General features: G+C 43.5%; 54 protein-coding genes and 2 tRNA genes (1 of these 56 running past the window's edge). 33 read left to right on the top strand and 23 right to left on the bottom strand.

The window, feature by feature from the left end; all coding sequences use genetic code 11:
* The 8 genes from ACT3TH_RS05015 to tpiA form a co-directional block, all read right to left on the bottom strand.
* Positions 1–358, bottom strand: partial view of a ribosome-binding factor A gene (locus tag ACT3TH_RS05015; RefSeq protein WP_346716724.1) — the 5' portion only. It extends 32 nt beyond the left edge of the window; only the first 358 of its 390 coding nucleotides appear in the window; it begins with the start codon at positions 356–358; its stop codon lies beyond the left edge, outside the window.
* Between the two features lie 188 nt (positions 359–546).
* Complete coding sequence (gene infB / locus ACT3TH_RS05010) at positions 547–3273, bottom strand: translation initiation factor IF-2 (protein ID WP_444754760.1); 2727 nt, start codon at positions 3271–3273, stop codon at positions 547–549.
* Positions 3274–3424: 151 nt separating this feature from the next.
* Positions 3425–4909 carry a transcription termination factor NusA gene (gene nusA, locus ACT3TH_RS05005; RefSeq protein WP_444754759.1) on the bottom strand — a complete coding sequence of 495 codons (1485 nt, stop codon included), beginning with the start codon at positions 4907–4909 and terminating at the stop codon, positions 3425–3427.
* Positions 4910–5075: 166 nt separating this feature from the next.
* Positions 5076–5576 (bottom strand): ribosome maturation factor RimP, encoded by a 501-nt coding sequence (rimP, locus tag ACT3TH_RS05000; RefSeq protein ID WP_444754758.1) that lies wholly within the window; start codon positions 5574–5576, stop codon positions 5076–5078.
* Between the two features lie 444 nt (positions 5577–6020).
* A tRNA-Met gene (locus ACT3TH_RS04995) sits at positions 6021–6097 on the bottom strand.
* Positions 6098–6222: 125 nt separating this feature from the next.
* Positions 6223–6307, bottom strand: a tRNA-Leu gene (locus ACT3TH_RS04990).
* Positions 6308–6450: 143 nt separating this feature from the next.
* Positions 6451–6759, bottom strand: a complete 309-nt coding sequence (secG, locus tag ACT3TH_RS04985) for a preprotein translocase subunit SecG (protein WP_025652589.1) — start codon at positions 6757–6759, stop codon at positions 6451–6453.
* A gap of 217 nt (positions 6760–6976) precedes the next feature.
* Positions 6977–7798: a triose-phosphate isomerase gene (gene tpiA, locus ACT3TH_RS04980; RefSeq protein ID WP_444754757.1), complete on the bottom strand. Its 822-nt coding sequence runs from the start codon at positions 7796–7798 to the stop codon at positions 6977–6979.
* A gap of 466 nt (positions 7799–8264) precedes the next feature.
* Between tpiA and pilB the strand changes: the two genes are divergently transcribed.
* The 4 genes from pilB (at position 8265) to coaE (ending at position 13187) form a co-directional block, all read left to right on the top strand.
* On the top strand, positions 8265–9974 hold the full coding sequence (pilB, locus tag ACT3TH_RS04975; RefSeq protein WP_444754756.1) for a type IV-A pilus assembly ATPase PilB: 1710 nt from the start codon (positions 8265–8267) through the stop codon (positions 9972–9974).
* 152 nt (positions 9975–10126) lie between these two features.
* On the top strand, positions 10127–11350 hold the full coding sequence (locus tag ACT3TH_RS04970; RefSeq protein ID WP_444754755.1) for a type II secretion system F family protein: 1224 nt from the start codon (positions 10127–10129) through the stop codon (positions 11348–11350).
* A gap of 7 nt (positions 11351–11357) precedes the next feature.
* Positions 11358–12257, top strand: coding sequence for a prepilin peptidase (locus ACT3TH_RS04965; protein WP_444754754.1), 900 nt, complete (start codon positions 11358–11360; stop codon positions 12255–12257).
* A 240-nt stretch (positions 12258–12497) separates the two neighbouring features.
* Positions 12498–13187, top strand: coding sequence for a dephospho-CoA kinase (coaE, locus tag ACT3TH_RS04960; RefSeq protein ID WP_444754753.1), 690 nt, complete (start codon positions 12498–12500; stop codon positions 13185–13187).
* Here coaE and rlmB read toward each other — a convergent pair.
* Positions 13150–13920 (bottom strand): 23S rRNA (guanosine(2251)-2'-O)-methyltransferase RlmB, encoded by a 771-nt coding sequence (rlmB, locus tag ACT3TH_RS04955; RefSeq protein WP_444754752.1) that lies wholly within the window; start codon positions 13918–13920, stop codon positions 13150–13152. The two genes, coaE and rlmB, sit on opposite strands and share 38 nt — an antisense overlap.
* Before the next feature lie 217 nt (positions 13921–14137).
* Positions 14138–14473, bottom strand: coding sequence for a pyrimidine/purine nucleoside phosphorylase (gene ppnP / locus ACT3TH_RS04950; protein WP_290188947.1), 336 nt, complete (start codon positions 14471–14473; stop codon positions 14138–14140).
* 553 nt (positions 14474–15026) lie between these two features.
* Here ppnP and recN point away from each other — a divergent pair.
* The 6 genes from recN (at position 15027) to xerD (ending at position 20065) form a co-directional block, all read left to right on the top strand.
* The gene (recN, locus tag ACT3TH_RS04945) at positions 15027–16706 is read left to right on the top strand and encodes a DNA repair protein RecN (protein WP_444754751.1); all 1680 of its coding nucleotides are present in this window, start codon (positions 15027–15029) and stop codon (positions 16704–16706) included.
* Between the two features lie 125 nt (positions 16707–16831).
* Complete coding sequence (locus ACT3TH_RS04940) at positions 16832–17395, top strand: YqgE/AlgH family protein (RefSeq protein WP_444754750.1); 564 nt, start codon at positions 16832–16834, stop codon at positions 17393–17395.
* A gap of 81 nt (positions 17396–17476) precedes the next feature.
* Positions 17477–18007 carry a Holliday junction resolvase RuvX gene (gene ruvX, locus ACT3TH_RS04935; RefSeq protein ID WP_444754749.1) on the top strand — a complete coding sequence of 177 codons (531 nt, stop codon included), beginning with the start codon at positions 17477–17479 and terminating at the stop codon, positions 18005–18007.
* A gap of 77 nt (positions 18008–18084) precedes the next feature.
* Positions 18085–18564, top strand: a complete 480-nt coding sequence (locus ACT3TH_RS04930) for a hypothetical protein (protein ID WP_444754748.1) — start codon at positions 18085–18087, stop codon at positions 18562–18564.
* Between the two features lie 187 nt (positions 18565–18751).
* Positions 18752–19078, top strand: coding sequence for a sulfurtransferase TusA (gene tusA, locus ACT3TH_RS04925; protein WP_444754747.1), 327 nt, complete (start codon positions 18752–18754; stop codon positions 19076–19078).
* A 48-nt stretch (positions 19079–19126) separates the two neighbouring features.
* Positions 19127–20065: a site-specific tyrosine recombinase XerD gene (gene xerD, locus ACT3TH_RS04920; protein WP_444754746.1), complete on the top strand. Its 939-nt coding sequence runs from the start codon at positions 19127–19129 to the stop codon at positions 20063–20065.
* 7 nt (positions 20066–20072) lie between these two features.
* On the opposite strand, the gene ACT3TH_RS04915 is transcribed toward xerD, so the two are convergent.
* Positions 20073–20468: a CDI toxin immunity protein gene (locus tag ACT3TH_RS04915; protein WP_444754745.1), complete on the bottom strand. Its 396-nt coding sequence runs from the start codon at positions 20466–20468 to the stop codon at positions 20073–20075.
* Between the two features lie 197 nt (positions 20469–20665).
* Here ACT3TH_RS04915 and ACT3TH_RS04910 point away from each other — a divergent pair, with 197 nt between their 5' ends.
* Positions 20666–21091, top strand: coding sequence for a hypothetical protein (locus tag ACT3TH_RS04910; RefSeq protein WP_444754744.1), 426 nt, complete (start codon positions 20666–20668; stop codon positions 21089–21091).
* Between the two features lie 85 nt (positions 21092–21176).
* Here the strand turns inward: ACT3TH_RS04910 and ACT3TH_RS04905 are convergent, their stop codons facing one another.
* Together ACT3TH_RS04905 and ACT3TH_RS04900 are read right to left on the bottom strand one after the other, a co-directional pair.
* On the bottom strand, positions 21177–21428 hold the full coding sequence (locus tag ACT3TH_RS04905; protein WP_444754743.1) for a hypothetical protein: 252 nt from the start codon (positions 21426–21428) through the stop codon (positions 21177–21179).
* 62 nt (positions 21429–21490) lie between these two features.
* Positions 21491–21787, bottom strand: coding sequence for a hypothetical protein (locus ACT3TH_RS04900; protein WP_444754742.1), 297 nt, complete (start codon positions 21785–21787; stop codon positions 21491–21493).
* Positions 21788–21999: 212 nt separating this feature from the next.
* Between ACT3TH_RS04900 and ACT3TH_RS04895 the strand changes: the two genes are divergently transcribed.
* A complete protein-coding gene (locus ACT3TH_RS04895; protein WP_444754741.1) occupies positions 22000–22608 on the top strand; it encodes a class I SAM-dependent methyltransferase in 609 nt (202 codons plus the stop codon).
* Between the two features lie 181 nt (positions 22609–22789).
* Here the strand turns inward: ACT3TH_RS04895 and ACT3TH_RS04890 are convergent, their stop codons facing one another.
* Positions 22790–23944, bottom strand: coding sequence for an epoxide hydrolase family protein (locus ACT3TH_RS04890; protein ID WP_444754740.1), 1155 nt, complete (start codon positions 23942–23944; stop codon positions 22790–22792).
* Positions 23945–24220: 276 nt separating this feature from the next.
* Between ACT3TH_RS04890 and ACT3TH_RS04885 the strand changes: the two genes are divergently transcribed.
* Entirely contained in the window at positions 24221–24850 is a 630-nt protein-coding gene (locus tag ACT3TH_RS04885; RefSeq protein ID WP_444754739.1) for a TetR/AcrR family transcriptional regulator, read from the top strand.
* Between the two features lie 85 nt (positions 24851–24935).
* Entirely contained in the window at positions 24936–25874 is a 939-nt protein-coding gene (locus ACT3TH_RS04880; protein ID WP_444754738.1) for an NmrA family NAD(P)-binding protein, read from the top strand.
* A gap of 119 nt (positions 25875–25993) precedes the next feature.
* Here the strand turns inward: ACT3TH_RS04880 and lptG are convergent, their stop codons facing one another.
* Both lptG and ACT3TH_RS04870 read right to left on the bottom strand, forming a co-directional pair.
* The gene (gene lptG, locus ACT3TH_RS04875; protein WP_444754737.1) at positions 25994–27202 is read right to left on the bottom strand and encodes an LPS export ABC transporter permease LptG; all 1209 of its coding nucleotides are present in this window, start codon (positions 27200–27202) and stop codon (positions 25994–25996) included.
* The gene (locus ACT3TH_RS04870) at positions 27202–28491 is read right to left on the bottom strand and encodes an LPS export ABC transporter permease LptF (RefSeq protein WP_444754736.1); all 1290 of its coding nucleotides are present in this window, start codon (positions 28489–28491) and stop codon (positions 27202–27204) included. The genes lptG and ACT3TH_RS04870 overlap by 1 nt, the downstream gene beginning before the upstream one ends.
* 501 nt (positions 28492–28992) lie before the next feature.
* On the opposite strand from ACT3TH_RS04870, the gene ACT3TH_RS04865 reads away from it, so the two are divergent.
* The 4 genes from ACT3TH_RS04865 (at position 28993) to sstT (ending at position 33460) form a co-directional block, all read left to right on the top strand.
* Positions 28993–29628 (top strand): cysteine hydrolase family protein, encoded by a 636-nt coding sequence (locus ACT3TH_RS04865; RefSeq protein ID WP_444754735.1) that lies wholly within the window; start codon positions 28993–28995, stop codon positions 29626–29628.
* A 283-nt stretch (positions 29629–29911) separates the two neighbouring features.
* Entirely contained in the window at positions 29912–31576 is a 1665-nt protein-coding gene (locus tag ACT3TH_RS04860) for a leucyl aminopeptidase (protein ID WP_444754734.1), read from the top strand.
* A 7-nt stretch (positions 31577–31583) separates the two neighbouring features.
* The gene (locus ACT3TH_RS04855) at positions 31584–32063 is read left to right on the top strand and encodes a DNA polymerase III subunit chi (RefSeq protein WP_444754733.1); all 480 of its coding nucleotides are present in this window, start codon (positions 31584–31586) and stop codon (positions 32061–32063) included.
* A gap of 194 nt (positions 32064–32257) precedes the next feature.
* Positions 32258–33460 (top strand): serine/threonine transporter SstT, encoded by a 1203-nt coding sequence (gene sstT / locus ACT3TH_RS04850; protein WP_444754732.1) that lies wholly within the window; start codon positions 32258–32260, stop codon positions 33458–33460.
* A 96-nt stretch (positions 33461–33556) separates the two neighbouring features.
* Here the strand turns inward: sstT and ACT3TH_RS04845 are convergent, their stop codons facing one another.
* Both ACT3TH_RS04845 and ACT3TH_RS04840 read right to left on the bottom strand, forming a co-directional pair.
* The gene (locus tag ACT3TH_RS04845; protein WP_444754731.1) at positions 33557–33880 is read right to left on the bottom strand and encodes a chaperone modulator CbpM; all 324 of its coding nucleotides are present in this window, start codon (positions 33878–33880) and stop codon (positions 33557–33559) included.
* 104 nt (positions 33881–33984) lie between these two features.
* A complete protein-coding gene (locus ACT3TH_RS04840) occupies positions 33985–35001 on the bottom strand; it encodes a DnaJ C-terminal domain-containing protein (protein WP_444754730.1) in 1017 nt (338 codons plus the stop codon).
* Between the two features lie 445 nt (positions 35002–35446).
* On the opposite strand from ACT3TH_RS04840, the gene ACT3TH_RS04835 reads away from it, so the two are divergent.
* The gene (locus ACT3TH_RS04835) at positions 35447–35809 is read left to right on the top strand and encodes a septal ring lytic transglycosylase RlpA family protein (RefSeq protein ID WP_444754729.1); all 363 of its coding nucleotides are present in this window, start codon (positions 35447–35449) and stop codon (positions 35807–35809) included.
* A 97-nt stretch (positions 35810–35906) separates the two neighbouring features.
* On the opposite strand, the gene ACT3TH_RS04830 is transcribed toward ACT3TH_RS04835, so the two are convergent.
* On the bottom strand, positions 35907–37967 hold the full coding sequence (locus ACT3TH_RS04830) for an ATP-binding cassette domain-containing protein (protein ID WP_444754728.1): 2061 nt from the start codon (positions 37965–37967) through the stop codon (positions 35907–35909).
* A gap of 588 nt (positions 37968–38555) precedes the next feature.
* Here ACT3TH_RS04830 and erpA point away from each other — a divergent pair.
* The 8 genes from erpA (at position 38556) to ACT3TH_RS04790 (ending at position 47434) form a co-directional block, all read left to right on the top strand.
* On the top strand, positions 38556–38936 hold the full coding sequence (gene erpA / locus ACT3TH_RS04825; RefSeq protein WP_444754727.1) for an iron-sulfur cluster insertion protein ErpA: 381 nt from the start codon (positions 38556–38558) through the stop codon (positions 38934–38936).
* Positions 38937–39280: 344 nt separating this feature from the next.
* Complete coding sequence (gene gshA, locus ACT3TH_RS04820) at positions 39281–40855, top strand: glutamate--cysteine ligase (RefSeq protein ID WP_444754726.1); 1575 nt, start codon at positions 39281–39283, stop codon at positions 40853–40855.
* A 72-nt stretch (positions 40856–40927) separates the two neighbouring features.
* Entirely contained in the window at positions 40928–41455 is a 528-nt protein-coding gene (locus ACT3TH_RS04815) for a disulfide bond formation protein B (protein WP_444754725.1), read from the top strand.
* Between the two features lie 500 nt (positions 41456–41955).
* On the top strand, positions 41956–42600 hold the full coding sequence (locus ACT3TH_RS04810) for a copper resistance protein NlpE N-terminal domain-containing protein (RefSeq protein WP_444754724.1): 645 nt from the start codon (positions 41956–41958) through the stop codon (positions 42598–42600).
* 477 nt (positions 42601–43077) lie between these two features.
* A complete protein-coding gene (gene mpl, locus ACT3TH_RS04805; protein WP_444754723.1) occupies positions 43078–44562 on the top strand; it encodes a UDP-N-acetylmuramate:L-alanyl-gamma-D-glutamyl-meso-diaminopimelate ligase in 1485 nt (494 codons plus the stop codon).
* A gap of 488 nt (positions 44563–45050) precedes the next feature.
* Positions 45051–45305 (top strand): GlsB/YeaQ/YmgE family stress response membrane protein, encoded by a 255-nt coding sequence (locus ACT3TH_RS04800; protein ID WP_444754722.1) that lies wholly within the window; start codon positions 45051–45053, stop codon positions 45303–45305.
* Positions 45306–45552: 247 nt separating this feature from the next.
* The gene (def, locus tag ACT3TH_RS04795) at positions 45553–46107 is read left to right on the top strand and encodes a peptide deformylase (RefSeq protein ID WP_444754721.1); all 555 of its coding nucleotides are present in this window, start codon (positions 45553–45555) and stop codon (positions 46105–46107) included.
* Between the two features lie 151 nt (positions 46108–46258).
* The gene (locus tag ACT3TH_RS04790; RefSeq protein ID WP_444755110.1) at positions 46259–47434 is read left to right on the top strand and encodes a type III PLP-dependent enzyme; all 1176 of its coding nucleotides are present in this window, start codon (positions 46259–46261) and stop codon (positions 47432–47434) included.
* A gap of 91 nt (positions 47435–47525) precedes the next feature.
* Here the strand turns inward: ACT3TH_RS04790 and ACT3TH_RS04785 are convergent, their stop codons facing one another.
* The 3 genes from ACT3TH_RS04785 to dnaJ all read right to left on the bottom strand — a co-directional run bounded on the left by ACT3TH_RS04785 (position 47526) and on the right by dnaJ (position 50957).
* Complete coding sequence (locus ACT3TH_RS04785) at positions 47526–48440, bottom strand: hypothetical protein (RefSeq protein WP_444754720.1); 915 nt, start codon at positions 48438–48440, stop codon at positions 47526–47528.
* A gap of 86 nt (positions 48441–48526) precedes the next feature.
* Complete coding sequence (dapB, locus tag ACT3TH_RS04780) at positions 48527–49357, bottom strand: 4-hydroxy-tetrahydrodipicolinate reductase (protein WP_444754719.1); 831 nt, start codon at positions 49355–49357, stop codon at positions 48527–48529.
* A 466-nt stretch (positions 49358–49823) separates the two neighbouring features.
* Positions 49824–50957 (bottom strand): molecular chaperone DnaJ, encoded by a 1134-nt coding sequence (dnaJ, locus tag ACT3TH_RS04775; RefSeq protein ID WP_444754718.1) that lies wholly within the window; start codon positions 50955–50957, stop codon positions 49824–49826.
* A 433-nt stretch (positions 50958–51390) separates the two neighbouring features.
* Here dnaJ and ACT3TH_RS04770 point away from each other — a divergent pair, with 433 nt between their 5' ends.
* Positions 51391–52041: a DUF2939 domain-containing protein gene (locus ACT3TH_RS04770; protein WP_444754717.1), complete on the top strand. Its 651-nt coding sequence runs from the start codon at positions 51391–51393 to the stop codon at positions 52039–52041.
* A 378-nt stretch (positions 52042–52419) separates the two neighbouring features.
* Here ACT3TH_RS04770 and ACT3TH_RS04765 read toward each other — a convergent pair whose 3' ends face one another.
* Positions 52420–53124: a pseudouridine synthase gene (locus tag ACT3TH_RS04765; protein ID WP_444754716.1), complete on the bottom strand. Its 705-nt coding sequence runs from the start codon at positions 53122–53124 to the stop codon at positions 52420–52422.
* A 196-nt stretch (positions 53125–53320) separates the two neighbouring features.
* Here ACT3TH_RS04765 and ACT3TH_RS04760 point away from each other — a divergent pair, with 196 nt between their 5' ends.
* The 5 genes from ACT3TH_RS04760 to ACT3TH_RS04740 form a co-directional block, all read left to right on the top strand.
* Positions 53321–53914 carry a YigZ family protein gene (locus ACT3TH_RS04760; RefSeq protein ID WP_444754715.1) on the top strand — a complete coding sequence of 198 codons (594 nt, stop codon included), beginning with the start codon at positions 53321–53323 and terminating at the stop codon, positions 53912–53914.
* A 314-nt stretch (positions 53915–54228) separates the two neighbouring features.
* Positions 54229–55311, top strand: a complete 1083-nt coding sequence (locus ACT3TH_RS04755; RefSeq protein WP_444754714.1) for a YheT family hydrolase — start codon at positions 54229–54231, stop codon at positions 55309–55311.
* 123 nt (positions 55312–55434) lie between these two features.
* Positions 55435–56445, top strand: coding sequence for a YheT family hydrolase (locus tag ACT3TH_RS04750; protein WP_444754713.1), 1011 nt, complete (start codon positions 55435–55437; stop codon positions 56443–56445).
* Between the two features lie 51 nt (positions 56446–56496).
* Positions 56497–57039 (top strand): acyl-CoA thioesterase, encoded by a 543-nt coding sequence (locus tag ACT3TH_RS04745; RefSeq protein WP_444754712.1) that lies wholly within the window; start codon positions 56497–56499, stop codon positions 57037–57039.
* A 167-nt stretch (positions 57040–57206) separates the two neighbouring features.
* Positions 57207–57671, top strand: a 465-nt coding sequence (locus ACT3TH_RS04740; RefSeq protein WP_444754711.1) for a hypothetical protein, incomplete at its 3' end; no start/stop codon positions are given.

The raw sequence follows: 57671 nt of genomic DNA, 5'->3' as shown, positions 1-57671 counted from the left end.
TGACAGCTTGATTAATCAGATCCATCATGTAGTTACCACGAGCAGTCACTTCATCATAATGAAAACGTAAGCGCGGCGTGGTACGGGTTTTTAGGCTATGACTTAGTTCAGTACGTAAAAATCCTGCGGCTTTGTTAAGCACTTTAATACTGTCTTCATGATTGGTCTTGGTCATAGCATCATTAAGCTCAGGCTCCATGATGGTGACATACACATCAGCATAACCCAAATCAGGACTGACCTTGACACTGGAGATTGTGACAAAACCAGTCAAACGAGGATCGTTGACTTCATCACGAATAAGAACGGCAAGCTCACGCTGAATCTGATCAGCTAAGCGTTGTAAACGTTGGTTCATGTTATTACCTTGTGTTTAATATGGCTTATTTTATTTTTTCATAAGTTTAGGAGCGAATATTTGCTAAAAAAGGCCTAGCAGGGTGCACCTGTTAGGCCTAAGTACAGCTGGATATCAAAAGAGTTTCTAACACACTTAGTCAATAAAACATATTGTATGATTAGATACTCTACTATCAAGTCGTAACTTTAGATAGTACGTGCGAACTCTTGGATTTCAAAGACTTCGATCTTATCACCAGCTTCAACATCATAGCCACGAACGGCTAGGCCACATTCCATACCAGTACGTACTTCATTAACGTCTTCTTTGTAGCGACGTAATGATTGCAATTGACCAGTAAAGATAACTTGGTCATCACGCAATACGCGGATAGGTTTGTTGCGATAGATCGTACCTTCAACAACCATACAACCAGCAGCCGCACCAAACTTACTAGAGCGGAATACTTCACGAACGTCTGCCACACCAAGAATCTTCTCGCGATGTTCAGGAGCAAGCATACCACTCATTGCCGCTTTAACATCATCAATCAAACCATAGATCACACTATAATAGCGGATATCCATGTTAGCCGAATCTGCTTTACGGCGTGCAGTTGCATCTGCACGGACGTTGAAGCCTAATAGTACTGCTTCGCTAGACTCAGCAAGTGTGACGTCAGACTCAGAAATAGGACCAACGCCTGAGCTGATTACTCTGACTTTAACTTCATCAGTGGATAGCTCATTCAAGGCCGAAAGTAAGGCTTCTAGTGAACCACGTACGTCCGTTTTTAGTACGATGTTTAAGAATGACACATCGCCTTGACCCATCTGATCGAACATGCTCTCTAAACGCATGGCATTCTGACGTTCAAGTTGACGCTCACGCTCACGATTGGTTCTAAAATCAGCCACTTCGCGTGCTTTTTTCTCATCAGTCACAACTAAGAATTCACTACCAGCTGCTGGCGTTTCAGGCAAACCTAAAATTTCGACAGGGATAGAAGGACCAGCAGAGTTAATGCGTTTACCATGTTCATCCGTCATTGCACGGACTTTACCATAGTGCTCACCTGCTAATACTAAATCGCCTTGCTTCAATGTACCTTTCTTGACAAGGACACTCACCACTGGACCACGACCTTTTTCAAGTCTTGATTCGATGACCACACCTTGTGCAGCACCGTCTAATGGGGCTTCTAATTCCATTAGCTCAGCTTGTAGGCTAATGAATTCTAATAGCTCATCAATACCTTCACCTGTTTTGGCTGAGATACGTGCCATTGGTGTGTCGCCGCCCCACTCCTCTGAGATTACCTCTTTTGTGGTCAACTCATTAAGTACGCGATCAGGATCGGCACTTGGCTTGTCCATTTTGTTGATAGCAACAATGATTGGCGTACCAGCAGCACGAGCATGATCAATCGCTTCAGCTGTCTGCGGCATCATACCGTCGTCAGCTGCTACCACCAATACAACGATATCCGTCGCTTGAGCACCACGTGAACGCATAGCACTAAAGGCTGCGTGACCTGGGGTATCAAGGAAGGTAATAACGCCGCGATCGGTTTTGACATGGTAAGCACCAATGTGCTGGGTAATGCCGCCCGCTTCACCCGTGGCAACTTTTGTTTCACGAATTTTATCTAGTAATGACGTCTTACCATGGTCAACGTGACCCATAATCGTTACTACTGGTGGACGCGTCTGAACGTTACTGCTACGCTCATCAACAGCATCTTGCAGATCATCTTCAACTTTTGTATCACTGACTGGCACTGGGTTGTGACCCATCTCTTCAACAAGCAAACTTGCGGTTGCTTGATCAATAGTATCCGACTCACGTGCCATCTCGCCCATTTTCATGAGAAGTTTGGTCACTTCACGAGCTTTAACTGCCATACGCTGAGCAAGATCTGCAACAGTAATGTGCTCACTGATCTCAACATCATAAACAATTTTTTCGACGGGTTTTTCAAACTTATGCTGTGATGCTTGCGTTGAACGCAAACCGTTTTTACGGTTTTTGATCTCACGCTCATCTTGGTTTTTACGACGGCGACCACGAGTACCAGTAGTGCTGGCACCGCGCTTGATTTCACGACGCTCTTTTTCAAAAGACTCTTCTAACGCATCACCGACCAAACCTTCTGCCAATGGTTCATCTTTACGAACTTCTGCCACTGGCTCACGGTCAGTATACTGACCAGCCATTTTACGCATTTGTTCAAGCGTACGTTTCTGTGCTTCTTCAGCTTGAGCGCGACGGGTTTCTGTCTCGATTTCGCGTAGACGGGTTTCTTCTTTCTCACGCGCTTCACGAGCTTTACGTTCCGCTGCTGTTTCAACCTTTGGTTTTGTCGCAGCGACTTTCTTCTTAGGTTGCTCTTTAGGCTTAACTTCAACAGTCGCCTTGCCACCTTTTTTCACAACCACTGAAGTCGAGATATCATCGTTCTTATCATCTGATTTTCTGCTAGAACCGAGGCTTGCACGCATCGCTGCTAGGGTTGCAGCTTGACGCTCTTCAGATTTTTTCTTAGTAGCCGCGCGTTCTTCTGCGTCTTTAGCAGCACGTTCTTGCGACTCAATCATCGCTTGCTCACGCGCAGCCAATTCTTCAGCCATTTTTTCTGGATCAGGCTTTTCGAATACTTTCTTTTTACGCACTTCCACATTGACGCTCTTAGACTTTCCTGAAGAGCCGGTCACGCGCGCGGTGCTAGTCGTCTTAGATTTAAGACTAATACGACGCTTTTCTTGCTGACCATGACTTTGCTTTAAATACGTCACCAACTTCTCTTGCTCAAGCTCAGTGACTAAGTCACCCTCTGCACGAGCAGGCAGTCCAGCATCTACCAATTGCTGTTTTACAGCACTTGGGGTTTTGCCTACCATATCTGCCAGTTCTTTGACGGTCTTATCTGCCATTTATTATCACCTACTGTCTATTATTTGCTATATGTTCAATTCAGTTGTTGGCTACAAATGATTGGGGTAAGGCCAGTATTCATACTACATGCATACCAGCACTTTAGTTTCGATAGCATATCACTAAAAGACAGCGATATGCAGTTACCGCTTATTCATTGAACCAAGATTCCCGAGCTTTCATGATGAGTTTTCCTGCGGTTTCAGAGTCTAAACCTTCGATATCTTCTAGATCAAAGACGGCTTGTTCTGCCAAATCATCAACGGTAAGAATGTCTTTTTGTGCCATTTTATAGGCCAAACTAACTGTCATACCTTCAAGCTCTTGTAGCTCTTGACTTGGCTCTTTCATGTTCTGTTGTTTGACCAGCTCATCAGCGATGACCACTTCTTTCGCACGCTCTTGAATCATCTCAATCGCTTCATCGTCTAGACCTTCGATATCATAAAAGGTTTCAACGGGTACGTAAGCCACTTCTTCAATACTGGTAAAACCGATATCAACAAGCGCTTGTGCTAGGTCTTTATCGACTTCTAAACGCTCATAGAATAACTCAATGAACGCCTTAGATTCGTTTTCTTGACGTCGCTGATACTCTTCTTCAAGCATCATATTTAGCTTATAGCCTGTCAACTCAGAAGCCAAACGCACGTTCTGACCTTGTGAACCAATCGCGCGCGCCAACTGATCATTGGTACTAAAGATAATATCAGCTGTTTTTGTATCTTCATCTAAAATAATACTGCTAACATCAGCAGGTTCTAAAGCGCTGATAATAAATTGTGCAGGATCATCCGACCATACCACCACGTCAATACGCTCACCATCAAGTTCTTGCTGTACTGCTTGAATACGTGTACCACGCATACCAATACAAGCGCCAACTGGATCAATACGATGATCGTTCGTCTTCACAGCTATTTTAGCACGTGTGCCCGGCAAGCGAGCGACATTGCGAATTTCGATAATTTGTTCTGCAATCTCAGGTACTTCTTTTTGCATCAATGCTGATAGCATTTCAGGATGCGTACGAGACAGCAATAATTGTGCACCGCGGTTTTCACGGTTCACATGATATAAAATAGCGTTGATACGAGACTTGGCACGTAGCTGCTCACGTGGCAGCATTTGATCACGTGATAAATACCCTTCTGCATTGTCACCCAAATCGATGATATAACCGTCGCGAGTCTGTTTTTTGACTTCGCCATACATCATTTCACCAACACGTGGCTCAAAAGCATCAGCAACTAACGCACGCTCAGCTTCACGGATTTTTTGGATAATGACTTGTTTGGCTTGGGTGGCGGCAATACGACCAAATTCGATAGATTCGATCTGTTCTTCTTTGACATCGCCAATTGACCATTCTTCTTCGTCAAGATCGCTAATCGCTAACTGACAGGCAGGCATTTCGTGATCTTCATCTGCAACTACTGTCCAATAACGATAAGTATCATAATCGCCTGTTGTACGATCAATAACAACTCGTACAGCCACTTCTGGCTGCTCGGTATAGACTTTTTTCTTAGTCGATACCACCAAAGCGTCTTCTATGGCTTCAAAGATATCTTCAGGATTTAAGCCCTTCTCATTACTGACAGTTTCTACTACCGTTAAGATTTCACGACTCATGCTATACCTGTCCTATCATTTTTTAATTGACTTAAATTTTATAATTTGTGTATCAGTACTGTGATCTCACCGCAAGCTATTTGGATATTATCACGCTGATTTATTATGTACTGCTCAATCTATTACACTCAATTAAGTAGGTTCTTATATCAAACCCATCAATAGACTACGCATCTTCATAAATCAAATTGGCTTTATCAATATTACTTAATGCAATCTCGAATTGCTCGCCATCACTTGACGTAAGTCTTAAAGAATTTGCATCAATACTGTCTAACGTACCCGTTGCTTTACGGCGTTTTTGATCACCCTCGCCAATGGCTTGAATCAGACGTAAGCTCACTTTTTGACCAACATAAGCATGCATTTGCTCATCTGAAAAAAAGGCGCGATCAAACCCTGGTGATGACACTTCTAAAATGTACTCACCGGCGATGGGATCATGAACCTCAAGAATACCGCTCACTTGATGGTTCACCGCTGCGCAATCTTCAATAGTCACTTGCTTATCTTGAGCTTGCTCTTCTGGCAATGCTTCAATATAAATACGTAACAAAGAGCGGCGGCCTTGTGGCGCGAATTCTATGCCCCATAGCGCCACATCACAGGCGGCTACTGCAGGGGCAATAATATTGGTCAGTTCTGCAACTTTGGTCGAAAGCTTCATAATCTATTTATATTTTCCTATTCACGTATTTAACGTACTTGGTAAACCGTCTCAAAATATCGGAGTATTTTTGCTCGTAGTAGTCACGATGACTATTATATTTTAAACCACAATCTACACTTTAAACCATAACTATTGCGTGTTGTGCATTTATATAAGGATGAGCATAGCAAACATCAAGCTCAGTCAGACAATGCTTTTATTATTCATAAAGCAGTACTATCGATAAAAGAGTTAGGAATAATAGATAGTGTTGCTTAAGAAAAATCGCGCTAATAGCGATAAGTGACGAAGAGTATGATTGTACTCTATAGACCTAGAGCTTAGCACAAGTAGGATAGATACCGCGATAACACAGACCATCAGATACAAAAAAACCCACAAACATAATGGTGGGCTAATCGTTACTGACAAATTTAGTGTACAAAACATCAGTATAAAAAGTGGTAGCGGGGGCTGGATTTGAACCAACGACCTTCGGGTTATGAGCCCGACGAGCTACCAGACTGCTCCACCCCGCATCAATCTAGAACGCACATTATAGGGAGGTTTAATTGAACTGTCAACGTTTAATTTAAAATAAATCTAAATGAACCAGATGACAACTAAAAAACTGACCTTTACGCTGTGCTGCGTCATAAAAACTTGGTGCGATTGGGGGGACTTGAACCCCCACAGCTTGCGCCACCACCCCCTCAAGATGGCGTGTCTACCAATTCCACCACAATCGCATTTTCTTACTATTCTATTTTTCGCCTCAACTTTATCATAAATAACGCGTAAGGTAGGCGTCGATAAAAGGTAGCGGTAAAAACAGAAAAGCATTGTAAATCTAACGTACCAAAATAGCAAGGGCTGCTTGTTTAAAAGACCATTACTGAGGGTTTTGCGTCAATGGGCGCGGCGTTTGCGGCGCTGAAACTGGTGCATCTAAACGAAACTGATCTTCAGCCTGCTTACGAGCATGCACAGCAAGGGTCATACTGGTAATAAAAAATATGACGGTCAATACGGCTGTTGCACGCGTCAAAAAGTTGGCAGTGCCTGCTGCACCAAATACGGTACCTGACGAGCCAGCCCCAAAAGAAGCTCCGGCGTCTGCCCCTTTACCATGCTGTATCAAGATCAAGCCGATCATGGCAATTGCCACGATAATGTGCAGGGCTAATATAAACGTAAACATGGTGGCCTCTTTTGCCGCATAATGACGACTGATAACGGAAAATAAATCTTAACTATAATAAGGGGAGCGATCAGCGTGTAACGACGCCAAATCGATTATATAAATAAGGCGCATTGTACACGATTGCAAGGGCACTGTTAAACCTACTTTTTCCAACTGATAAATACATTTTATACGCAAATTAGAAATGCATTCTCCAAATCTTGCTCAGATCTGCTTAGACAAGTTCAGTGTTGGCCTGATTGAAAGCATTGGCGATGGCCAAAAAACTCTCTGCCTTTAATGAAGCGCCACCAACCAGTGCGCCATCAATCATAGGATCAGCTGCAAAGGCGTCTGCATTCGCCATATTGACACTACCACCGTATAAAACTGTTGTGCCTTCTGTCGTCTTAGTAAATTCGGCTACTGTTTGCTTAATATGCTCATGAGTTTTGCTGACTTCTTCGACGGTTGGTACTTTACCCGTACCAATAGCCCATACAGGTTCATACGCGATGATCAATTGCTCAGATAACGATGAAACCAGTTCTGGTTGCTGAGCAAGTAAGTCTTTGATCACCGATAACTGAGTATCAATGACTTCAAGGGTTTGCTTATCATCGTACTGTGTCTGAGTTTCGCCAATACAAAGCACCACGCCTAGGTTTTGTGCAAGGGCATGACTTAGTTTTTTGACCAGACTGTGATGAGACTCCTTATGGTACTGACGACGCTCAGAGTGACCGAGTAGTGTCCAAGTAGCGCCAGAATCTGCTACTTGCTGCGCTGAGCAATCCCCAGTATATGCGCCAGTGCTCGCACTATGCTCGCTGATGTTTTGGGCGGCGCACAGTACTGAGCTGTCTTTTAGACGCGTACTGACAGCTGCCAGATGGATGCAGCTTGGTGCTATCATCAACTTGCAACGATTTTTTGAAAGCGCTGTATCGGCTGGCACCTGTGTCTCAAGTGCAGTTACTAAATCATTTAACAGCGCATCGACGTCGCGGCTTGTTGCTGGATTCTGCTTCCAATTGCCAATTACCCAAGCTTGCATATTCATCTACCTTGTCTCATGTATTCATGCCAATTCGGCTAATATGCGCGCCAGTATAACAAATAATTGACAAGTGCTATAGTATGCTACTACCAGAAACGAGCAGACGCTTAACGTGCCTATTTCATTAGCGCAATATGACGCAGCGGTTTTCTGCGCATAATTGGTTTAATAGTTCATATAAAGTCTTTAAACTAAAGCAAAGTCCCATCGCACGACACCCATAAACAACATAATATTATCAAAATCTGATTCATTAAGCTGCTAACGGCATACCTCATTAAGAGACACAAACTATTAAAAATACCGACATATAAGATCTTTGTAAAAGTAACGTTTCATTGACTTCTACTATTAACAGTCAACTGGCTGCCGATTACTTAAGCAAAGCGTTTATTGGTCGTTATAAATAGTATGCAAATTTTGGGTAAGTATGCACAGTACTTGGTATCAAGGAGAGGTCCTAATGTCCATCACAACGAGTAAGTATGGCGGGTTAGCGCAGCAGCTGATCAGCGAAGGTATCGTGAGCGAAGCGAACATGAAAACGGCGCAAGTCGAGTCGCAGCAACAACAAATAGGACTCGTGTCATATCTAGTAGATAACAAACTGGCCGATGCTTATCATCTTGCTCAAATGCTGTCGCAAGCCTTTGGCGACCCTTTATTCGATCTTGATGCACTAAACGTTGATGTGGTTCCAAAAGACTTAGTGGACGAAAAAATCGTTCGTAAGTTCAATGCTCTGCCCCTCTTTAAGCGAGGCCAACGCTTATTTGTCGCGTTAAGTGACCCAACGCGTGTAGATGCCATTGATGCCATTGCTTTTAATTCTCGCCTTTCAATTGAAACCATCGTCGTCGAAGAAGATAAGCTTAAAAGGCATATCGAAAATCTTTACGCAGACACGATGCAAAGTTTTGGTAGCTTCTCTGACAGTGATTTGAACGTTGGGTTTGAAGAGGGAGAAGATGAGGAAGGTGAAACCAAACTTGCAGATGGCGTTGATGAAGCGCCTGTTGTAAAGTTTGTCAATAAAATGCTGGTTGATGCCATTCGTATGGGTGCATCCGACTTGCATTTTGAACCTTACGAAAAGACGTATCGCGTTCGTTTTCGCGTTGATGGTGTGATGCAAAAAATGGCCAGTCCGCCTGTACAGCTCTCAGGAAAAATTGCCGCGCGCTTAAAAGTGATGTCACAGATGGACATCTCAGAGCGCCGTGTACCACAAGATGGGCGTATTAAGCTGAAGATTTCTAAAAGTAAAGCCATTGATTTTCGTGTTAACTCTTTACCGACGTTGTTTGGCGAAAAAGTCGTTCTACGTATTTTGGATCCTTCTTCAGCCATGCTTGGTATTGAAGCCTTGGGATATGAGCCTGATCAAAAGGAGATGTTTTTAGAAGCGCTTCATAAGCCGCAAGGCATGCTCCTTATTACTGGTCCTACTGGTTCTGGTAAAACGGTCTCACTGTACACAGGTATTAATATTTTGAATACTGGGGCCACCAACATCTCAACCGCTGAAGACCCAGTCGAGATTAACTTAGAAGGCATTAATCAGGTCAACGTAAACCCCAAGGTGGGTTTGACGTTTGCCAACGCGCTCAAGTCTTTTTTGCGTCAAGATCCTGATATTGTGATGGTGGGTGAGATTCGTGACCTTGAGACGGCCGAGATTGCAATTAAAGCGGCTCAAACAGGGCACATGGTACTTTCAACCTTACATACCAACTCAGCACCTGAGACGTTAACCCGTCTGCGCAACATGGGTGTGGCCTCCTTTAATATTGCCACGTCTGTGAACTTGGTTATTGCCCAGCGCTTGGCACGGCGCTTATGTAAAAGCTGTAAAAAACCCCTCAATATTCCGCGACAAAGTCTGATTGAACTTGGTTTCATAGATGCCGACTTGGACAACCCAGACAATGTGATTTATGAACCTGTAGGCTGTAATGAATGCCGCGAAGGTTATAAAGGGCGTGTGGGTATTTATGAAGTGATGAAAGTCAGCCCTGATATCTCAAGAATTATTATGGAAGACGGCAATGCGATAGACATTAAAGACGCTGCCCTAAAAAATGGCTTTCGAGATCTACGTCGCTCCGGTATTTTAAAAGTCTTACAAGGCGTCACCAGTATTCAGGAAATGATGCGTGTGACCTCTGAATAGGTATAAATTCAATGGTGACCTCCAGTACTTAAAAATAAAACAGATAGACACTGGTTTTTTGCGCTAAAATGAAGTACGTAAAGTTGATGATATAAACTAAGCGTCGTTCCTGTTTTTTGGTATCCAATCAGACATTTTTTAAGGGTAGTAACATGGCAAAAGCTAAGACCGATATGCTGTTAGACTTTGTCTATGATGGAGTGAACCGGCGCGGCCAAAAGGTAAAGGGCGAGACTACCAGCCGCAGTTTAGAGCTGGCGAAAGCGACTTTGCGTAAACAAGGCATTACAGTTAAAGGTATTAAGAAAAAGCCAAAACCTCTTTATACCTTCAAAAAATCTATTAAGCCTATTGATATTGCTATTTTTGCTCGTCAGTTGGCCACGATGATGAAAGCTGGCGTGCCGCTGACTCAGTCCTTTGAGATTGTCGCTGACTCGCTTGATAACCCTAGTATGAAAGAGTTGGTATTACAGATAAAAGCGGACATTGAAGCAGGCGGTACTTTTGCATCGGCATTACGTAGACACCCTCGCTATTTTGATGATCTTTTTTGTTCACTGGTTGATTCTGGCGAACAATCGGGTGCGCTCGAAACCATGCTTGAGCGAGTGGCAACCTATAAAGAAAAAAGCGAGTTGCTCAAAGCAAAAATCAAAAAAGCCATGAAATATCCCATTGCGGTTATTATCGTGGCAATTATTGTTACCATGATTTTGCTGATTAAAGTTGTGCCTGTATTCTCCGGCTTGTTTGAGTCGTTTGGTGCCGAGCTGCCAGCGTTTACGCAAATGGTAGTTGGTATGTCGGAGTGGATGCAATCATGGTGGTTCATTTTGATTGCTATCATTGGTGGCGCCATCATTGGTTTTTCAGAAGGAAAGAAACGCTCTAAAAAATTCCGTGACTTTTTAGACAGAGCAGCGTTAAAAGCACCTATATTTGGCAATATCGCTTATCAGGCTGTGATTGCCCGTTTCGCTCGTACGCTATCGACGACCTTTGCAGCTGGTGTACCACTGATTGATGCCCTAGATTCTACAGCGGGCGCGGCCAATAACATCGTATTTTATAATGCCATTCAGCAAATCAAAAACGATGTATCAACTGGGCAACAGTTACAATTTTCGATACGCTCAACCAACCTGTTCCCAAGTTTGGCCATTCAAATGGTCGGCATTGGTGAAGAATCTGGTAGTTTAGAAGAGATGCTCGATAAAGTGGCGGTTTATTACGAAAACGAAGTCGACAATGCGGTGGACGGCTTAACCAGTTTGATGGAACCACTCATTATGGCGGTGCTAGGGGTATTGGTAGGTGGTCTAGTGATTGCGATGTACTTGCCGATATTCCAAATGGGTTCAGTGGTAGGATAACGATTTGATGCAATTTATACAATTATTACAAGACAATATGACGGTGGCTTTAGTCGTATTTGGTTTATTGGGCCTTTGTGTTGGCAGTTTTTTGAACGTTGTGATTCATCGTATACCATTGAGGATGATCTATGATTGGCGACAAGAATGTAGTCAGTTTATGTCTGATCAATCTGATATACCGCGCGAACATACGCAGCCTATAAACAGCATCGTAGCAAAAGATCAACCCATTACTTTGAGCCGACCTGCCTCCCGCTGTCCGCACTGTGCTCATAAAATTAAATGGTATGAAAACATCCCTCTAATCAGCTGGTTGGTACTACGCGGCCGTTGTTCAGACTGTAAGGCCTCAATTGGTCTGCGCTATCCCTTGGTCGAGCTGGTCACTGCATTGCTATCCGTGTTGGTAATTTATCAATTTGGAGTCAGTGCGACAGGGTTATCGGCATTAGTTTTGGTATGGACGCTCGTCGCTTTGACAGGCATTGATTTTGATACGCAGTTATTGCCCGATCGTCTAACGTTTCCATTGGCGGGTTTGGGATTGGCAGTCAATTCACAAAGCTGGTTTGTCTCCCCCACTCAGTCGATTTGGGGCTTATTGCTTGGGTTTTTGTCATTATGGATTGTGGTTAAGATATTTTATCTCATCACTAAGAAGCATGGTATGGGTCAAGGGGACTTTAAGTTATTGGCCGTGCTAGGTGCTTGGCTTGGGCCAATGATGTTGCCGTTGATTATTTTGTTATCATCCCTGCTAGGCTCTATCGTTGGGCTGATTTTGATGAAAAAACAAGGCGAGAGTCGACCCTTCGCATTTGGGCCTTATATCGCTGTGGCAGGTATTGTTGCATTATTATACGGTTCAGATATCGTCAGTTGGTATCTTGGTATGTATACTTAATAAGTTGCTTTAGCAATTTTTCGGTAGTTATAGTCGCGAAAATCGATACATCAATAGTTTTATGCTACTGGAATAAGTTTTTTTCGGGCTGTTCGCAAAGCGTGACAGAGACTGCGAAAAATTTATACCAGTCGCTACTTATTTGTTTTGAATTGAACCAGTTATATATTTTATCTTCAAAAACCATTTTTCCAATTTGTAACTGCCATCATTATTATATTAATTAGATAAGTCATTATTATGTCAAAACATACTGCCCAATCTCCTTATTCACATCAACCGCAAAACCTATCAACCAAGAGCAAGACGTTAGTCGTCGGTCTAACAGGTGGCATCGGTAGCGGTAAATCGGCTGCCAGCGCTTGGTTTGCTAAGCAAGGTATAGACATCATTGATGCGGATGTGATTGCCCATGAAATCGTTGCTAAAGGCAGCTCAACCTTGCGCAAAATCCAGAAAAAATTCGGTGATTGGGTATTAAATGGTGATGGAACCATGGATCGAGCAGCAGTAAGAACACATGTATTCACTCATCCTGAAGCCCTTATTGAGTTGGAAGCAATCACGCATCCAGCGATACGGGAGGCAGCAAAAGCACAATTAGTAAACAGCACCTCACCTTATGCGGTGTTGTCAGCGCCTCTGCTCATTGAAGCCGCCGAAGCTGGGCTTGCCAATCTATGCCAACGCATTCTAGTCATGGACGCCACTGAAGATACACAGCTTGCACGGGCCAGCGAGCGTGATGAACAAAGTGTACAAAAGATCAAAGCAATTATGACCAACCAGTTAAGCCGTGAAGAGCGCAATCGTCATGCAGACAATGTCATACTTAATGAAAGTGACCTTGCCTCCCTATATGCCAAGCTTGCGCCCCTACATGAAGAATATCTTACGCTTGCCCAGCAGCTAAAGTACGCTGCCGATTGACCTCATATAGCGCCATACCGGTGGCAACACTCACATTTAGGCTTTGTAGGTTGCCATGCTCATTGCCTGACATCGGGATATAAACCAGCTCATCGCAGCTCTCTGTCGTCAGGCGACGCATTCCCTCTCCTTCTGAACCCATGATAATCGCTGTCTTTCCGGTCAAATCAGCCGCATGAATCGGTTTTGCATCTGCATTCAATGCCGTACCAAACACAAAAACGCCTGCCTCTTTAATCTGCGATAGCGCACGTGCCAAGTTGGTGACGCTGATAATCGGCATCATTTCTGCTGCACCAACTGAGACTTTAGCAACGGTTGGTGTCAGGCTTGCCGCATGATGTTTTGGACAAACGACTGCATCGACACCCATCGCCACGGCCGTACGCAAGCAAGCGCCAAAGTTGTGCGCGTCAGTGATTTGATCAAGCACTAGTAACAGACACTGCTCACGTCCAGCAATCGTGTCCAGCAAACCTTCATCAGCAAAACCCAATGAACGAGCGTGAAGCACAACACCTTGATGCTGCGGGCTACCACACAATTGCGCCAGCTTGTCTTTTTGTGCCATCTGAATGCTGATACCATTGTCACGAGCTTGTGACATGATAGCTTGTACATGACTGTCGCTCTCGCGTCCTTGCTGTACAAATAGGCTAAGTCCATCAAGTGGACGGTGTTCAAGTAAGGCATCAATCGCGTGAATGCCATAAAAATAAATGGGTTTTGCCATAGTAGGCCTATTGAATATAAGTGGGTATCGCGCAATGCGATAGAATAAAAAGGGAGTATGACTTGATGGTACCAATCGATCTACGGCTGGTTATCAATAACGTCTGACAAAAACGGCTGTCAAAAAAAGAAATAAACAATACCGATCCGATATTGTTTATTTTTTGAGTGTGTTCGATGTGGCGTCATAATATTGGCACATCACGCTGCCAAACACATTAGCCTTCTAAATGGCAGACATACTGAACAATCTCTTCGGTACGTAGGTTAAAGCCACTATTGCCTTCGACTACAAATGATTGACCTGCACGGTAGTAGCTGAACTCTTCATCACCATTTATCTTGACCTCACACTCACCACTAGTGATTTCGATACGCTCAGAGGTGTTGGTACTAAAATGATAATGCTCAACCAGATTATCACAAGGTAAAATAATACCCAATGTTTTGTGGCGACCGTCTTCAAACATAATAGTATGGCTTGAACAACGACCATCATAAGATACTGTCGCTTGGGCATTGACGGTTACATTAGTAAATTGCGCCGCTGTCATAGTGGCTTCCTTATCAAATAATTATTGCAAAACTAAAAAATAAGTAACTGATTTGAATCAGCTGGTGTGGGCGTTTTTAAAGAAGCGCTCAATTTTAAATGCTATGTACTTTTGTTCTAGAAACCTGCACGCTATATAGCGACAAGTTCTATAAAAATATTCTGACGTAACAATTAGCATAATATTTGATACGCATACGTTTCTTACTATATGCGTCTAATTTTACGAGATTATGACTCGGTGTTATGCCGTACTATGCATAAAACTCTAAGTGTGAGTTTATCATTATGTGAGATTATGCTACCACATTATCTCTATAAAGTTTGTTACAGCGACCAGTAAATTCTGTTTGATAAGACACCTCTTAAACCAATTTATTGTATTTACAGGCTTTAATATTTGTATTTAAAAGCATTTAACACCATAATATTTGCCAATCACATTTATCTATTAGCACGATTCACTGAACCAACTCATTCCTTTATTCATTCTATTTTAGATATGACTTCTAAGCCTTATATGTGAGGTTCATGGTCTGTCATGAGAGGCGTTGATGCTAGTATCATTAACTTTACACCAGTTTGCGTTAATCGCTCAGCATGAGCTGAACGTGGCTGGAGGTTTTAATGTCATCACTGGTGAGACAGGGGCTGGCAAGTCGCTGTTACTGGATGCATTGTCCTTGTGTGTGGGCGAGCGCGCAGACAGTGCAATGGTCAGACATGGCGCAGCGCACGCGGATATCTACGCGCAGTTCGATGTAGAAAACAATCCTGTTGTCGCTGATTGGTTTGTCAAAAATGACCGCTTGCTAGAAGAACCCGAAGTATTGATTCGTCGTCAATTGAGCAATACTGGCCGCTCAAAAGCATGGTTGAATGGCACACCAGTTAGCTTAGCTGAGTTAAAAAGCTTAGGCGCGTTACTGGTCAATATTCACAGTCAACACGCTCAGCAAGCCCTGTTAAAACCGCAATTTGTGGTGCAATGGCTCGATGAGATGGCGCAGATAACGCCTCTTGCTGCTCAGACGGCAAACAGCTATCAGCAGTATCAACAGCTCAGACGCCGCGCCGATGACATCGCTAGCCGCGAATCCCAACGTCAAGATCGTATCCAACTATTACAAAGCCAGCTGGCAGATATTGCCCCATTGCTGGCTGTCGACTATGCCGAAGTCGAAGCGGAGCACGAAGAGCTATCTAACATCGAAGCGCTGATGACCGAGGCCAGTCATGGTTTGCACCTACTGGATAATGATACTGACGAGCCAGATGTCATGACCTTGCTAGGACAGGCGATTAAGCTTTGTGATCACCAAATTGGTGTCAGTCAAACCTTTGAACAAGCTTCTGAACAGCTACATTTGGCGCAGCAGCAAATCACGGAAGTGACAGCATTACTCTCAGACTACGCTGAGCAGCAATTACCAGACCCTGAACGTTTGCAAGCATTGGACAATTTAATCAGCCTAGGTCATCGTTTATCACGCAAGCATAATTTGCCAGCTGGCGATTTGATTAATGAAGCAAAGGGCTGGCAGGAGCAATTAGAGCAGTTAGAAAATGAGCCAAGCAGCGATGCGATGGCGTCACAAATTGAAGAAGCTTGGCAAAACTATCTGGCATTGGCTACGCAATTAAATAAAGCGCGCTCGAAAGCTGCGCCCGTAGTCAGTAAACAGCTTATTAAACAATTGCAACCTCTTGCCCTACCCAACGCACGCTGTGAATTTGTCTTTACCAAAAAATCAGATCCTAGCCAATATAACGTGCAAGGCTGCTTTGATATTGACTTGTTGTTTAGTGCCAATGTGGGTATGCCAATGCAACCGCTACATAAAATCGCCTCAGGCGGTGAGCTGTCACGTATGGCGCTAGTGATGCAAGTACTACAAGCAACCAATGACGACGATAATGCTGCCAAGCCTATGTTGGTATTCGACGAGGTCGATGTCGGTATTAGTGGCGGAACGGCGCAAGTGGTCGGTGAGCTATTACGCGCGCTTGGACAAACGCAGCAATTGCTTGCCATTACTCACCAAGCACAGGTTGCGGCGCAAGCGCATCAGCATATCTTGGTACAAAAACACCATCAAGAGCAGACGGAAAGCGAGCTTGTGATACTGACCGATCAGGCGCAAGTCGATGAGCTGGCACGTATGTCAGGCGGCGTGGTCATCACTGATATCACGCGTGACCATGCTCGTAGTTTATTAACCGATGTTAAATAATTCAGTGGTTTTTAATCATTAACTGATTATTGACGAATCATTGATAAACAACGGCTTTGGTTGATTTTCTACTCATTATCGCCATATAGTGGTCTCTCACCTTTATTTAGGTTGTGTTTGTTTCTATGTCTAAAGCCAATTTGACCCATCATTTTTTAATCGCGGCACCAGAGCTGTCAGACCCAAGGTTTGCACAGGCCTTAATTTATATTTGTCGTCATGATAAGCATGGTGCGCTCGGTCTTATGGTTAATCGTCCGCTGGGACAAGCTCGAGTCGGCAAGCTGTTAGAAGATTTGGATATTGAGGTGACGGATCCGCAAGTGATGGAAGATTTGGCATTAGAAGGTGGCCCTATGTACCCTGAGGTTGGCTTTGTGCTGCATACTGGCCAGCCAGAATGGGCCTCCTCTTTTGCGATTTCAGAAAATGTCTGTATTACGACGAGCCAAGATATTCTTAAGCGTATTGCGGCAGGTCAAGGCGTTGGTCATTATCAGCTGTGCTTGGGGCATGCCAGTTGGGGCAAAAGGCAGCTAGAACAAGAGCTTGGTAGTGGCGACTGGTTGGTGTGCCCAGCCGATCTAAACTTATTGTTTGATACGCCGTTTGAAGAGCGTTGGCAAATTGCCGCTGACAAGATTGGCGTGAATTTTGATTATTTAAGTAGTGATATTGGTCATGCTTAGTATTATCGTTTTTTATGATTAATATCGCTTGTCTGACAAGTCCCATGAATACATACCTAACTATAGGAAATCCCCTTTATTATGGTAGATAGCATGCTTATAACAGAGGCCATAGAAGCGATCGATGAGAGCGTTTCTGAACCAGTCGTCAAACCGCATCTTATTTTGGCTCTAGATTATGGGGTCAAAAAGATGGGTATGGCATTAGGCAATACAGTGACCGAAACTGCGCGTGCCTTTGATATTTTGGCGATGGATAACGGGCAACCAGATTGGGATAACCTACTGGGAATCATTAAGGTTTGGGGCGTCACAAAAGTAGTAGTAGGTTTACCACTGAATATGGATGGTAGCAGCTCCATGCTGTCTAAGCGCGCGCATAAATTTGCCCGCCGCCTTGCGCATAGAATCATGGAGCAACATCTGCCTGTGACTGTCTCTTTGTGTGATGAGCGCCTAACGTCCATTGCAGCACGAGAAATCGCATGGGAGAATGGCTGGATTAAACATGAGCGTGATCCGATTGATGACATTTCTGCCTGTATCCTAATGTCGACTTATTTTGCTGATCCTAATAGCAGTATCGCTATTGACGCTATCAAAGCGGATTAATGAAGTGACACATTTGCTTGTAAACCCTGCTACTTCTTGATTTATCGTACCTCTAAACGAATACATGATTGATTACTATGACCATTGCCCCAGACCAAGCCTTGCACAATAAGTCGCAACATGGTTTTGCGCCCCTTGCCATCGCTCGCATCAAAGGTGCTCAGCGTGCCAACCAAATAGCGATTTATCTTATTTATGCGGCTATTCTCGCTTTTGTGGTCTTTGGCACCATCGCTAGCATTAAAGCGTTCCATGACAATCAGCTGCTGTATCAGTTGTTTTATAATTTGCCGTATGCGTTGGTTGCGCTGACGATTCCTATTACTATTTATGATGCGTTAGTGATTTATCGTTATCGCCTAAATCAACCCTCTATGATTGCGCTTAGTATTGGCGTATCGACCATTATTTTGGTCGGTGAGTTGCTTTTTTCCAATACTGCATGGTTGGGGCTATCCTGTTGGCTGGGCGTGGCATTTTTATTCAAAGTGACTTTTAAACGCTTTTTTAACTTTTTAGAAATACAAGAAGACGCTGACATTGTTGAAGAGACGTAAGCAGCACGAATGAAAGCACCTCAATAAATGTATCGTTGATTTAAAAAGCATACAGTGCTGCTGGGATAGATTTTTTGAAGCCTCTGTCTGCAACGGCACAGCAAGCGAGGAAAATTTATCCCAGCAGAGCGCTTTTTATGCACCACCCTTATACTACAAACCTCCGTTATTGAATCAAAAATATATTATGACCACTTCTACTATGCAACCGACTATCAATCATCATTTAGACACGCAAGGACTGATATGTCCTGAACCTGTGATGATGCTGCATCGAATCATGCGTCAAGCGGATGGTGGCGATGTGGTTGAAATACTTGCCACTGATCCTGCCACTACCCGCGACATCCCTAATTTCTGTCGTCATTTGGGTCATGAATTATTAAATCAAGAAACACTGGCTGAAAACGTGAGTTTGGATATCGATCCTGATGAAATCACGGTCGCGGGCGACAATGAAATACTGACGAATAATACGCTTTATCGTTATTTGGTCAAAAAGAAAGGCGCGTGATTCATCTAATCTACTCTTTGTCTTCAGTCATTTACTGAGAATTGTCTTATGAGCCGTGATCGTGCCGTACAACAAAGGCAGCCCAAGTCGCTTGCCGTAGATGATGAACCAGCTTATATGACTGAGTTTCGTCAAGCCATGCTGGCTCGCGGTTTGGCGACGCGTACCCGTAACGCTTATGTGCGCGACCTGCGCTCTTGTGAGTTGACCAATCCTATCGCGCTCACACGCTGGCAGCCCGATGACGTGCTGCAGTGCTTATCTCTTCTCACTCAAGAAGGTAAAACGCCGCGTACTCAAGCACGCATGCTCTCAAGCTTGCGTCAGTTTTATTTGTGGATGATTGCGAGTAATCTGCGTGAGGACAATCCGTGTGAGCGCATCAAAAGCCCAAAGCTTGGACGTCCATTGCCGAAAGATTTGAGCGAAGCGGATGTCGATAACCTACTCGCTGCGCCCGATACCAGTACGGCTTTGGGCCTGCGCGATAAGGCTATGCTAGAAGTGCTTTATGCGTGTGGTCTACGTGTCAGTGAGCTGATTAACCTATCACTTGAGCAAGTCAATCTCAATTCAGGCTGGCTACAAATCACAGGTAAAGGTAATAAGACGCGGCTGGTACCACTGGGCGAATATGCAGCGGATGCGCTAGAAGATTATCTGTCCCATGGACGCGGTGAGTTGATTGCCCATCTAAAATCTGGCAATTGCCAAGCGGTGTTTTTGACAGTGCAAGGCGGTTATATGACGCGGCAGAACTTTTGGTATCTATTAAAAAAGTATGCACAAGTTGCTAGTATCGATAAAGAGCTGTCACCGCACACCTTACGTCATGCCTTTGCCACGCATTTGCTTAATCATGGCGCGGACTTACGTAGCGTGCAGTTATTACTGGGACACAGTGACTTGTCCACCACGCAGATTTATACCCATGTGGCGACGGCAAGATTGCAACAGTTGCATGCGGCACATCATCCGAGAGGATAGCGCTGTACTAAATAGTTAATCTATCTGTCCCACTATTTTTTTGACCTACTCTCAAAGTATAACTAGGGAATAATGGCTCTATTACAACATTTTCATCAAAAATATAAACTTTAGGAGATAACGCCATAATATCGCAAATATTATCTATTATTAGTTTTAGATTAGACTTGAAGATAGGTATATCTGCATTATCAGCTAGAACGTAGAAATGGATCTTCGCTAGATCTGAGAAATCACTTAACAACTCTTCCATACAGTCATAATCTTTATACTCAATCTTACCCCAAACCATATAGTTTCCCTTCAAAGGAAAGGTTTGGAGAAGCTTTGTTACTTCCTTCTCATTATTTACGAGATTAAAATCTTGTTTCAAGGCTTCTTTACACTCTTCGAATAATGTCATAAGTTATTTTTTATTTAATAGGACAAATATAAACAAGCTTAATCTTTTTATATCTCGATGTCACGGTATTCATAGTCTCCCATTCGTAGTTACAGCACTGTAATTAAATATGCGGTTTAAGCAGACAATCTTATATAAGCTGAAATTTTGGTTAATAAGAACAACAATATTACTTTGCAGTTAATTAAGAGAGAAGAATGATTAGAGTATCGTTTCAAGACGTTGAAGAATTCATAGTAATAAAAAAATTTAAGGGTTTAGAATTAGGAGCAAGTAAGCTTCATGTCATAAGTGTGTTTGGCGAGCCTTTAGAACATGAGCCGCAGAAAGGTAAAAATTACGAAATATGTTCTTATGGTGTTTTACAGATCTATATTCTAAACAGGATGGTGGTGGGTTTTACATTTGATTATCAAAAAATTCACTATTATAGAGAGCCTATTGAGTATATGCCTATAGACCAAGAAATTATCTTAAGGTACCTTAACAATTATCAAATTGAATATTCAAAAAATCTACTCCTAAAAACTTATGATGTAAACACTGTTAGTACTAACGGTGGTATCAGTCTGGGGTTTGTTGGCGATAAACTAGTAGCCTTTGGTATCCTAAGTAAGAAATAACCGAATATCTACTATACTGATTCACAGTTTGTCTAATTCAAAAGTGGATCGGTCAAATAGGTATGTTACCTTCAAACATAGTCTCTTAACTTTCACCAGACGACTTAAGAGTAAGCAATCTATCAATTATTTGGACACACTCGCTTTGCGGTAAGATAAACTCATCACCCATATCCATTGCAATTAAACTGTGTAAATCGCTATGAAACTCATAAGGTATTTCATGAGAATATTTGAGTAAAAAACTCATAGCTTTTGTAGATACCTCGATAGGTTGATAATCACTAACTACTTGTCTCTTCAAATCTAATAACACATTTTGTATGAGCTTATCCATATTTTACCTTAGTAGATGACCTACCATTTTTTTACTAATTCGATATATCATGTTAACCCGATCTATTTAACTACGAAAGAGACATACAAGTCTTTTCTTCCAAACTGTTCTAAATAACTTTTAGCTTTATTTATACTATCTTCGACACCGTCTCCTTCGTAGAACCAATCTGCATAAAACAACTCGAAACCTTTATCCATTTTTTTAACGTAGAGATCACCACCTAACACAAGAACGTTATTAGAAAGATATAGAGCTAACATTGTGTTTGCTTCACTAATTGGTAAAGCTTTTTCGTCAATACCATTGTTTTTTAAACTTTCGCCTAAAAGTGAGTAAAACTCTAATATCTGATTCAAAGATGTTTATCCTAAACAAAATTAAAAAGTTGAGATTCTATTTCTATTAACGTGAAATTATAATCCTATCAACGCCATTTAAAACCTCACTATACAATTCTATCAATCCATAGCTGCAAACCGCCCCTTTTCTCGTTACAATACTCGTTATACCGTGCACGCTACTGATTGGCAGCGCACCACCTTTTATTTATCTATTATTTGAGAATCTCATGAAACATAGACCGCCTGCTGACCTGCTAAAAAATGCCCAACACTGGCGCGAAGATATTAACTTTCGCCAAGACGTGCTAGGTAAGCCATTTGATTTTGCGACCACGTGGGGTATTTTTTCACCGCAAAAGCTCGATGATGGCAGCTTGATGCTACTTGATTATGTCGATTTTCAAGCGGACGATGATTCGATAGATTTGGGCTGTGGTTATGGCGTGCTTGGTATGGCAGCAGCGCGCGAATGCCCGAATGGTCAGCATACCTTGATCGATAAAGACTTTATGGCAGTGGAATATGCACGCCTAAATTGTGAGAAAAACGGTTTAGAGAATGTCGATGTGCATTTATCAAACGGCTTTAATCATGTGGCAAAAGACAAAGACTTTAGCCTTGTTATGTCAAACTTGCCAGCCAAAGTTGGCAAAGAGCAGCATTATCTATATTTCCTCGATGCTCATGCACGCATGCGTCAGGGTGGACGTTTTTATGTGGTGACGATCAATGGTTTGCGGCAGTTTATGAAACGCTCATTTACCGAAGTGTTTGGTAATAGCGAAAAGGTCAAACAAGGTAAAACGTATACGATTACTATGGCGACCAAAGATTAATAAATCCTCCATTCCTGCGCCACTGCAAATCATTACGCATGTCTTTAAGCATCGTGCTTAAAACACACAGCATTTAAAACATCGTACTTCAGCACAATATTTGTGAAAGTCGAGCCTGCTATGAAAAAGACGGCTTTACTGTCACAGATATTGGCGTTCTAATCCTGCTATCTCTTTTGAATTAGCGTAGTGAACGAAACGTCTCACGTAAGTCATTGACGAACGCCTCAGGCGCCTCCATTGCGGCAAAGTGCCCGCCCTTTTCATGCTCAGCAAAATGCACGATATTGTCAAATCGGGCGTCAGCCCAGCGACGTGACAGTCGCACTTGCTCGCCTTTAAACATAGAAATACCGATCGGAGTTTGCATGATAGGCTGCGACATATCATCGGTACCCATTGCTTGCGCCGCTTCCCAGTAAAGACGCACCGAACTCGGTCCGGCATTGGGTAACCAATAAAGCATGATGTCATCTATCATCTCATCAAAAGAGAACACCGTCTCTGGACTGCCGTCGCTATCCGAAACATCCTGAAAAAGCGCATAAATCCAAGTGGCAAGCCCCACGGGAGAGTCGGCAAGCGAGAAAGCAACTGATTGCGGTCTTGAGCATTGCAGCTTCATATAGGCTGAGAATTGTTCATCATAGCGTTTCGCGTCTGCCAGCATAGCTTTTTCATTGGCATCAGCATTTGCAATTTCTGTATCCGTAGGCTTAAAAGGTACAAAGTTAAGATGAATACCCGCAATCTCACTTGGTGCCATATGACCCAATATCATAGTAACCATCGCACCCCAATCACCGCCTTGAGCCGACCATCGCTCATAACTCAAACGTTGCATCAAGACCGTCCATGCGCTCGCAATTCTCATTGGATTCCAACCAGACTCATCAGGTTTGCCCGAAAAGCCAAACCCTGGCATAGAAGGGATTATCAAATGAAAGGCATCTTCTACAGACCCACCATATTGGGTAGGATTTACCAAACGATCAATAACATGGCGAAACTCTAGCACTGAACCCGGCCAGCCATGTGTCATAAGTAGCGGCATCGCCTCCTTGTGTGACGAACGAATATGTAGAAAATGGATAGAGACCCCATCTATTTCGGTGACATATTGACCCCAATCGTTCAGTAACTGCTCACAGCGCCGCCAATCGTACTGCTCACGCCAATATTCTACAAGCTCACGCATTTTGGCAAGTGGTGGCCCTTGTCTGCCGTCTTCGACAGGACTTTCGGTTGGCCAACGCGTACGAGACAAGCGCTCTTTTAGGTCATCAATGGCGGACTGAGGTATGTCTAAAATGAAAGGCTGGATTGTATTTGGCATGTTTTTTCCTTGATTAAATATCAGAGGATAGTAGGGAGACACACGTTTGTTATAAAAGCCACTTAACTATACGTCATCGTATACTTAAATTACAATTAAAAAATCATCGATCTGCTATCTATTTTCTATTAAAGTTGCCCATTATCCATTCTAATTCATGATAAATACTTAAAATTTGAAAATCACTATCGTTTTCACATAAGAAGCCCTATAATTAATCTAAACTTATTCGTTTAGTTAAATTATAGTATTTATAAATGTACATGAGAGATTTGAATGACCAACGCTACTCAGCCACCAAAGCGCAAAGGTGGACGACCTTCACTTTCAGAAGTTGCCAAGATAGACGCTCGTATTTTGGTGGCAGCAACTGCTTTATTTCTTGAACATGGGGTGGATGGGACAACGTTTGAAGCCATAGCAAATAAAGCAAACGTGAGCAAACCAACCTTGTACGCTCGCTATAGTACCAAGTCCGATCTTTTTGAGGCCATGATTCGAGCAAATGTCACCTCTGCCATGGCCTCAACAGCAGATTTGTCCGAGGGGTTATCTACTGAAGACACCTTGCGTCTAGTCGGTCAAAAAATGATTAGAGAAGCAACTAAACCCGTACCTTTGGGACTAATGCGTCTTTATATTACAGAAGCGCCACGTCATGGCGTTCTGATTCGTGAAGTAGATTATATTGGTCGCGAAGCCGCTGTCGCGATGATTTCAGAGGCGCTTGTCCCAACGCTAAACAGCGATGCCATCCATCATGCTAGGCTCATTGCAGACAAATTCATCGATATGGTTTTTATACCTTATTTAATGAGAATGCTACTTGGCGACACCAAAAGCTCACTTGACCAGAGAGTTGACGATACGATGTCGTGTTTAAAAGCATTACAGTTAATCAACTAGGGTAAGTTTGATTTTTCAACCACGTCACTGAAAAAGACTATTTCTTAAGCGACTCACCACTCAACTCTTACTAGGTATTTCTCTCATGGCAAAACAAACAGCACTATCGACAAACAACGATCATAGAATTTTTGCAATTGCTGGTGGCAGCGGCGATCTGGGTCTGCGGGTCATCGAAGCATTATGTCAACAAGGCGTGAGCGTGCGCGCCCTTATTCGCAAAGAGACCTCCTTTGACGTTTGCCAAATAATCAAACAAAAGGGTGCAGATATTAATCTTGTTGATTTCAATGATCCCTCAGCATTGACTGCTGCGTTGGAAAACGTGCACTGCGTCATATCAACGCTGAATGGCCTTGAACCTGTGCTTATTAATGTCCAAGGAGATTTGTTAAATGCCGCCATTAAAGCAGGCGTTCCCCGCTTTATTCCTTCTGATTTTTCGCTAGACTTTACCAAGACGATAGCAGGAGAAAATAGGAATATGGATATTAGGCGTGACTTTAAAAAACGGCTAGACGCTGCACCCATTCAAGCAACTTCAATATTGTGCGGGGCCTTTACTGATTTGCTCACAGGAGAAGCGCCCATCATTTTGAAAAAATTTAACCGCATTTTATATTGGGGCAATCCCAATCAAGATCTAAACTTTACCACCAAGGATGATGCCGCCCATTTCACAGCACTGGCTGCTATGGATGCTGACGCCCCACGTATTCTGAGAATTTCAGGGGATATTGTAAGCGCCAACGAACTGGCCAAAATCATGTCAAACTTGACTGACTCTCGCTACAAGACGTTGCGCGCGGGTGGGATGAAACGGCTTGGCTTACTCATTGCCCTAGCACATAAACTGGACACTCAGAAAAAAGACGTGTTTCCTGCTTGGCAAGGCATGCAATATCTTCGAGATATGTTTAGTGGGCGCGGTCAACTTGAGCGTCTTGATAATAAGCGCTACGGCAAATACACTTGGACAAGTACGCAAACGGTGCTTGCTTCTGATGAGAACAACGAGCGTTGATGGCAAGCAGCTATATATCGCTACGACATATCGTTGCGACGTTACAATACGTCAAAAATAAAAAACCCCACCAAAACAATACTGTCTTGGTGGGGTTTTTTATGGCGGACGGCTCTGTTTTACATCTGCCGTTTGAGTAAATATCCACCCAATATCGCACTCGCGATAATCGGTAATATCACCATTAACAATGGTGAAAATCCAGTCGCAAGCGAGACGAAACCAACCAAGTCTTGCACGTAACTGAACAGCAAGCCGAATAAGAGGGCGACGACTATACGCAAGCCCAAACTGTGCGTCCGTAACGAGCCAAAAACGAATGAACAAGCCACAATTACCAGCGATAAGATGGATAAAGGAGACAGCAACTTTTGCCAAAACGCCAGCTCATGACTCAAAGAGCGCGTGCCTTGTTGACGCATAAATTGACGATGCTCGTACAACTGGGTCAACGACAAATCCTCTGCTTCGCGAGTGAGCAAATACACAGATTCAGGCGCAAATGGCAGACTTAACGTATCAGATGGTGCAACGGCCTGGCTGCTCTCAAACCCTTGATTGATCGTGAGCTTAGTCATATTGTTCAGTTGCCACTCGTAGCGATACTGCTCACTTGGTTCGCTGTCAGTACTATCTATTGGTTCGCGACCGATATATTGTCCGTTCTCAGCGTGAACGGCTGTCTGCAAATTACCGCTATTATCCAAATGCCAGCGCTTTACTTCACCGATATTGCCTTTGACATCGGCATAATCGATATACAAAATATCGCTGCCATCAGGCTTGGTATCACCATCTTTTGAAGTCTCAAAGCGTGGCTGCACCGTCCAATACCCACGCACCGATGTGACCAACGAGCGGCTATCCTGATCGTTAATCTCTTTTGCCAATTGGTTAGAGGCGGGCAAGACAAATTGGTTGATTGCCAATGCCAAAAGGACAAAAATCAAGGCGGGCTGTAACACCCAACTGACAATGCGATAAACACTTACCCCAGCTGCGCGCATCACGACCAGCTCGCTTTTATTTGCGAGCAACCCTAAGCCGACGACCGCGCCAAGTAATGCCCCTGTTGGAATAAACTGCTCTAAAAAGTAGGGCGAGCGATAAAAGATGTACTTGATGGCTTCACCCATCGTATATCTGTCATCCAATGAATCCAGCTCAGACAAATAAGAAAACACCAACTGTAATGCCCACAAACCCACGACTGCGCCAATAATAGCAAGCAAGGCATTGAGTTTGACATAACGGCTAAGCACTTTTAGATTACTAGGCATTTTGGCCAATTGCTCAGTAGCTGCAGATTTTGAGAATAAGGAACGCATTAAGACTGCCCTCCTTGCGAGCCATTACCTTGATGATCAACAGTCGTTAAACGCGCGTTTTCTTGTTTGCGAAAGCGCAATCGATGCTGCACGCGGCTACCCCAATTCATATAAAGTGCCAATGCCATAAATCCTAAAATAAACCACGCATATGCCCACACGCTAACGCTGCCTTTGCTCACGGCATTTTTGAGCGAAATGATACCAAGTGCGCAGCTGACAAATAATAAGATAGAAGGAAACAGACGCAGCCAACGACCTTGACGCGGACGTACTTGTGCAAGTGGCACCGCGAGCATGGGCGCAATGATCATAAGCCATGGCAACGCCAAGCGATAACCAAGCTCACCTTGTGCCGCACGCAGCGCATTGTCACTGCCCACTTGCGTACCACCCGTTGCGGCTTGCCACAATGGGCCAATCGCTTGGGTTTCGATATTGTTTTCGGTAACGACTTCTTTTGAAGATTCTGTCAACGTGATCCGGTAGCGATCAAAGCCCACTTGATTGTATTTCAGACTGCCTGCGCCAACTTCATAACGGCGACCTTGGAATAAGTCCAATTGGGTCACGCCATTACTGCCAGTTTCTACTTGTTCAGCGCGTTTGGCCAGCGTAATGGTGTCTTTACTAATCGCGTTATTGCCTATCAGCGCGTTTGGTAACTCTGGAATATTTAATTGCTCGGCAGTCTCTGGATCAATACGGTTATTAACATCCACAGCCGCACTTTTATCCAGCTCATCATCAGCTGTATCGCCCTTTGCTTGAGGTTCAGACTGGATAAGTATCACATCTTGCAGTTGTTTTTTATCATCACTCAAACTGCCTACATACAAATGATAATTGCCACTACTTATGAACTGATTGGGGCGAATTAAATCGAAAGCGCTGGTCAAGGCCTGCTGCTGCCACACACTCTCAGATGAACGCACGCCCCACGGTTTGCCGACAATGGATAGGGCCGCCTCACCCACAAACAACGCCAATATCAATGGAGTCATCAATCGCGCAAGCCTGCCGCGTGACACACCGCTGGCATTGATGACGGCCATTTCTTGATCGACGTACAAGCGCCCGAATACCAGCATCAATGCGATAAAAAACGCCAATGGCAAAATTAACTCTAAAAAGTATGGCAAGTTATAACCGATGATGGTAAATAACAAGCTGATGTCTAGATTGCCTTCCGCTGCAATGCCAAAGTAACGAATCAAACGACCGCCGAGCATCATCACCACTAAAAACCCCAATACCAAAGCGGTCGTTGAGGCAACTTGTTGCGTCATATAGCGGCGTAATATCACAATAGGCACTCTTAATGGGTTGGTATTCGCGCATTCATCGCATAATGCTTGACAGATCATGGACAAAACGAAGCGCGATAGTTGAGTATTATAAACGCAGTACTGCCCAGTCAAATACTTAAACAGGTACAAAAATAACAGGCGCAGTTATCAGCGATATCTACAAATACTCGCGATAAAGATAACCGCTAATCGTAGCATATTTTGCTCAAAAATGGCTGTGAAATGTGTTTGAAAAAAATTGCTTTGACCTTACTGATCGCAACAGATGATGGGTTGTAGTAAAGACAATAAACAGTAAATAAGAAGACGCTAAAATATATCGCTGTCTAAAACTCAGTGCATTTCTTGCCGTAAGCTTTTGCTTTATTGACTTTGGAAAGCTTTGTTTATCATTCGTATCATTGAGCCCGTATCTTTGGTGTTAATTGCTAAACTGATGAATCTTCAATCATTATTTGTTTATCACTCAAGGAGACTACCATGTCTACGCCCTCTACCTTACTTGAACTCGCTGGCGGCGAATTTGAACCGCTTGATTGGTCAAATTGTGCTCTTGTCTTAATTGACTATCAAAATGAATACGTCAATGGCGCTATGCCCTTAGGACAAGCAGGTGCAGATGCGATTGGAAATGCGCGTCTGTTGCTTGATAAAGCGCGTGATCAAAACATTCCTATCTTTCATATCACTCATCACGGTGAAGACAATGGCAATGTGTTTGACCCTTTATCAGCCAACGTTGAGATTGTCGATGCGTTACAGCCGCATGACAGTGACAGTGACAGTGACAGTGACAAAACCAATGAAACAACCATCGTCAAAAAACATCCCAATGCCTTTTATAACACGCAGCTACAAACATTGATTAGTGATGCGAATAAGTCGCAAATTATTTTTGCAGGGTTTATGAGCCATATGTGCGTCAGCTCAAGCGTTAGAGCCGCGTTTGACTTGGGCTTTCAAAATTTTGTTTGTCATGATGCCTGTGCCACTCGCGCCTTGCCTAACGCCAAAGAAGAAACGATCAACGCCGAGGTTGTGCATGATGCCGCGATGGCAGCACTACAAGACAGATTTGCCACATTAGTAACGACCGATGACTTGGTAAATGGCTAACTCAATACTTTCAAAACCTTTGTTTTGGTATTTTAATAAAGTATAGAACTCTTTATATGTTAACTATAGTGCAATGTAATGCTGGTACAAATTTGCCTCGGCAATACCGTCAAACGTAAACCAGCATAGCAAAGTTGTTCGAACATATTACCTAAGCCTTACTCACTGCGCACTTGTCTCGCAATATGCTACACTACGGTGGTGGCTCGACAGCCAGACAATTTAACAGGTATAACCAATCAAATAAAACCTGCATTTTTATAACTCTAATAAGGATAATTATATGAATATTCAATTAACACAAAGCTTGCCAAAAACGCATACGCAAAAAATACTTAAAAAAGAAGCCAAAAGTAAAGACGCGGATTGCCTCGTTGTTTTAATCGACGACAAGAAAAATATCTTGGCTGAGTCAGTCTTAAGTGACTACCAGACACGTATTGAGCAACTGATTGAAGTGTCGCACTTCAATGGCAAAGCTTGTGAAACCGTAGCCGATTATGCATTGGCAGGCGATAAAAAAACCACCAAGCAAAACCCAGTACAATTACTATTGGTCGGCGTCGGTAGCGTTGATAAGCTTAGCCACAGCGTATTGCAAAAAATCGCCAACACCATTTATCAAAGCACACAAAAACGTGTCGACTCTATCACCGTAGCTTTGGGTGATACTTTGGAAGAAAACCAATTTGGTCAGTTTGCCCTTAACTTGTTGGCTGCGACGTATCGTTTTGATAAATACAAATCTGAGCAAAACACACCTGTATTGACGGATGTCTATTTACTTGCTGACAAATCATTGCAAGCGTCGTTAGAGTTTGCCCAAGCGGTATTCACAGGTCAGAGTCTCACTCGTGATGTTGCTAATGAGCCGGGTAACATTTGCTTCCCAGCTTACATGGCAGAACAAGCACAAGAACTGGCAAAAACTTATCCTGACCTTCTCAAAGTCACGGTATTGGGCGAAAAAGAAATGTCAGCACTGGGCATGCATTGCTTCCTAGCCGTTGCACAGGGCTCAACCAAAGAAGGTAAACTGGTATTGATGGAATATCAGGGCAAATCAGCTTTTAGTGCCCATGCTGATACTCATACTGATAAAACAGCTACGAATAGCGCCAAAGTAACGGGCGGTCTAAAAGCACTGGCTGATAAACTGCCTACTAAGAAAGCTACCAAAAAGACTGACAAAAATAGCGATGCTAATGCCCAAACAGCAAATAATGATGCGCCTATCGTCTTAGTTGGTAAAGGTGTGACCTTTGACTCAGGCGGTATCTCAATCAAGCCCGGTGCAGCAATGGATGAGATGAAGTTTGACATGGGTGGTTCAGCCTCAGTATTAGGTACGATTAAAGCCTTATGTGAAGCACGTCTACCAATTAATGTCGTGGGTGCCTTAGCTTGCGCTGAAAACATGCCATCAGGTGATGCCACTCGCCCTGGCGATATCGTCAAAGCCATGAACGGCAAATCTGTTGAAATTCTAAACACCGATGCTGAAGGCCGATTGGTATTGGCAGATACCTTATGCTACGTGCAGCGCTATCAGCCAAAAGCCATTATTGATGTAGCAACATTGACGGGCGCTTGTGTGGTGGCTTTGGGTCATGTACGCTCAGCGGTCTTTAGTAATGACGAAGACGTGTTGTTTGATCTAGAAAACGCCAGCAATCTATCAGGTGACCTTATCTGGCACATGCCGATGGATGATGAATATCAAGCACAGCTCGACTCACCTATCGCTGATATGCAAAACATCGGTGGCAAAGGCGCAGGCGCTGTGACCGCAGCTTGCTTCTTGTCACGCTTTGTAGAAGAAGGTCAGGCATGGGCGCATTTAGACATCGCTGGCACGGCATGGAACTCAGGCCAAAACAAAGCGGCAACTGGTCGCCCTGTCCCTCTATTTATGCAATACTTAAAAAACAGCGCAAACATGGCATAAGTGTTTTATGAACATCAGTTTTTATGTATTAAGTGAGAGTAAAGCCCAAGATTTCTTGGGCTTTATTTGTCAGCTTAGCCAAACAGCTCTCAATAAAAGCACTCAGTCGGTGCTTATTCTTATTGAAGATGAGACGTTGCTGTCGACACTTGACGAAGCCCTATGGGCTCAAGAGGCGACTAGCTTTATACCGCATCAACGCCTTCCAAATCATAATACTGAAAGCGCTGGTATTGGCATTGCTGATACTGATAACAAATCGCTGACGCCTGTCCTGCTCGGTAATCATATGCCAGCCGATTTTAAAGGCATCGTGATCAATACGACGATCCATCCGGTCAATCGCTTTATGACCACGACCAATAATGCGCACCCCACTCGAATACTTGAATTGATAAAACCGGATCCTAGCAGCGTGCAAGAAGGTCGGCACAAGTATAAAAGCTACCAACAATTGGGCTATGAACTAACGCATTTCAAGGTCTAACCTCTAAGTTTTCTGTGTTCTCAACGTTAATCACCCTTCTAGTTCGACCTCTACGTTACCATCCCAATTTCCCTCGCTCTTATACGAGGTAGGTGAAAGGTAGGCGCTTATCTTAAAAAATGCTACTATCCTCCGATTGTTTTTTTGTTTTCACTATCAATTGTTTATTTACTGACTAAGTTAGGGGTGTATAGATGCGTTCATTGATTGCGATGTACCAGCGCATAGGGCTGGTACCGCTAATTATTATTGGTTTAATATTAGGAGTGCTCATTGGTTGGCTAGCGCCAAGTGCCGGTATTGCATTGGGATTACTAGGCACGCTATTCGTTGGGGCTTTGAAGGCAGTTGCGCCAATACTGGTCTTTATTTTAGTCATGGCAGCCATTAGCCAACATCGCAGTGGCAATGAAGTCTATGTCAAACCTGTGCTGATTATGTACATGTTTGGCACTTTTTTGGCGGCTCTTACCGCAGTCATGGCAAGCTTTTTATTTCCAACTGAGCTGGTGTTGGTCAATGCCGCAATTGAGCAAGTACCGCCAGCAAACCTACAAGAAGTATTAACCAACCTTCTAATGAATCTGGTCGCCAATCCTGTTAATGCCATCGCAGAAGCCAATTATATCGGTATTTTAGCGTGGGCAATCATCATCGGTTTTGCTCTACGCCAGGCCAGCGACACTGCGCGTGCGGTGGTCAGTGATTTCTCCGACGCTATCTCGCAAGTGGTGAAATGGGTCATCGCCTTAGCGCCTTTTGGTATCTTAGGTTTGGTTGCAAATACTGTCGCTGAGACAGGCTTTGCCTCCTTGGCAGGGTATGCACGCATCTTACTGGTATTGATCGGCTGTATGCTATTTATCGCTTTGGTCGCCAATCCTCTCATCGTACTTATCAAGACAGGCAAAAACCCTTATCCACTGGTCTTCAGATGCTTACGTGAGTCAGGAATTACCGCATTCTTTACTCGTAGCTCAGCGGCAAACATCCCAGTCAATATGAACCTTGCTCGCAAACTGGGTTTGCATGAAGACACGTATTCGGTGACAATTCCATTAGGTGCAACGATCAATATGGCAGGTGCGGCAATTACCATTAACGTATTGACGTTGGCGGCGGCGCATACGCTCGGTATCGAAGTGACATTTGCGTCAGCGCTGTTATTGAGTTTGGTAGCAACGATTAGTGCTTGCGGTGCGTCTGGTGTCGCTGGTGGTTCATTGCTGTTGATTCCTCTTGCTGCAAGTCTGTTTAGTATTCCAAACGACATCGCCATGCAAGTGGTTGCAATCGGCTTTATCATTGGTGTGATACAAGACTCAGCGGAGACTGCCCTGAACTCATCGACGGACGTGTTATTTACAGCAGCAGCTGATCCTACCTATTCACGTTAATCTGTAGCAACGCATTCTTACAAACCAAAAAAGGGCTGAACGGCCCTTTTTTATTGTCTGCTATTTTTTATTGGCGACCATTCATTGGTCGATTAACTACTTTAAATGATCAATATCTACTTCAATCACAGGAGCTTGCTGGTCTAGTTGACGTTTGAGTTGGCGTAACTGTTCGAGCTCATCTAGTAGCTCAAGTATCAAACCGATAGCAGGGACGCTCGCATCAAAGTCGCGACTAAGACGCGAGGCACGGCGCACAGTCGTTAGTTGATAGCCGGTGAACTGCTCACGCTCTGGTACATCATACTCAATGATATTTTCTTCAATCAATTCAATGACCCATTGGCGCTCTTGACCACAAGTAGATACCAGTTCATCTAAGCTCATGATAATATCGGTAAATTCAGGTGAGTGTTTCATAGCGATTATCCTCGTTGGCACTTTATTTCATCGTTATCGTATGTTCTTCATCTCTCTTACAATGGTTTTTGGCTATTATTCATAGCTATTACCAAGTTTTACTTTTACCGTTCAATATGAGTATCAGCGAAAGCTTGTTTTAGCTGCTCATACGCTTGGATGGCATCCGCAGTGTCGACATCAGGATTGACGATGTTTAACGTTAAATACAAATCTCCTGCTTGCTTGGCAGGGATACCTTTACCTTTTAGGCGTAAGTTGCTACCTGACTTGCTGTTTTTGGGAACAGTTACTGTAAGAGTACCAGCTGGCGTGCTGACGTTGATTTTCTCACCCAGTGCCGCTTCCCATGGAGCTATGTTCACCGTTTGATAAACATCAGCGCCTTCGATACGGATGTTATCGGCGTGACGAATTTTTACCTTTAGGAACAAATCACCGTTTTTACTATTGCCACTACCAGCAGCACCTTGCCCCGCTAGACGAATTTGTTTACCGTCAGTGATACCTTTAGGGATTTTAATTTTAAGCGTTTTGTTATCATATTCCACGCTACCATTAGGCTGACGAACAGGAACGTTTAATTTAATACTGTAGTCGTCACCATTATAAACGGAGGCCAAATCGACGGTAATCTCTGCATGCTGATCTTGACCTTTGCTGTCCTGCGCACCAAAACCACCACCGAATTGATCAAAGCCCCCACGCTGCGACTGTCCGCCAGTCTGTCCATTCGTCGATCCACGTGCCCCTCGACCAAACGCTGAAAAAATATCATCGAAGCGAAAACCGCCTTCGCCATAGGCTTCACCATCACCAAACTGATCCTTGATATCTTCCCAGCGAAAACCACCCTGTTCACCGCCTGCGGATTGACCAGAAAAACCACCACCTTGACCTGCAAAAGGGTTATCTAACATGGCGTCATACTCAGCACGCTTGTCTTTATCTCTGATGGTTTCGTAAGCGTTATTAATCTCGGCAATCTTGTTATCCGCGTCCGGATCATCGCTGACATCAGGGTGATATTGACGAACAAGCTTGCGATATCTTTTTTTAATGTCGGCGTTTGAGGCGTCTTTTTTGACCCCTAAAATGTCATAGTAATTTTTCTCTGCCATGTTGTTTTCCTCAAAATAAAAGCCTGCTTAGGATATTGTTATGTCCTTCTAAACGGCATGGTATAAAAATATGTTTGTCTTTTTGCCTGCTTAACTGGGACATAACCCGTAATGGCTATACTCTACTCTCAATAATAACAATAAAAAAAACAAATACAGTTATATAAATATTAACAGTAGTAGTGCTTGACGGTGACTACTGTAAAAGTCGCTTGAGCCTATCTTAAGTGATATTCGCCAAGTCAAAAAATCTGTAGAGAGTGTTTTTATATTTGTTAGAACGCTTATATCGAAAATAATTTTGAACTTGGAAGTTCTTTTACAGGTCTGTAAGAATATGACAAGCTCTGATCTGTAAAATACCCATATAATTCATAATCTTATTGAGTATGGATAACATAGGCAAGAGTATCTGTCTATTTCTTCAATAACGAAAAGGTATTAGATGTCTTATTTAATAAAGTCTTTGGTTGTCACATTATCACTATTATTGAGTACCACGGTTTTTGCTGGTAACACCAGCTATTATGGCAGTAAGTTCCATGGTAAGCGTACCGCTAGTGGTAGCATCTTCAACATGAACTCATTAACAGCTGCGCATAGAACCTTGCCGTTTGGTACAAAGGTACAGGTAACCAATCAAAAGACAAAGCAGAGCGTTGTCGTAAAAATCACAGACAGAGGGCCCTTTATTCGAGGCCGTATTCTCGATTTATCAAAGGCTGCTGCTGGTCAAATCAACTGTCAACTGTGTACAACGACGATGGAAATACTTTCTTACGGTGATGGTAAATACCGTCGGCAATAAAACAAAAAAAGGGAAGGCAGATGCCTTCCCTTTTTTTTAGTCTTTTTATTAATCAATAAGCTGATAAGAATTCGCAGCGGTTTTAATTGAAAACCTTTTATTCAAAACCTGTTTCCATCTCCTCTAGAGTCGTCATCGCTTGCAATAGTATCTCTTCATTGTCGCTATGCTGTTGTTGTAGTGACGTCTGTTCATTTAATAATACCAGTAGGTCAGATTTACGACTGTCTTCATAAAGGGTAGTATCAGCAAGCTTATCTTCAAGAGCACTGAGCTTTTCGTTGATCTTTGCCAACGCCTTTTCGGTATTCTCAATATCACGGCGAATAGGTGCGGTTAACTTGCGTTGTTCCGCCGCCAATTTGCGCTGATCTTCTTTACTCAGCGTGGATTGCGCCGATGCTTTATTCGTTGATGCCGCTGTATTTGAAGCAGCGCTTGAGGCTTTATTGGTTCCAGTAGACGCTGAAGTATTGGATTGCGTATCGTTTGTTTCACGTGAAACAAACTTCTTATTGGCTTTTTTGTTCTTTTTCTTACTGGTGCTTTTGTCTGATGAGTTGTCTTGCTTGCGCTTTTCCGCTAGCCATTTACCATAGTCACCGATGTCACCATCGAACTCCTCGATTTGACCATCATGTACCAAAAACAACTCGTCACAGACATTGGCAATCAGTTCTCGATCATGCGAAACCAGTACCACAGCGCCTTGGAAGCCTTGCAGCGCGATGGTCAACGCCTGACGCATTTGCAAATCCAAATGGTTGGTTGGCTCATCAAGTACGAGTACGTTCGGACGTTGCCAAACGATCAGTGCCAACGTTAAGCGCGCACGCTCTCCGCCCGAAAACAGCTCACTGACCGTATCGATACGATCACCGCGGAAGTCAAAACTGCCTAAAAAAGAGCGCAGTTCGGCATCTGATGTCTTACCAGCCAGACGACGCATCATTTGTAGCGGTGTGGCTGCAGCATCGAGCACATCCATTTGATGCTGATTAAAGTAGCCCAGTTTTATGGTGTCAGATACTCGATACGTGCCTGACAACACTCCAAGCTCACCTACTAATGCCTTAATCAACGTTGATTTACCAGCGCCATTCATACCAAGCAAACCGAGACGCGTATCAGGGGTCACTTGCACATTGGCATTGTATAAAAGCGGCGTGTCGCTATAGCCGATGTCGGCTTGAGTCAGCTCAATCAACGGTGAGCTCATATTTGCTGGCTCATAAAAGCGGAAAGAGAACGGATTGTCCGCCATCATCGGCGACAGCTCCGCCATACGCTCAAGCTGTTTGATACGGCTCTGGGCTTGTTTGGCTTTACTGGCCTTGGCGCGGAAACGACGAATAAAGTCATCCAAATGCGCTTTGGTTGCTTGCTGCTTCTCAAATGCCTGCTGTTGCTGTGCCATACGCTCATGACGCGTACGAATGAACTGCTGGTAGTTGCCCGTATAAAGGGTGATCTTTTGCTGTTCAACGTGCAAGATATGACCGACCGTCGCGTCTAAAAAGGCCTGATCATGCGAGATGACAATCACCAAACCGGTATACGCGTTGATCCATGTCTCAAGCCATAAGATGGCGTCCAAATCCAAATGGTTGGTTGGCTCATCAAGCAACATTAGGTCAGCACGGCTCATCAAGGTTTTGGCAAGATTCAAACGCATGCGCCAGCCACCCGAAAACCCTTCTACTGGTAGCTCATGTTGATTGGTATTAAACCCCAGACCCGCCATGATTTGCGCAGCTTTGGTAGGCGTACGATAGCCATCAATTTCATCAAACTGCTGATGCAACACTCCAATCTGCTCATCGCTCACGCTACTCAAATCATTTAACGCGGCATTGATCTCGTACCATTGTTCATCACCACTTAATACATAATCAATCGCTGTTTGGGTACTGGCACCCACTTCCTGCGCCATGTGTGCCACATGCCAGCTATCAGGGATGCTGACTTCACCCCTATCTAGCGTGACCTCAGTTTCGCCTTTGCCCATCTGCGTCAATAATAAGGCAAACAAAGTAGATTTGCCCGTGCCGTTATTGCCCGTTAAGCCAACTTTGTGGCCCGGATGTAGCTGGAAGCTTGCCCCTGCAAACAATTCACGACCATCACGGCGAACACCAACGTCTTTAAATTCGATCATATAATTTCTTCATCTCAACAGTAATATAAAATATCAGGCAATAAGAAAAACACACATCTGGCATGTTAATGGCGGCTATTATTTCAAACGCTTGACCCATAGGCAAACGATTAAATAACTATTTCAAAACTAAGTATTTATTAAGGTAAAAACTGATGGGTTTCAATCTGAAATTCAATGCAAGCCATTAGCGCAGAGCCGCTTATAAACAATCCACTTTAAAGCATGTCTTCATTTTAAGAATAGTAATAAAAATTTAGCCAATTTTATCTCATTTAAATGACTATCAATTGAATTGGGATACGCGCTAGACTGGCCTACCTATTCAATGAGTTAAATTTGGTCAGCAGTAACACGCTTGACAAACGAATCCCTACCCCCATTATGATATACTGCAACAACATAAGTGTCCGTCATCGATGAGACCATTATGATGATGTACATGCACTATTTTTGAGGCATTAGCAGCATTGCCATAACGACAGCACCCTATCAAATCAAACGCCGTACGTATCTTTATTTGCAACCCATAGATGGCAAACCCAAACAGGACGACGAAAGCATTTGATCCTAGCAACTGAGGTAGATATGAACGAATCAGCCAACCAATTTAATCCAAGTTTAAGCCAACCTGTCGATCCAACCGTCTTGTGCCTCACTGATAGCGCGGCACAAAAAGTCCGTCGCTTACGTGAAGAAGAAGGCGACAGTGACCTCATGTTACGCGTATACGTGACAGGCGGCGGCTGCTCAGGTTTTTCTTATGGCTTTAACTTTGCCAACGACCTAAATGAAGACGATGCCAACTTTGATAATGGCGATGTGACACTGGTCGTCGACTCGCTCAGTTACCAGTATCTGCAAGGTTCTACCGTTGATTATACTGAAGGATTAGAGGGTGCGCGCTTTATTGTGACCAACCCAAATGCCACCACCACTTGTGGCTGCGGCTCGTCCTTTTCTATCTAAAACCATTAGCATAAATTTCCGTCCGGATGCCTTAATGGTTGGTTAACGCTATGATACATAGATTCATATAGCGTATTCAAAGCATCTATCCATTCGGTAGATGCTTTTTTTATAGATTTTATACCGTCTGAGTAAGGCGTGACTCTTGGATCATTCCAGCCAAACAGTCGCTGAAGCCTACACAGGGGTGCCCTTGTAAAGCTTATTGTATTTGTAATTGCTCGTGGTTTTCAAAGCAGCTTTGAGCTAAACTGACGGAATTCTGAATCTAATATTTACCTCTTTTATGGTCAAACGCCAGTCGTGTTTTGATTCGCCATAACAAATAACAATAGATGACTATTATGAGTAATTTTGCGAATAGCTTTGTCAGCTTTGACATTCCCAACTGGTTTGATAGTGAACTTTTGAGCGGCATGCTGCGTGGCATCGAAAAAGAAGGCCTACGCGTTAAGCCTGATGGTTATTTAGCACAAACGCCACATCCGGCCAAACTTGGGTCAAAACTAACCCATCCTTTTATTACCACTGATTATTCAGAAAGCCTACTTGAGCTTATTACTGATCCCAAAACCTCACCAAAAGACACACTGAACATGCTGCGTCAATTGCATGTATTGGTCTATCAAGGCATTCCTGAGGGTGAGCTGATGTGGCCGCTATCGATGCCCTGTATGTTATCGTCAAGCGATGAAGACATTCCGTTAGCTGATTATGGTAGCTCTAATACAGGTAAGCTCAAAACCCTATATCGTAGCGGTCTTGGCATTCGTTATGGTCGCCGCATGCAGACCATTGCAGGTTTGCATTATAACTTGTCTTTCGGCGACGAGTTGTTTGAAACTTGGCAAGCACAAACGCCAAATACACAAAGCCAAACGCTGACAGAGTTTAAAAACGAGAAGTACCTTGGGCTTATTCGTAACTTTAAGCGTTTAACCAGCCTTATTCTATACTTACTGGGTGCCAGTCCCAGCGTTTGTCCCTGTTTCCTAGCAGGACGAGAGCATGATTTAGAGCGACTCAACGATTCAACCTTTTATAGACCTACCGCTACCAGCCTGCGCATGGGTAAGCTTGGTTATACCAATAGCGTGCAAGAGCATCTTGATATTCGATATAATTACTTACCCGAATATGTCGCTGGACTGCGCCGTGCCATTCAAACGCCGCATGAAAGCTTTGAGAAACTGGGCTTAGAAGACGCCGATGGCAATCCGACTCAGATTAACACTCATATTTTGCAAATAGAAAATGAGTATTATAGCCCTATCCGCCCAAAACAAATCACAATGAGTGGTGAGACGCCAACAGAAGCGCTTGAGCGTCGCGGCATCGCCTATGTTGAGTTCCGTGCCATTGACCTTGATCCTTATAGCGACGTTGGTATCCGTCTCTCTAGTGCATGTTTCTTAGAAGTCATGGCGCTGTATTGTTTGCTTAGTGACTCACCAGATTTGTTTCCTGAAGAAGAAGAAACGCTGGCCATCAATCTTGAACGCGTGGTCAATGAAGGACGCCGTGAAGGTCTGCACATTATCAATAATGGCGAAGAGCAATTACTAGAAAGCTGGATGCTCGAACACTTAGAGCGCATGCAGCCACTTGCCGCGTTGTTTGACGCTCATTATGGTGGTAATGACTATCGTACGGCAGTCGCGTTAATGCAGGGCAAGGCTGGACATTCTGAGTCAACTATCTCAGCACAAATCAACTCTGATAGTAAGCGTTTGGGTAGCTTGTGGCAGCTTGGTTTTACTTTGGCGCAGCAGCATCGTGAGTCTTTATTACAGCAAACGCTCAGTCCAAACCTTCAAGCCAAGTATGAAGTGCTGGTAGAAAAGTCCATATTGCAGCAAGAAGAGATTGAAAAAGCGGAAACACAAGATTTTATGGAATTTTTGCAACAGTATCGCTAAACTCTGATGTTTTTAAGACTTGACGCCTATTTAACGTTTATAAATGACTAACTGTATAAGAGTAACCATTCGATGCAAAAGCTAACTACTTACCGCAATCTGCAAGTATTTTTAGTGATAATGTCCGTAATAGGTATGAGCTTTGCGCTGCTTTTTTTACAGCGTCATTTAGGCCTTACGCCTTGCCCGCTCTGCATTTTTCAGCGTATTGGTCTTATGATCATGGGTGGTTTTGCTTTGATATCGGCACTATTCAATCCCAAACCTATGGCGGTTAGATTGTTATTGTGGTTGGGTAGTTTGGCAGGTATCGGCTGGGCAACGGTGGTGGCAGCTCGTCATGTTTGGCTACAGCACTTGCCAGCTGACCAAGTGCCGTCATGTGGTCCGGGTTTGGACTATTGGATAGATACCCTACCTATTTTACAAGTATTTAGAGAAGTGTTTGCAGGCTCTGGTGAATGTGCCACGGTTGATTGGACATTTATGGGACTGAGCATCCCTGAGCAATCGTTAATTTTGTTTAGTGTGTTATTAATAGTTCATGTATTGATACTATGGCGCATCTTGCGACCCACTGGACATACCCGCCTTGCTTAAAAGTAGGTTCAAGCTTACGTTTTTACCCTTGTCACTCTTCGTCTAAGCAGACCTAGGTATTTTATTATTTACCATTGTTTAGGCGAAGCCAACTGTTAAGTACCCCTGATAACCTTTATTAGTCACGGCTGTGACTGATTAAACGGCACTCTTTATCTCTTATATTGTTTTAGCATAACAAAAAGTCCACAGAAATATATGTAACCTTTGATATCTTGACACGATTAATTCAATCTTTTAATTGTAGATATGATTAAGATGTTTATTATATTTTAATGAGCTGTCAGTTATTGACGATATATTTGCCCCTAATTAATCCGGTCAAATTTAATATCTTTCATTGTTTAAAATACTCAGATTATCTATCACTCTTTTTTTGATAACAAAATCAGTTGCCTTTAGGGCTGATAACTTTTAGAACATTGTTTGACTAGAAACACTTTAACAAAAGACATTGTTTGATAAGAAATACTGTTTGATAAATTGCTTTTGAGGTGACCATGATACATTTTGCGCCTACTTACTCTACCATGCTGACGGTTGCCAAAAGCTTTGGCTGCTCTTTACTCGTGCTGCCGTTTTGTGCAGTACTTATCGGTTGTGATAGTGCTTCCTCCAACGACAATAAAGATATGACCACTAAAGTTGCTCTCACCGATACTCTAGAAAACTCTGACTCACAAAACCTTGCGCAGAACTTGCAAAGCGATAGCAGTCTTCAGTCAAATGATAGTGAGCTTGGCTCTGTAGAGGGACTATCACTCATAGCAGCCACTCGAGCCAGTAGTGATACATACAGTAGTCAATCATCGATGGGTGCAGAGGCACGCAGTAGCAGTAGCACCTTGCAAGCCACATTGATGGGGGATTATGGCGGCATAGTGCCCTGTGTTTCTTGTGGCAGTATCGATGTTACCCTGAATTTGTTTGCGGATGGTTCGGTATCAAAAACCAGTATTTATAACAATCCTGAAAGCCCGCGTGCACCGTTACTTGAATCTGGCATTTATCGTCAAGACAACGATACCATCACGATTGTCTATGAAGAAAAGAAGATTGAGACGTATCACATTCAAGACAATCATCTTATTTTAATGGACGAAGAAAAAAATCCTAATAATGACTATATCTTGTCACGTAAATAGCAAACTATGATAGTAAGATGTATGAATAGCAAAACTGACAAACAGCAAAGCGGATTAATAAGCAAAATAATTATTATCGAATACACAGTCAAACTGAACCGTTACACCGATCTTATCTATAGCTAAATTTCATTTTATAAAAATTATGAATCAACCAGCTTTTGAATATGCTGTTTTTTGAATATGATGGATAATAAAGTTTGATACATAGTGCTTTTAATCAACCAAATTAATACGCTGTCCAACGCCTACTTGTTAGGCGTTTTTTATTGGTTATCTCACAGTGTTTACTTTACAATAAGTGCGTATTTACTGCGCTGGTATCTTGGCAACGGTTTGCTCTAGTTGCGATAAGATATGGTCGGTATTAATGATATTTGGGCAGAGTGCACTCATAATAGATAGCCTTTAAAACGTGGCTCATGTTGTGGTTACTCTACAATTTTTTCTCTTCATCTAAGCTTGTATGGAACGTCTATGCATATTCATATTCTTGGTATTTGTGGTACTTTTATGGGTTCGCTGGCGCTGCTTGCGCGTGCACTTGGACATACAGTCACTGGTTCAGACGCCAACGTGTACCCTCCTATGTCCACCCAACTTGAGAATGCGGGCGTCACCATCGAAGCAGGTTATCTGGTCGAACACTTGCAACCAGCGCCAGATTTGGTCGTCGTCGGTAATGCCATGAAGCGCGGCATGGATGTCATTGAATACATGCTGGACACTGGTCTACGTTATACTTCAGGCCCGCAGTTTTTATCTGAGCAAGTGCTACAATCGCGCCATGTGATAGCCGTTGCTGGTACGCACGGTAAAACGACAACGACAACGATGCTGGCTTGGATACTGCACTATGCGGGTATTGATGCAGGATTTTTGATTGGCGGTGTGCCACTCGTTGATACTACAGATGAGCGCCTCCAACAAGTCTTCGCGCATAGCAGTTATTTGGGCGCAGAGAAAAGCGGCGAGGATCAATCACAAACAGGTTATTTTGTCATTGAAGCGGATGAATACGACTCTGCGTTTTTTGATAAGCGTTCAAAGTTCGTTCATTACCGTCCGCGTACGGCTATTTTAAATAACCTTGAGTTCGATCATGCAGATATCTTTGTTGATCTCAATGCCATTCAGATCCAGTTTCATCACATGGTGCGCATGATACCAAGCACGGGCAAAATCATCATGCCAGCGTCTACCATCAGTTTAGAGGATACATTAGCAAAAGGCGTTTGGACGCCAATTTGGCGTACGGCGGTTCTAGATGCTACAACCACTAGTATCACGACAGAAGACAGCGCTTTGAAGGACAGCAGTGATTGGCAAGCTGAACTTATCAGTAAAGACGGTGGTCAGTTCAAAATTGTGTTCGCTGACAAAAATGAGGCGGGGCTAGTCGATTGGTCGATGAGCGGTATCCATAATGTCAATAATGCCTTGGTTGCGGTGGCTGCAGCTTATGATGTTGGGGTCAGTGTTTCAACTGCTTGTGCGGCGCTATCGGCTTTTGCTGGTATCAAGCGTCGAATGGAGCTTATTGGTGATGCTCAGGACATTTTGATATTTGATGATTTTGCCCATCATCCGACGGCTATTTCTACGACATTAGATGGTGCCAAAAAGAAGCTGGCCAATCGCCGTATTTGGGCGATCATTGAACCTCGCAGCAACACTATGAAGATGGGTATTCATCAAGACAGCTTGGCTGAGTCTGCTGCCCTCGCCGACTATACGCTATGGTATGAGCCTACTGGTTTAGAATGGGGACTAAAAGAAGTCATCGAACAAGCCAATGCCAAAAACTCTGACATCGGCAACCAACAAGTACTCACGAGTATCGATGCGATTATTGATCATATCACTGTACATGCTCAGGCAGGCGATGCGATTGTGATTATGTCTAACGGCAGCTTTGAAGGCATTCATCAGCGTCTATTGACGACATTACGTCATCGTTAGTAGAAAGCAGGTAAAAACAAGGGATTTAAAATCCTTTACGTGTAAAGCATGATAAATCGATTCATTTAAAAAAAGCGCGACTCTACTGGACTAAGTTTTACAAAGCATCTATCACGCTTGCAAGCAGCCAGTGAGGAAAAGTTATACCAGTAGAACATCCTGATCGTATGTACCACTTTTACCGTGGATTGACCATAACAAATCTAGAGCGTCGCTTCGTCATAAACGAGCGACGCTTTTTTATAACCAAGATTTTATGTCTGATTTTGAGCAATTACGATCTCTTATTTTGAACGCTGTTAGCGAGTTTGCTACCTTTGTAACCTTTCATTTACTTATCCTCCCTGCATCTTAGCAAATCCCTGTTTTTTCTCACATACCTCATACACAGGTAACATTTCCCGCTTACCTTTATTTTTGTTCAGTCCCTACAATGTAGCTATCAAAATTGATAAACATTATAAATGACTATAAATTAGGAGAATAACATGAGCTTTATTTGGATGATTATCGTAGGTTTGGTCGCAGGTCTATTGGCACGTGCTATTAAGCCAGGTAGCGACCCTATGGGTTGGATAATGACGATTATTTTGGGTATCGTAGGTGCTATGCTTGGTGGCTTCCTCGCTGGTCTCATCGGTATCGACGCTGACGGCGGATTTACTGGCCTTATCTTCTCAGTGATTGGTGCTATTATCCTATTATTCTTGTATGAGATGATTGTGAGCAAACGTCGCGTATAATTTATATCACATAAGATATAAAACAACGTGCAAACTGATAAAGCATCAGTAAATCAGAACCATGAAGTTTAGCGTAAAGAAGCCTTGCAGATAGCAGGGCTTTTTTTGTGCCATCAAAAATACTAATCACTGTTTTTTAAAACTCTAAAAAGGGATATAAGCGGGAAAGTATTGATAAGCATTACTTTTGCCCCCATTTATCTTATAATACCAACCCTAATTTATCCTTATCATTGAGGTGAGCGTTATGGCATTACTCCCTATTTTGAATTATCCAGACCCGCGCTTGCGCACCATTGCAAAGCCTGTCAAGGAAGTGACTGCTGAAATCAAAACCTTAATCGCTGATATGATTGAGACCATGTATGATGCACAAGGTATTGGTCTGGCTGCCAGTCAAGTGGATCATCATATTCAACTCATCGTCATGGACTTGTCTGAAGACAAAAATAGCCCCAGAGTCTTTATCAATCCAAAAGTGACCCCGTTGGTTGAAGAAAAGCAACCGTACGAAGAAGGATGCTTGTCAGTACCTGACGTCTATGACAAAGTTGAGCGTCCTAATAAGGTACGTATCGAAGCATTAGACGAGAATGGCGAAAAAATCGACGAAGAAGTAGAAGGCCTATTGGCAGTATGTATCCAACATGAAATGGATCATTTGAATGGGGTAATATTCGTCGATTACTTGTCCCGCTTAAAACAAACGCGTGCGCGTGACAAAGTGCGTAAAGTCATCAAAATACGCGAAAAGCAAGGCGAAGTATCAGCAGATAAGCAGCCACAACCGACCAATTCTTAATATATTTACCTGATAGATAAATTATTACGTAAGCACAATGTTTATTGCTTTATGACGCACTATGGTAATGATGTGACGATAAAATAGTGATGTGATGCAAGCTCTTATTCTTTAACATACATTTTCTTCATTAAAGGTTCCTACCATGACTATGATCAAAATTGACCAATATTTTGACTCTGCCAGCTGGCAAAAATTCACTAAAGCCGCTGAAGGCCGCGAAACACCACTGTTGGTAGTGGACCTTAGTCGTATCAAAACGAAATATCATGAAATGGTAGGATTTTTCCCAAATGCTAAAATCCATTATGCGATGAAAGCCAGTCCTGCTGTTGAAGTGATTGATCTACTTGCAAATCTTGGCTCAAACTTTGATTGTGCGTCAATTTATGAATTAGATAGAGTGCTTGATTGCGGTGTGGATGCATCACGCATCTCTTATGGCAATACCATCAAGAAAGCCGAGCATGTCAAATATGCGTTTGAGAAAGGCGTTGACTTATATGCGACCGATTCAGAAGCAGATTTAAAAAACATTGCCGAGCACGCGCCCGGTTCAAAAATATTTGTGCGTATCTTGGTACAAGGGTCAGAGACTGCTGAATGGCCATTGTCTCGCAAATTTGGTTGCCATCCTGATATGGCAATTGAGCTGTTGATTCAAGCCCGCGCGTTGGGCCTAGTGCCCTATGGTATCTCGTTCCACGTCGGCAGTCAGCAAAAAGACGTCGCTGCTTGGGATGATGCATTGGCAAAGGTCAAATACATGTTTGACTGGATGAAAAATGAAGAAAACATCAAGCTACAAATGATCAATCTGGGTGGCGGTTTTCCAGCCAACTATATCAGTGAAGTGAACCCAATCAAGGTATACGCTGAAGAGATCAATCGTTATTTGACGGATGATTATAATGCCGAAGACATGCCTGAAATTATCCTTGAGCCAGGCCGTTCATTGGTTGGCGGTTCAGGCGTATTGGTCAGTGACGTGGTCTTGATTTCTCGCAAATCAAACACGGATTTGACACGCTGGGTATACACTGATGTCGGTTTGTTCCAAGGTTTAATCGAGACACTGGGTGAATCCATTAAATATCCTGTTTATACACCAAAGATGGAGACGTCAACCAGCGAAGGCACAGTAGTATTGGCAGGCCCGACCTGTGATTCAACCGATATCATGTATGAAGAAGCAGGTTATCAGTTGCCAGCAGAGCTAGAAATTGGCGATAAAATCTTTTGGCTAACCACTGGCGCTTATACCAACTCTTATTCGTCAGTTGAATTCAACGGCTTCCCACCCCTAGAAGTGACCTATATTGACTAATAGTTAAGAAACAAGCATTCGTTAAAAAGCGCGGCACTGTGATTCACAGGGCCGCGCTTTTTTGTGTGCGTTTGACTATATTAATTACTGGCTACTGCACCAATAGAGAAATAGGCACGCTATTATAATTGTTAGTTACCCCATAACTGCTACCACTTGTACGTTGGTTTTGGCTGCCTTGAGAGATTTGACCGATATTCACCCATTGTCCCCGTGGCACAATAAGCGTGCTATTCAAACTTTGACCTTGAATGCGGTTGTTACTGACGCTTTGTCGATTGTAGGATGAGTTGGAACGTATCAGTGTTTCTTCAACTTGCGATAATTTTACTTCAACTTGACCATTCGGCAGTAGCTTTGGTGTCACGCTAATACCTTTTGTCGTGGGTAGCAACACCTGCTGTTGAATGATGATTTGTCCTGGTGAGCGAGGATACGTTGACACCGTGGGATAATAGTTTTGGGTCAATGACCATAATGTACCCGTCCCAATGCTTGCTGCACTGCCAGACAAGGTTTGTACTTGATACAGACTATTGCTTTGCTGATGGCTGTTCTGCTGATTAATACTCGCGGCTCCACGAATGCCGCGATTGGTAATCACGACTTGACCTTGCTGATTATTATTTTGAGTGCTGCTGTCATTACCAACACGCACACTGACCGTTAGCGCTTGCGGCTGACGATCAATTTGTGTCAATAACTGCTGCACCGCTTGATAGTTGGCAGGCGTCGTTCGTAGTATCAGCTTATCTTGGTAGGTTGCAACCGTACCGCTATGACGGCTTGCGTTTAACTGCTGACGTACCGCTGGTAGTAAGGCATCGCCGCCATACGTATGAATGACATAGGTTTGAAAACGGTTCTGATTGGTCGCGGTATGTGCGGTTAAAGGGATAAGCGCTATACTAAGCACAATCGCAGTTTTATGTATGCAATCCGCACTTTTGATAGTCGCAAGTAGGTTGCTAAGCCTCATTGTCAGCTTGACTCTTAACTTATCCACATCTGCCTCCCAACCACCATAGAACCCTCATCAGGCTATATATAGTCCGTTCAAAATAAAAGCGCTACGCTAATAGTGATGGACGATTAGTCGTTTAAACCCAACACATCTTGCATATTGTATTGCCCTACTTTTTGCTCAATTACCCAAGTCGACGCACGTACTGCCCCTGCCGCAAACGTCATCCGCGCTCGTGCTCGGTGGGTAATCTCCACCACTTCGCCATCCGCGATGAACATCACCGTATGATCGCCAATGATTTCGCCACCGCGAATGGCATGGATGCCAATAGTCCCCGCTTCGCGCTCGCCTGTTTGGCCTTCGCGACCATAGACGGCAACGTCTTTTAGATTCTGTCCGCGTGCTTCTGCGATGGCTTCCGCCATCATATACGCCGTACCGGAGGGTGCATCGATTTTGTGCTTATGATGCGCTTCGATGACTTCTACATCGGCGTCTGTCCCAAAGGCTTTGGCAGCCATTTCCAATAATTTTAATGACAGATTGACCCCAGTGGAATAATTACCTGCGTATACGATAGCAATTTGCTCACTTGCTTTTGCCAGTACTTGCTCTTGTTGCTCGTTAAACCCTGTGGTGCCAATGACCATAGCCACGTTGTGCTCAGCACAGAGTTGTAGATTTTGTTCTGTAGCGTCTGGCAAACTAAAATCAATCAGTACATCAATGTCATCGACCACTGACTTTAGATCATCGACGATCTGTACGTTTAAGTGTCCGATAGCGGCCACTTCGCCTGCATCTGCGCCGACGAGGCTAGACCCTTGACGCTCAATTGCCGCTTTCAAAGTGGTTTGCGGATTGTCATTGACGGCTTCAATGAGCATACGTCCCATGCGACCACCAGCACCAATAACCCCAACATTGATAACTTTTTTACTTACCTGTTGACTCATATTTTTGTCCTAAGTACTTTGTACAGTCGATACCAAATAAAATGGATACACGATATGATAACGCAAGACTGGCACAAATTTTTCCTGCTTGCTGTGCCTTCGCAGACAGAAGCTACAAAAAATTCATCCCAGTCTCGCTGACTCTTTTTTATGTTGATCTGACTATAGTTGATATAGTTATTTTTGAATATCATTTAGCGTAATTTTAGCAAATATAGTCGGTGAAAAGTAATATCGATACAACACATACTGCTGGTGCAAATTTTTCTTGCTTGCTGTGCCTTCGCAGACAGAGGCTGCAAAAAATTTACACCAGCAATACTGTAGCGACTTTAAGGTATTTCAACTATATCTGCCTATGAATGGTTTTTATTCAGCCAATAAAAAGCCCAAAAGTTTCATGTGAAACCTTTGGGCTAGAATGATAAATAGGCTTTTATTACCGCTTACTCTTAATCAGCTATGCTTAATCAAATAAATCGCCAATCTTTTTAAAGAAAGATTTTTTGTGCGGCGACTGCTGATGTTTGCTGTCGCCATCTAAAGTATCTTGGAACTGACGTAACAAGTCTTTTTGCTCGCGAGTCAGGTTCACTGGCGTCTCGATGACGACACGGCAGATCAAATCGCCCTTCATGGTCGTACGCACTGGCGTCACGCCTTTACCGCGTACACGCAGTAATTTGCCACTTTGCGTGCCTTCTGCCACCTTGATTTTTACTTTGCCATCTAAGGTTGGGATTTCGACTTCTTTACCAAGCGCCGCATCAGTGATACTAACTGGCACATCCATATAAAGGTCAGCACCTTGGCGAGTAAAGACGTTATGTGCTTGAACGCGTACTTCAACATACAAATCGCCGTTTTGGACACCAGCACCGCCCGCTTCACCTTCGCCTGCTAGGCGGACGCGATCACCATCGTCTACACCGGCTGGGATAGATACTTCAAGCGTACGTGACTTGTCTTTGACGCCATTACCATGGCAGTCAGGACAAGGGTTTTTGATTTGTTTGCCCGTGCCGCCGCACTGTGGACAAGCTTGCTGTACGGCAAAGAACCCTTGCTGCATACGCACTTGGCCTTGACCGTGACACATCTGACAAGTCACAACATCGGAGGCGTCTTTTGCGCCCTTACCGTCACAAGTGTCACAAGGTGCAGGTGCAGTAAAGCTGATTTCTTTTTTGCAGCCGCGCACGGCCTCTTCTAACGTCAGCTCAATCACATAACGCAAGTCTGAACCACGGCGCGAACGTCCACCACCGCCGCGCGATTGACCAAAGATATCACCAAAGTTACCAAAGATATCACCGAAGATATCTTGGAAGTTGCCGCTACCAGCACCGCCAAAGCCGCCACCGCCCATACCATTTTCAAAGGCAGAGTGACCCATACGGTCATACGCTGAACGCTTTTCTTCGTCGCTTAGTACTTCATAAGCCATCGACGCTTCTTTAAATTTTTCATCAGAATCAGGATCATCAGAGTTGCGGTCTGGATGGTACTTCATCGCAAGCTTGCGGTAAGCTCGCTTAATCTCTTTGCTATCAGCGGTCTTACTGACACCTAACACTTCATAAAAATCGCGCTTACTCATGGGCTCTCCTATCGTCTCTACAGTCCACCGGCCAGTCGATTCATGACTCCCACTCACCTCTTTTCCAGACTTGACCTGCCATTATCTATATAGGTTTCACATGAAACATAATGGATAACAAGAAGCATGAGAAGAGAATGGTATGAATCTTACAAGCGAATACGGCAGGGTGCTGCTTAGCCAAATCAGTTATTAAAAGTTTGCGCTATTTATGGAGATGCCATAGTGATTTATCAAGCGCTTGGCTCAGGAAAGTATGCGTCGAGACGATTTGACCAACCCAACAAGGTTTTATTAAGGAATACACAAAGGTTTTCATACCTTAATCAGCGTGAGCCATGCTAGTATTTATCGTCACTTTTGCTGTGATTTAAGTGGTGTGAATCAGCACCCTATTTGAAGCCATTAATTTTGTGAAAAGGTATCTGTTTTTATGAAAAAGCTGATTGTGTTATTGATCATCATTGCCATAGCTGTCTATGCAGGCTCGCCTTATTACAGCGCTTATCAGCTTAAAAATGCTTATGAGGACAAAGATGGAGCGGCTATTGCAGCGGCTATTGACTACGAACAAGTGCGCCCCAGTATTCAAAACCAATTGACCACTCAATTTACGGCAACGATGGCCAAATACCCACTGGTCGCTGAGCTTGGCGGTGAGCCATTAACTCAGGCTGCCAATAGTTTTATCACGCAGGCAGTGGATGGTGCGATTACGCCACAGAATATTGAAAAAGTCATCGACACGCAAGGCCAAGCCAATACCGCCACTAAAGAGCTGGCGGCGGCATGGGCGATTGCTAGCAATCAAGTAGACTTAAAAAATCTGATTCAAAGTTTGATCATTCAGCGCGGTGATGTAAATGCCGTGGTGCAAAGTCAGATGCAGCAAATCATGAAAAAACAAGCCGCTGAACTCGAACAACAGGCTGCGCAAGGAACTGATAGCGACAAACCAACATTGAGCTATTGCGGTATTAACTGTTTTACTATCAGCGGTCAGGTGAAAGGTTATCCCCTCACCATAGAGATGCAGCGTGACGGCTTAATTAATTGGAAAATCGTGGATATCATTTTGCCTTAAGCCATATGAAGTACAGTCAGTCATAAATGACATAAGGTCAGGCATTATCGTCGGCTACTAAGACAAATTTTACTTGATTGCTGTGCCATTGCCGACAGAGGCTGCGTAAAATTCATTCCAGTAACATGATGTTTATCGAATAATGTATCAATTATCTATAAAAAAAGCAGCACACTGTTTAGTGGCTGCTTTTTTTAGATAGTCAGTTCAAAATAAAATCGATACATAAATAGCGATGTGCTACTAGGTAAATTTTTCTCGCTTGCTGTTCGCAAGCGTGACAGATGCTGCAAAAAACTTACCTCAGTAGCACTGTATCGGTTTTAGAATAACTTGGCTATATAAGTTAAATGAAAATCTCAACGTTACTACGTAAGTTTAAAACTTGGCAACTTCTTCTGGCGTTAAGAAGCGACTGTCGCCTTTTTCTAGACCTTCTAAATTGATATGACCAATGCTGGCACGATGCAGCTCAGTCACTCGATTACCAAAGTAACCCATCATACGTTTGACTTGATGATACTTGCCTTGCTCTAGCGTCAAACGGGCGTGCGTCTCATCAATGAACTCAAGAATCGCAGGCTTAGTTGGCTCATGATCGCCTTCTAATAAAATCCCTTCGGCAACTTTTCTCACCGCTTTTTCTTGGGCATCGCTGTCCATCGACTCGGCCAAGGTCAACTCATAGACTTTTGCATGTTCATGCTTGGGACTGGTGACACGGTGCAGCCAGCCGCCGTCATCACTCATGAGTAGCGCGCCTGTGGTATCGACATCGAGTCGCCCAGCAATACGCAAGCTGCCAAGCTCTGGTACAGCAATCAGCTCAGTGACGATTGGGTATTCTTTGGCTTTTAAGGTACATTCAAACCCTTCAGGCTTGTGCAGTAAGATATAGCGATTGCCAGTAGCGACCGACATCGGCTCGCCTGCCCACATCACCTCATCATTGACGATATCGACATGTAAACCTGGATCTTTAACCACTTGATCGTTTACCGTTACCTCGCCTGCGTGCATAATCCTTTTTGACTCTTTACGCGACAGCTCAGTGGCTTTACTAATAAATTTATCTAGACGCATATTCTTGACCACCATTCGTTTTATGATACCGACTCTACCTTCAAAGTAAGCGGCGCAAGCACACACTTATGCCTTGTTCGCGACCTCAGATGGTAAGAAGTGGTACTATAATAAAAATTAATTGAACACTGCGCCAAATACGGCGGACAGTGAAAGTTAGACAAGTTTACCATATCCAACCTAGACCTGATGAAATATGAGTTATCAAACGCTAAAACAGGCGGTCAACGCGCGCTTAACAATCAAAAAATCTGAGTTTATTGCTTATGCTTATCCAGTGACTTCACGTGAAGAAGCAATGTTTCACGTGGAACAATTACGTGAGAAATATGCAGATGCGCGCCATCATTGTTGGGCTTATATTATTGGCGATCCCAATAACACCACCAGTGCAGGATTTGACGATGATGGCGAGCCAAATGGGACGGCGGGCAGACCGATATTAAATGTCTTGCAGCACAAATCCATCGGCAACGTCATCATCATTGTGGTGCGTTATTTTGGCGGTATTAAACTGGGTGCTGGCGGTTTGACACGCGCTTATGCAGGATCAGCGCAAGCGACTGTTGATATGATGACGCTTAGAGACTATGTGCCAATGACACAAGTACAGATACTAGCTGAGTTTGCTACCGAAGCTCAATGTCGCTATGTGGTCGAGAGTCTGAACGGGCGTATTGATGACGTTACTTATAGCAAGCAAGTGACCTTGACCGTGACGCTTGCTGAAGCGGACATTGAGCCGTTAAAAGAACGTCTTGCGATGGATGGGCGGGTGTTAAATCCGTAATATAGGCAGTTCAAAAGAAAATCGATACGTTACTAGCAACGTACGACTGGTATAAACCATCCTTGCTTGCTGTTAACACAGAGGCGGCGAAAAATTCAGCCCAGTCGTCCTGTCACACTTTGAAAGTGGATCGATTATAACGTCATTCACTGCCATCTATTGATTTACCACAGTTTGGATAATTGATTCTGAGTAGTCATTTCTGAGTAACTGTTTCTAAGCAATTAAGCATTTACTGAAAACCATTGGTTTTGCCAACCGCTGGCGCTATGATAGTGTATTGCTTTTTAACCTTCATAAAATAAGAACGCTCTATGTCACAGTCAACACCAGCCACGCCTTTTTCTCCAATGCCTTTTAAACCACCATTTTGGTTGACCAACCCTCACCTGCAAAGCATCTTACCCAAGTTTTTTGCACCCAAAACGCCGACTTATCGCCGTGTGGTCGAAAAAGATTCTTTGGATGAAAGCGACATTGCCTACGATTTTTATGATGCGCATCCTGTAGAGGCAGCGACAGATGGTGACCTTGAACAAACGCCATTGATCGTTTTGTTTCATGGGATGGAAGGCAGCAGTGACAGTCACTATGCGCGGGCATTGGCTTATCAGATGCATGCTCAAGGCTGGCATTTTGTTGTTGCGCACTTCCGTAGCTGTGGCGGCATTCCTGCCAGTGGTACCGTTTTTTATAACGCGGGTGATACCGATGAGGTACATCATGCGCTACAAAACTTACGTCAGCAGTATGCCAACATCTATGCAGTCGGCGTCTCTTTAGGGGGCAATGCGCTGGCCAAGTACATGGGCGAATATGCGGATAAGGCTCTGTGCGATGGGGCAGTGGTTATCTCTGCGCCAGTCGATATGTCCTCAGCGGCGCTTAGTATGCACAGCTTTTTGAGTCATCGTATCTATACGCCCTATTTGCTCAACCCGATTATCAAAAAAGCCTTAGCCAATGACATTACTCAAGATGAGATCGACTCGATCAAATCGGTCAATCGTATCAGTGACTTCGATGATATCTTTACCGCGCCGCGTCACGGCTATCGATCTAACAATCACTACTATCAAGCCTCATCAGCCCTGCCCTATTTGATCAAAGTGACCAAGCCTTTATTACTCATTAGTGCCAAGGACGATCCGTTTATTGGTTTTACCGCCACGCCAAATGATGTCTCTGACAGTGTCACCATTCTCGATACGGCGCACGGCGGGCACATTGGTTATTTGCGTTACCGCTCTCACAATCAAGCCGAAGATAAGGCTCATGATCAAGCATCGACTGTCTATAATAAAAAAGGTAAAAAATCAAAATTTGATATCAACTGGATACCTGAAACCGTCAGTGCCTATTTTAATTGGGTTGGGGTCGAATCCCGTAAAAAATAGGCGTAAGAGGGCTTTTTAACTATTCATTTTGAGTAACCAAACGTTCACTGAAAAGCGTTGGTTTTGGCAATGGCTGACGCTATGATAAGACATTGCTTTTTAACAATTAAATAAGACTCTCTTATGTCAAACGCCAAGTCCTTTACCCCCGCGCCTTTTAAACCGCCATTTTGGCTAGCCAATCCGCATCTCCAAACGATCTTACCCAGATTCGTTGCGGCTAAAGCGCCTGAGTATCGCCGCGAACTGCTCAAAGACTCACTCGATGAGAGCGAGATTGCTTATGATTTTTATGATACTGATGAGATGCGTCAGGGCGATGATAAATACCAAAAGCCGCTGGTCGTGTTGTTCCACGGTATGGAAGGCAGTAGCAACAGTCACTATGCGCGGACGCTTGCGCATGCGGTACATAGCAACGGCTGGCATTTCGTGGTGGTACATTTTCGCAGTTGCGGTGGCGTCCCTGTGAAGGGGCGAGTGTTTTATCAAGCAGGCGACACCATCGAGCTTGAGCATGCGTTGCAGTATTTAAATGAAAAGTATCAAACGATATATAGCATCGGTGTGTCTTTGGGCGGCAATGCCTTGGCAAAATACATGAGCGAGTATGGTGATGACGCACGTTGCCTTGCAGCGGTCATTGCCTCGGCTCCAGTCGATTTAATCTCAGCCTCACAAGCGATGGAACGCTTTTTGGGTCGCCGTATTTATACGCCCTATTTGCTCAATCCTATTGTCAAAAAAGCCATTCAAAACAACCTGACCGAAGATGAAATCAAAGCCATTAAAGCCACCAATCGTATCAGTGAATTTGATGATATCTTCACCGCCCCGCGTCACGGTTTTCGCTCCAAAAACGATTATTACTATCAAGCCTCTGCTTTACCGCACTTGATTCATATTACTAGGCCCACCTTGATCATCAGCGCCAAAGACGATCCATTCTTGGGAGCGACGGCCACACGTGGCGATGTGTCTGAGCATGTGACTTTAATCGATACCGAGTACGGCGGTCATATTGGGTTTTTAAATTACCGTAATCGTAAGTTTGATTTGAACTGGTTGCCTAATATGGCGATGCGATTTTTTGTAGAAGCCACTGATGATGCACTTGAGGTCAAATCCGCCTAACTTGTCAGCAGCCATCTATTGCTTTTTGCCATCTTTTATCAGAGTCCAACTATGTATCCATTTATCCGTTACGCTGCTACCATTGCGCATGCAGCTCTCAAAGTAAAAAAGGGCGACACCTTAACGCTCAAAGAGACAAGCGAGATCACATTTCGTTGCCGCTTATCAGACATCGATAACTTCTTAGAGATGAATAATGGTCGCGTGTTTACGCTCTATGATTTGGGACGTATGGACTTTACGGTACGTACGAGACTTGGCAAGCAGTTGTTAAAACAGCGTTGGGGACTGGTCATCGCTGGCAGTACCATTCAATATCGCAAGCGGATTCGCGCGTTTGATAAGGTCACGCTAAAGACCAAAATTGTCGCTATTGATGCGCGCTGGATGTATATCGAACAGTCGATGTGGGTCAAGGGCAAGCCCTGCTCATCTGCCATATTGCGTAGTGGCGTTACCAAAGGCGGCAGAGTCATTGAGATATCAAAAGTACTTGCGGCGTTGGGTCAGTCTAACTGGGAGCTACCACCAACGGGGTTTGTGGCAAAATGGATTGAGAGCGATGCTGAGCGTCCGTGGCCGCCTTTGGGGTAAGATTAAGTTGTTCTAGGGTTAGATGAATGGTTGGTTTTTTTAATTGTCTTTTTGAGGATTTGAGAAACCGACTTTTTTATTCCATGCGAAGCAATACAAACTTAAATATATAAACTTTAGTATGCTAATATTATATTAACTTATATGCTTCAATAAGCGTGAATTTTATGACTAATAGAAATAGTGAATATGAAAGCTTCTTGAATGAGTGGCAAGAGTTAGTAAATAAAATTTGCGATATATCTATAGTAGATACTGATAGTGAATCAACTGATCCTACACAAGATTTTGCCCGATTGTTGAAAGTTATTACCTATATGGATGAAACTATAAAAAGTATTGATAGTGAACTTGTTCCTTTAACCCTATGGAGTGAATGTAAAAATCATTGTATAAGCTGCAAATCAAGTGTAGAGGAAGCTATCAACAACCAAACTGAAGCGACTGTTCTAACAGCTAATAACTCAGTAGATATATTACTTTCTAAACTTGCTCCCTACTTTCAAGATTCTTTAGCTAAAATTAAAGCGATGAAGCCTGCTTTTAATGAATATACTAAATATATCACAAATCAGCTCGAGGCTTATAAAGAGAAAAATAATGATTTAGTAAAGCACCTTAAAGGAAAGGTA

The organism is Psychrobacter sp. AOP22-C1-C5 (assembly GCF_052378885.1).
Taxonomy (GTDB): domain Bacteria; phylum Pseudomonadota; class Gammaproteobacteria; order Pseudomonadales; family Moraxellaceae; genus Psychrobacter.
Note: the sequence above shows the minus strand (reverse complement) of the source record. Positions and strands in the feature narration are given on the sequence as shown.

What these genes read in the sequence shown, in the direction of transcription:
- infB (WP_444754760.1), bottom strand. Translation starts at nt 3,273, where the DNA reads ATGGCAGATAAGACCGTCAAAGAACTGGCAGATATGGTAGGCAAAACC.
- nusA (WP_444754759.1), bottom strand. Translation starts at nt 4,909, where the DNA reads ATGAGTCGTGAAATCTTAACGGTAGTAGAAACTGTCAGTAATGAGAAG.
- rimP (WP_444754758.1), bottom strand. Translation starts at nt 5,576, where the DNA reads ATGAAGCTTTCGACCAAAGTTGCAGAACTGACCAATATTATTGCCCCT.
- secG (WP_025652589.1), bottom strand. Translation starts at nt 6,759, where the DNA reads ATGTTTACGTTTATATTAGCCCTGCACATTATCGTGGCAATTGCCATG.
- tpiA (WP_444754757.1), bottom strand. Translation starts at nt 7,798, where the DNA reads ATGCAAGCTTGGGTAATTGGCAATTGGAAGCAGAATCCAGCAACAAGC.
- pilB (WP_444754756.1), top strand. Translation starts at nt 8,265, where the DNA reads ATGTCCATCACAACGAGTAAGTATGGCGGGTTAGCGCAGCAGCTGATC.
- ACT3TH_RS04970 (WP_444754755.1), top strand. Translation starts at nt 10,127, where the DNA reads ATGGCAAAAGCTAAGACCGATATGCTGTTAGACTTTGTCTATGATGGA.
- ACT3TH_RS04965 (WP_444754754.1), top strand. Translation starts at nt 11,358, where the DNA reads ATGCAATTTATACAATTATTACAAGACAATATGACGGTGGCTTTAGTC.
- coaE (WP_444754753.1), top strand. Translation starts at nt 12,498, where the DNA reads ATGTCAAAACATACTGCCCAATCTCCTTATTCACATCAACCGCAAAAC.
- rlmB (WP_444754752.1), bottom strand. Translation starts at nt 13,920, where the DNA reads ATGGCAAAACCCATTTATTTTTATGGCATTCACGCGATTGATGCCTTA.
- ppnP (WP_290188947.1), bottom strand. Translation starts at nt 14,473, where the DNA reads ATGACAGCGGCGCAATTTACTAATGTAACCGTCAATGCCCAAGCGACA.
- recN (WP_444754751.1), top strand. Translation starts at nt 15,027, where the DNA reads ATGCTAGTATCATTAACTTTACACCAGTTTGCGTTAATCGCTCAGCAT.
- ACT3TH_RS04940 (WP_444754750.1), top strand. Translation starts at nt 16,832, where the DNA reads ATGTCTAAAGCCAATTTGACCCATCATTTTTTAATCGCGGCACCAGAG.
- ruvX (WP_444754749.1), top strand. Translation starts at nt 17,477, where the DNA reads ATGGTAGATAGCATGCTTATAACAGAGGCCATAGAAGCGATCGATGAG.
- ACT3TH_RS04930 (WP_444754748.1), top strand. Translation starts at nt 18,085, where the DNA reads ATGACCATTGCCCCAGACCAAGCCTTGCACAATAAGTCGCAACATGGT.
- tusA (WP_444754747.1), top strand. Translation starts at nt 18,752, where the DNA reads ATGACCACTTCTACTATGCAACCGACTATCAATCATCATTTAGACACG.
- xerD (WP_444754746.1), top strand. Translation starts at nt 19,127, where the DNA reads ATGAGCCGTGATCGTGCCGTACAACAAAGGCAGCCCAAGTCGCTTGCC.
- ACT3TH_RS04915 (WP_444754745.1), bottom strand. Translation starts at nt 20,468, where the DNA reads ATGACATTATTCGAAGAGTGTAAAGAAGCCTTGAAACAAGATTTTAAT.
- ACT3TH_RS04910 (WP_444754744.1), top strand. Translation starts at nt 20,666, where the DNA reads ATGATTAGAGTATCGTTTCAAGACGTTGAAGAATTCATAGTAATAAAA.
- ACT3TH_RS04905 (WP_444754743.1), bottom strand. Translation starts at nt 21,428, where the DNA reads ATGGATAAGCTCATACAAAATGTGTTATTAGATTTGAAGAGACAAGTA.
- ACT3TH_RS04895 (WP_444754741.1), top strand. Translation starts at nt 22,000, where the DNA reads ATGAAACATAGACCGCCTGCTGACCTGCTAAAAAATGCCCAACACTGG.
- ACT3TH_RS04890 (WP_444754740.1), bottom strand. Translation starts at nt 23,944, where the DNA reads ATGCCAAATACAATCCAGCCTTTCATTTTAGACATACCTCAGTCCGCC.
- ACT3TH_RS04885 (WP_444754739.1), top strand. Translation starts at nt 24,221, where the DNA reads ATGACCAACGCTACTCAGCCACCAAAGCGCAAAGGTGGACGACCTTCA.
- ACT3TH_RS04880 (WP_444754738.1), top strand. Translation starts at nt 24,936, where the DNA reads ATGGCAAAACAAACAGCACTATCGACAAACAACGATCATAGAATTTTT.
- lptG (WP_444754737.1), bottom strand. Translation starts at nt 27,202, where the DNA reads ATGCGTTCCTTATTCTCAAAATCTGCAGCTACTGAGCAATTGGCCAAA.
- ACT3TH_RS04870 (WP_444754736.1), bottom strand. Translation starts at nt 28,491, where the DNA reads ATGACGCAACAAGTTGCCTCAACGACCGCTTTGGTATTGGGGTTTTTA.
- ACT3TH_RS04865 (WP_444754735.1), top strand. Translation starts at nt 28,993, where the DNA reads ATGTCTACGCCCTCTACCTTACTTGAACTCGCTGGCGGCGAATTTGAA.
- ACT3TH_RS04860 (WP_444754734.1), top strand. Translation starts at nt 29,912, where the DNA reads ATGAATATTCAATTAACACAAAGCTTGCCAAAAACGCATACGCAAAAA.
- ACT3TH_RS04855 (WP_444754733.1), top strand. Translation starts at nt 31,584, where the DNA reads ATGAACATCAGTTTTTATGTATTAAGTGAGAGTAAAGCCCAAGATTTC.
- sstT (WP_444754732.1), top strand. Translation starts at nt 32,258, where the DNA reads ATGCGTTCATTGATTGCGATGTACCAGCGCATAGGGCTGGTACCGCTA.
- ACT3TH_RS04845 (WP_444754731.1), bottom strand. Translation starts at nt 33,880, where the DNA reads ATGAAACACTCACCTGAATTTACCGATATTATCATGAGCTTAGATGAA.
- ACT3TH_RS04840 (WP_444754730.1), bottom strand. Translation starts at nt 35,001, where the DNA reads ATGGCAGAGAAAAATTACTATGACATTTTAGGGGTCAAAAAAGACGCC.
- ACT3TH_RS04835 (WP_444754729.1), top strand. Translation starts at nt 35,447, where the DNA reads ATGTCTTATTTAATAAAGTCTTTGGTTGTCACATTATCACTATTATTG.
- ACT3TH_RS04830 (WP_444754728.1), bottom strand. Translation starts at nt 37,967, where the DNA reads ATGATCGAATTTAAAGACGTTGGTGTTCGCCGTGATGGTCGTGAATTG.
- erpA (WP_444754727.1), top strand. Translation starts at nt 38,556, where the DNA reads ATGAACGAATCAGCCAACCAATTTAATCCAAGTTTAAGCCAACCTGTC.
- gshA (WP_444754726.1), top strand. Translation starts at nt 39,281, where the DNA reads ATGAGTAATTTTGCGAATAGCTTTGTCAGCTTTGACATTCCCAACTGG.
- ACT3TH_RS04815 (WP_444754725.1), top strand. Translation starts at nt 40,928, where the DNA reads ATGCAAAAGCTAACTACTTACCGCAATCTGCAAGTATTTTTAGTGATA.
- ACT3TH_RS04810 (WP_444754724.1), top strand. Translation starts at nt 41,956, where the DNA reads ATGATACATTTTGCGCCTACTTACTCTACCATGCTGACGGTTGCCAAA.
- mpl (WP_444754723.1), top strand. Translation starts at nt 43,078, where the DNA reads ATGCATATTCATATTCTTGGTATTTGTGGTACTTTTATGGGTTCGCTG.
- ACT3TH_RS04800 (WP_444754722.1), top strand. Translation starts at nt 45,051, where the DNA reads ATGAGCTTTATTTGGATGATTATCGTAGGTTTGGTCGCAGGTCTATTG.
- def (WP_444754721.1), top strand. Translation starts at nt 45,553, where the DNA reads ATGGCATTACTCCCTATTTTGAATTATCCAGACCCGCGCTTGCGCACC.
- ACT3TH_RS04790 (WP_444755110.1), top strand. Translation starts at nt 46,259, where the DNA reads ATGATCAAAATTGACCAATATTTTGACTCTGCCAGCTGGCAAAAATTC.
- dapB (WP_444754719.1), bottom strand. Translation starts at nt 49,357, where the DNA reads ATGAGTCAACAGGTAAGTAAAAAAGTTATCAATGTTGGGGTTATTGGT.
- dnaJ (WP_444754718.1), bottom strand. Translation starts at nt 50,957, where the DNA reads ATGAGTAAGCGCGATTTTTATGAAGTGTTAGGTGTCAGTAAGACCGCT.
- ACT3TH_RS04770 (WP_444754717.1), top strand. Translation starts at nt 51,391, where the DNA reads ATGAAAAAGCTGATTGTGTTATTGATCATCATTGCCATAGCTGTCTAT.
- ACT3TH_RS04765 (WP_444754716.1), bottom strand. Translation starts at nt 53,124, where the DNA reads ATGCGTCTAGATAAATTTATTAGTAAAGCCACTGAGCTGTCGCGTAAA.
- ACT3TH_RS04760 (WP_444754715.1), top strand. Translation starts at nt 53,321, where the DNA reads ATGAGTTATCAAACGCTAAAACAGGCGGTCAACGCGCGCTTAACAATC.
- ACT3TH_RS04755 (WP_444754714.1), top strand. Translation starts at nt 54,229, where the DNA reads ATGTCACAGTCAACACCAGCCACGCCTTTTTCTCCAATGCCTTTTAAA.
- ACT3TH_RS04750 (WP_444754713.1), top strand. Translation starts at nt 55,435, where the DNA reads ATGTCAAACGCCAAGTCCTTTACCCCCGCGCCTTTTAAACCGCCATTT.
- ACT3TH_RS04745 (WP_444754712.1), top strand. Translation starts at nt 56,497, where the DNA reads ATGTATCCATTTATCCGTTACGCTGCTACCATTGCGCATGCAGCTCTC.